The 57,671-nt window shown below is 72.7% G+C and carries 45 protein-coding genes and 1 pseudogene (2 of these 46 only partly in view); 37 read left to right on the forward strand and 9 right to left on the reverse strand.

Annotated features, from left to right (window positions below; genetic code table 11):
* Positions 1-63 carry the beginning of an endonuclease/exonuclease/phosphatase family protein gene (locus JJJ15_RS12305; RefSeq protein ID WP_200510939.1) on the reverse strand. 1,212 nt of this gene lie to the left of the window's left edge, so the window shows 63 of its 1,275 coding nt (coding positions 1-63); the start codon lies at positions 61-63; its stop codon lies beyond the left edge, outside the window.
* Between the two features lie 143 nt (positions 64-206).
* On the opposite strand from JJJ15_RS12305, the gene JJJ15_RS13575 reads away from it, so the two are divergent.
* The 7 genes from JJJ15_RS13575 (at position 207) to drmC (ending at position 16,591) form a co-directional block, all read left to right on the forward strand.
* Complete coding sequence (locus JJJ15_RS13575; protein WP_200512082.1) at positions 207-317, forward strand: DUF4411 family protein; 111 nt, start codon at positions 207-209, stop codon at positions 315-317.
* A gap of 351 nt (positions 318-668) precedes the next feature.
* The gene (locus JJJ15_RS12315; protein ID WP_246742073.1) at positions 669-1,739 is read left to right on the forward strand and encodes a MarR family transcriptional regulator; all 1,071 of its coding nucleotides are present in this window, start codon (positions 669-671) and stop codon (positions 1,737-1,739) included.
* 194 nt (positions 1,740-1,933) lie between these two features.
* Positions 1,934-5,242 carry a DISARM system SNF2-like helicase DrmD gene (drmD, locus tag JJJ15_RS12320; protein WP_200512084.1) on the forward strand — a complete coding sequence of 1,103 codons (3,309 nt, stop codon included), beginning with the start codon at positions 1,934-1,936 and terminating at the stop codon, positions 5,240-5,242.
* A complete protein-coding gene (locus JJJ15_RS12325) occupies positions 5,239-9,480 on the forward strand; it encodes a DNA methyltransferase (RefSeq protein ID WP_200510940.1) in 4,242 nt (1,413 codons plus the stop codon). Before drmD ends, JJJ15_RS12325 begins: the two co-directional genes overlap by 4 nt.
* Positions 9,477-13,385: a DISARM system helicase DrmA gene (gene drmA / locus JJJ15_RS12330; protein ID WP_200510941.1), complete on the forward strand. Its 3,909-nt coding sequence runs from the start codon at positions 9,477-9,479 to the stop codon at positions 13,383-13,385. The genes JJJ15_RS12325 and drmA overlap by 4 nt, the downstream gene beginning before the upstream one ends.
* A complete protein-coding gene (locus tag JJJ15_RS12335) occupies positions 13,382-15,664 on the forward strand; it encodes a DUF1998 domain-containing protein (RefSeq protein ID WP_246742075.1) in 2,283 nt (760 codons plus the stop codon). Before drmA ends, JJJ15_RS12335 begins: the two co-directional genes overlap by 4 nt.
* Positions 15,665-15,721: 57 nt before the next feature.
* A complete protein-coding gene (gene drmC, locus JJJ15_RS12340; RefSeq protein ID WP_246742076.1) occupies positions 15,722-16,591 on the forward strand; it encodes a DISARM system phospholipase D-like protein DrmC in 870 nt (289 codons plus the stop codon).
* Between the two features lie 34 nt (positions 16,592-16,625).
* On the opposite strand, the gene JJJ15_RS12345 is transcribed toward drmC, so the two are convergent.
* Positions 16,626-17,513 (reverse strand): DNA-processing protein DprA, encoded by an 888-nt coding sequence (locus JJJ15_RS12345; RefSeq protein WP_200510942.1) that lies wholly within the window; start codon positions 17,511-17,513, stop codon positions 16,626-16,628.
* A gap of 197 nt (positions 17,514-17,710) precedes the next feature.
* Between JJJ15_RS12345 and JJJ15_RS12350 the strand changes: the two genes are divergently transcribed.
* From JJJ15_RS12350 to JJJ15_RS12360, 3 genes are all read left to right on the forward strand, one after another.
* On the forward strand, positions 17,711-18,328 hold the full coding sequence (locus JJJ15_RS12350; protein WP_200510943.1) for a helix-turn-helix transcriptional regulator: 618 nt from the start codon (positions 17,711-17,713) through the stop codon (positions 18,326-18,328).
* Positions 18,325-18,873: a hypothetical protein gene (locus JJJ15_RS12355; protein WP_200510944.1), complete on the forward strand. Its 549-nt coding sequence runs from the start codon at positions 18,325-18,327 to the stop codon at positions 18,871-18,873. Before JJJ15_RS12350 ends, JJJ15_RS12355 begins: the two co-directional genes overlap by 4 nt.
* A gap of 113 nt (positions 18,874-18,986) precedes the next feature.
* Positions 18,987-20,861, forward strand: coding sequence for a cation:proton antiporter (locus JJJ15_RS12360; protein ID WP_200510945.1), 1,875 nt, complete (start codon positions 18,987-18,989; stop codon positions 20,859-20,861).
* A 160-nt stretch (positions 20,862-21,021) separates the two neighbouring features.
* Here the strand turns inward: JJJ15_RS12360 and amrS are convergent, their stop codons facing one another.
* The 3 genes from amrS to amrB all read right to left on the reverse strand — a co-directional run bounded on the left by amrS (position 21,022) and on the right by amrB (position 23,966).
* Positions 21,022-22,293, reverse strand: a complete 1,272-nt coding sequence (amrS, locus tag JJJ15_RS12365; protein WP_281433027.1) for an AmmeMemoRadiSam system radical SAM enzyme — start codon at positions 22,291-22,293, stop codon at positions 21,022-21,024.
* Positions 22,294-22,385: 92 nt separating this feature from the next.
* Positions 22,386-23,084 carry an AmmeMemoRadiSam system protein A gene (gene amrA / locus JJJ15_RS12370; protein ID WP_200510946.1) on the reverse strand — a complete coding sequence of 233 codons (699 nt, stop codon included), beginning with the start codon at positions 23,082-23,084 and terminating at the stop codon, positions 22,386-22,388.
* A gap of 6 nt (positions 23,085-23,090) precedes the next feature.
* On the reverse strand, positions 23,091-23,966 hold the full coding sequence (gene amrB / locus JJJ15_RS12375; protein ID WP_200510947.1) for an AmmeMemoRadiSam system protein B: 876 nt from the start codon (positions 23,964-23,966) through the stop codon (positions 23,091-23,093).
* A gap of 107 nt (positions 23,967-24,073) precedes the next feature.
* On the opposite strand from amrB, the gene JJJ15_RS12380 reads away from it, so the two are divergent.
* The 3 genes from JJJ15_RS12380 to JJJ15_RS12390 are packed head-to-tail and all read left to right on the forward strand — an operon-like array spanning position 24,074 to position 26,693.
* A complete protein-coding gene (locus tag JJJ15_RS12380) occupies positions 24,074-25,273 on the forward strand; it encodes a histidinol-phosphate transaminase (protein ID WP_200510948.1) in 1,200 nt (399 codons plus the stop codon).
* Positions 25,270-25,872 (forward strand): imidazoleglycerol-phosphate dehydratase HisB, encoded by a 603-nt coding sequence (hisB, locus tag JJJ15_RS12385; protein ID WP_200510949.1) that lies wholly within the window; start codon positions 25,270-25,272, stop codon positions 25,870-25,872. Before JJJ15_RS12380 ends, hisB begins: the two co-directional genes overlap by 4 nt.
* Entirely contained in the window at positions 25,869-26,693 is an 825-nt protein-coding gene (locus JJJ15_RS12390; RefSeq protein WP_200510950.1) for a hypothetical protein, read from the forward strand. The genes hisB and JJJ15_RS12390 overlap by 4 nt, the downstream gene beginning before the upstream one ends.
* Before the next feature lie 106 nt (positions 26,694-26,799).
* Here the strand turns inward: JJJ15_RS12390 and JJJ15_RS12395 are convergent, their stop codons facing one another.
* Positions 26,800-28,491: a serine/threonine-protein kinase gene (locus JJJ15_RS12395; protein ID WP_246742077.1), complete on the reverse strand. Its 1,692-nt coding sequence runs from the start codon at positions 28,489-28,491 to the stop codon at positions 26,800-26,802.
* 97 nt (positions 28,492-28,588) lie between these two features.
* Here JJJ15_RS12395 and hisH point away from each other — a divergent pair, with 97 nt between their 5' ends.
* The 15 genes and pseudogenes from hisH (at position 28,589) to JJJ15_RS12470 (ending at position 43,073) form a co-directional block, all read left to right on the forward strand.
* On the forward strand, positions 28,589-29,227 hold the full coding sequence (hisH, locus tag JJJ15_RS12400; RefSeq protein ID WP_106108910.1) for an imidazole glycerol phosphate synthase subunit HisH: 639 nt from the start codon (positions 28,589-28,591) through the stop codon (positions 29,225-29,227).
* Positions 29,228-29,288: 61 nt separating this feature from the next.
* Positions 29,289-30,065 (forward strand): bifunctional 1-(5-phosphoribosyl)-5-((5-phosphoribosylamino)methylideneamino)imidazole-4-carboxamide isomerase/phosphoribosylanthranilate isomerase PriA, encoded by a 777-nt coding sequence (gene priA / locus JJJ15_RS12405; protein ID WP_200510951.1) that lies wholly within the window; start codon positions 29,289-29,291, stop codon positions 30,063-30,065.
* A gap of 260 nt (positions 30,066-30,325) precedes the next feature.
* Positions 30,326-31,378 carry an SseB family protein gene (locus JJJ15_RS12410; RefSeq protein WP_348641477.1) on the forward strand — a complete coding sequence of 351 codons (1,053 nt, stop codon included), beginning with the start codon at positions 30,326-30,328 and terminating at the stop codon, positions 31,376-31,378.
* A 263-nt stretch (positions 31,379-31,641) separates the two neighbouring features.
* A complete protein-coding gene (locus JJJ15_RS12415; RefSeq protein ID WP_200510952.1) occupies positions 31,642-33,399 on the forward strand; it encodes a hypothetical protein in 1,758 nt (585 codons plus the stop codon).
* 5 nt (positions 33,400-33,404) lie between these two features.
* On the forward strand, positions 33,405-34,139 hold the full coding sequence (locus JJJ15_RS12420) for an ATP-binding cassette domain-containing protein (protein ID WP_200510953.1): 735 nt from the start codon (positions 33,405-33,407) through the stop codon (positions 34,137-34,139).
* The gene (locus tag JJJ15_RS12425; RefSeq protein WP_200510954.1) at positions 34,136-35,707 is read left to right on the forward strand and encodes a DUF6297 family protein; all 1,572 of its coding nucleotides are present in this window, start codon (positions 34,136-34,138) and stop codon (positions 35,705-35,707) included. Before JJJ15_RS12420 ends, JJJ15_RS12425 begins: the two co-directional genes overlap by 4 nt.
* Positions 35,708-36,017: 310 nt before the next feature.
* Positions 36,018-36,527, forward strand: a pseudogene (gene infC, locus JJJ15_RS12430) (translation initiation factor IF-3); the annotation flags it as partial.
* Between the two features lie 234 nt (positions 36,528-36,761).
* Positions 36,762-36,956, forward strand: a complete 195-nt coding sequence (gene rpmI, locus JJJ15_RS12435) for a 50S ribosomal protein L35 (RefSeq protein WP_200510955.1) — start codon at positions 36,762-36,764, stop codon at positions 36,954-36,956.
* A 35-nt stretch (positions 36,957-36,991) separates the two neighbouring features.
* Positions 36,992-37,372, forward strand: coding sequence for a 50S ribosomal protein L20 (gene rplT / locus JJJ15_RS12440; protein ID WP_200510956.1), 381 nt, complete (start codon positions 36,992-36,994; stop codon positions 37,370-37,372).
* 423 nt (positions 37,373-37,795) lie between these two features.
* The gene (locus JJJ15_RS12445; RefSeq protein WP_200510957.1) at positions 37,796-38,596 is read left to right on the forward strand and encodes an amino acid ABC transporter ATP-binding protein; all 801 of its coding nucleotides are present in this window, start codon (positions 37,796-37,798) and stop codon (positions 38,594-38,596) included.
* A 144-nt stretch (positions 38,597-38,740) separates the two neighbouring features.
* Positions 38,741-39,763 (forward strand): glutamate ABC transporter substrate-binding protein, encoded by a 1,023-nt coding sequence (locus tag JJJ15_RS12450; protein ID WP_200510958.1) that lies wholly within the window; start codon positions 38,741-38,743, stop codon positions 39,761-39,763.
* Positions 39,764-39,873: 110 nt separating this feature from the next.
* Positions 39,874-40,530 carry an amino acid ABC transporter permease gene (locus JJJ15_RS12455; protein WP_200510959.1) on the forward strand — a complete coding sequence of 219 codons (657 nt, stop codon included), beginning with the start codon at positions 39,874-39,876 and terminating at the stop codon, positions 40,528-40,530.
* A complete protein-coding gene (locus JJJ15_RS12460; RefSeq protein ID WP_200510960.1) occupies positions 40,527-41,402 on the forward strand; it encodes an amino acid ABC transporter permease in 876 nt (291 codons plus the stop codon). The genes JJJ15_RS12455 and JJJ15_RS12460 overlap by 4 nt, the downstream gene beginning before the upstream one ends.
* Before the next feature lie 63 nt (positions 41,403-41,465).
* Positions 41,466-42,272: an RNA methyltransferase gene (locus tag JJJ15_RS12465; RefSeq protein ID WP_106108922.1), complete on the forward strand. Its 807-nt coding sequence runs from the start codon at positions 41,466-41,468 to the stop codon at positions 42,270-42,272.
* A 330-nt stretch (positions 42,273-42,602) separates the two neighbouring features.
* Positions 42,603-43,073: a hypothetical protein gene (locus JJJ15_RS12470; protein ID WP_200510961.1), complete on the forward strand. Its 471-nt coding sequence runs from the start codon at positions 42,603-42,605 to the stop codon at positions 43,071-43,073.
* A 187-nt stretch (positions 43,074-43,260) separates the two neighbouring features.
* On the opposite strand, the gene JJJ15_RS12475 is transcribed toward JJJ15_RS12470, so the two are convergent.
* The 3 genes from JJJ15_RS12475 to JJJ15_RS12485 are packed head-to-tail and all read right to left on the reverse strand — an operon-like array spanning position 43,261 to position 46,710.
* On the reverse strand, positions 43,261-44,901 hold the full coding sequence (locus JJJ15_RS12475; RefSeq protein ID WP_200510962.1) for a Tat pathway signal protein: 1,641 nt from the start codon (positions 44,899-44,901) through the stop codon (positions 43,261-43,263).
* Positions 44,898-45,809 carry an ABC transporter ATP-binding protein gene (locus tag JJJ15_RS12480; protein ID WP_200510963.1) on the reverse strand — a complete coding sequence of 304 codons (912 nt, stop codon included), beginning with the start codon at positions 45,807-45,809 and terminating at the stop codon, positions 44,898-44,900. The genes JJJ15_RS12475 and JJJ15_RS12480 overlap by 4 nt, the downstream gene beginning before the upstream one ends.
* A gap of 25 nt (positions 45,810-45,834) precedes the next feature.
* On the reverse strand, positions 45,835-46,710 hold the full coding sequence (locus JJJ15_RS12485) for a MerR family transcriptional regulator (RefSeq protein ID WP_200510964.1): 876 nt from the start codon (positions 46,708-46,710) through the stop codon (positions 45,835-45,837).
* Positions 46,711-46,850: 140 nt separating this feature from the next.
* Between JJJ15_RS12485 and pheS the strand changes: the two genes are divergently transcribed.
* From pheS to JJJ15_RS12535, 9 genes are all read left to right on the forward strand, one after another.
* Positions 46,851-47,936 carry a phenylalanine--tRNA ligase subunit alpha gene (pheS, locus tag JJJ15_RS12490; protein ID WP_200510965.1) on the forward strand — a complete coding sequence of 362 codons (1,086 nt, stop codon included), beginning with the start codon at positions 46,851-46,853 and terminating at the stop codon, positions 47,934-47,936.
* A 1-nt stretch (position 47,937) separates the two neighbouring features.
* Positions 47,938-50,622, forward strand: a complete 2,685-nt coding sequence (gene pheT, locus JJJ15_RS12495; protein WP_200510966.1) for a phenylalanine--tRNA ligase subunit beta — start codon at positions 47,938-47,940, stop codon at positions 50,620-50,622.
* Positions 50,623-50,876: 254 nt separating this feature from the next.
* The gene (locus JJJ15_RS12500) at positions 50,877-51,371 is read left to right on the forward strand and encodes a flavodoxin domain-containing protein (protein WP_106108930.1); all 495 of its coding nucleotides are present in this window, start codon (positions 50,877-50,879) and stop codon (positions 51,369-51,371) included.
* A gap of 255 nt (positions 51,372-51,626) precedes the next feature.
* Positions 51,627-52,859 carry an N-acetyl-gamma-glutamyl-phosphate reductase gene (locus JJJ15_RS12505; protein ID WP_246742079.1) on the forward strand — a complete coding sequence of 411 codons (1,233 nt, stop codon included), beginning with the start codon at positions 51,627-51,629 and terminating at the stop codon, positions 52,857-52,859.
* Positions 52,856-54,034, forward strand: coding sequence for a bifunctional glutamate N-acetyltransferase/amino-acid acetyltransferase ArgJ (argJ, locus tag JJJ15_RS12515; RefSeq protein WP_200510967.1), 1,179 nt, complete (start codon positions 52,856-52,858; stop codon positions 54,032-54,034). The genes JJJ15_RS12505 and argJ overlap by 4 nt, the downstream gene beginning before the upstream one ends.
* Positions 54,031-54,963 carry an acetylglutamate kinase gene (gene argB, locus JJJ15_RS12520; protein ID WP_200510968.1) on the forward strand — a complete coding sequence of 311 codons (933 nt, stop codon included), beginning with the start codon at positions 54,031-54,033 and terminating at the stop codon, positions 54,961-54,963. The genes argJ and argB overlap by 4 nt, the downstream gene beginning before the upstream one ends.
* Complete coding sequence (locus JJJ15_RS12525) at positions 54,960-56,219, forward strand: acetylornithine transaminase (protein ID WP_246742080.1); 1,260 nt, start codon at positions 54,960-54,962, stop codon at positions 56,217-56,219. The genes argB and JJJ15_RS12525 overlap by 4 nt, the downstream gene beginning before the upstream one ends.
* 108 nt (positions 56,220-56,327) lie before the next feature.
* On the forward strand, positions 56,328-56,885 hold the full coding sequence (locus tag JJJ15_RS12530; protein WP_200510969.1) for an ArgR family transcriptional regulator: 558 nt from the start codon (positions 56,328-56,330) through the stop codon (positions 56,883-56,885).
* A gap of 87 nt (positions 56,886-56,972) precedes the next feature.
* Positions 56,973-57,671 carry the 5' portion of an argininosuccinate synthase gene (locus JJJ15_RS12535; protein WP_200510970.1) on the forward strand. 522 nt of this gene lie beyond the right edge of the window, so 699 of the gene's 1,221 nt are visible here — the first part of the coding sequence; it begins with the start codon at positions 56,973-56,975; its stop codon lies beyond the right edge, outside the window.

The raw sequence follows: 57,671 nt of genomic DNA on the forward strand, positions 1-57,671 counted from the left end.
GAGGCCGCCCAGGAGGACCAACGTGAGCGCCAGTCCTGCGAACCTGCGATAGTGACCGTACATGTCCTTCTCTCACCGTGTCCACTAAAGTCTGCGGTGATTATTATATCACGACGGTATTACGCCCGGTCTGGTGCGCTGTCACCAGTGCGGTCGAGTCTGCCCGGGGCCAGGCCCGAGCTGGGCGCCGCGACCTCCGGGTATGACTGGGGCGTAAACGAGTCAAGATCCCCGACGCCTGCAAGGCGATGGGGGTGGCCGTCACCACCACCTTCGAGATGATGCGCCGGTGCGGGGCGCAGCTCGTCCTTCCCTGAGGTACAGGACGCGGGCTGCCCGCGGTCGCTTCCCGAGCCGGAGTACAGCCCGGCCGCGAAGGCCCCCAGCACCACGTCGAGGGCTGTCGCTCCCCGAGCCGGGGCGCAGCAGCTGGCGAACCAACACGTGAGTCAAATCATACAGGTACCAGTCGGGAGTGGGTTGACCGGGTGCAGAAGGTACCTGTAGTATCGGTGTCACCAAGAATCAACAGGTACCGTTAGGAAAGTCTTGAGCTGCTGCCCTGCGCGTGCCGGGCGTCGGAGCGCAGTGCGAGACCCGTCGTCCCGCCGCCCTGGACCACTCGAGGCCGGAGCCTTTCGGTGCCCCTAGCAGATCAGGAGGTTCCCATGAACGCCGACAGTGCGGACATGACCCCAGACACCACCCCGGATGCGAGGTCGCATCCTGACGCGAAGACAGAGACGACTATGAACCCCAACACCCACCTCGAGACCGCCTCGGGAACCAACTCGGGGTGCGCCCCCGAGGGAAGTGCCCCTGAGGGGAGTACCCCCGAGGAGGACGCCCCCGACCAGTGGGACGCCGCTCAGGACCCCGACGACCCTGCGGACTACCCGGACGAGGACTCCGCCCGAGCCCCGCTGCACGAGCGCTTCCGCCGCCTTCAGCGCCTCACGCGCCGTCGCCACATGGCGGCCCACCACGGCGGGCCCTTCGCCGACACCACCCGCGGCCGCGGCCGGGTGCTGGCTGCCCTGCGCATGCAGAGCCCCATCCCCACCCGCGAGCTCGCCTTCCTCCTCGACATCCGCCAGCAGTCCCTCAACGAGCTGCTCAAGAAGCTCCAGGCCGACGGCCTCGTCGAGCGCAGGCCCAGCGAGGAGGACCGCCGCGTCATGGTCGTCCACCTCACCCAGGCCGGCCGCGGCACGCCGCTGGGCGGGGCGCGCACCGACTACCTCAATGTCCTCACCGACGAGGAGGCCGCCACGTTGGCCGGGCTCCTGGACAAGGTCATCGACTCCCTCGAGACCCAGCTCGGGACGGATGCCGACGCCGAGTGCGGGCCCCGGTTCGACGAGGTGCGCAGGCGCATGGGCGCGGAGCGCTTCGAGGCCATGATGCGCATGCGTGAGCACGGCTTCGGGCCGTTCGGCCCCGGTGGTCCTGGGTTCGGTCCCGGTGGTCCCGGTGGTCCCGGGTTCGGCCCCGAGGCTGACGACGCCTTCGCTGGCGAGGGGCCCGGAGGCCGTGGCGGCCGCAGGGGCCACGGTGGCCGTGGGGCGCACGGAGGGCCGCGTCGTGGCGGACGTCCTGGTGGCGGCGTCCCCGGCTTCCCGGGTGAGGACTTCCCCGAGCGCGGCGCTCGGGGGTTCCGGCCCGGCCACCGTGGCCACGGCCACCCAGGCCGCGGGGCCCGCGCGTTCCTCGGTCGCTTCGGCGGCCAGGACTACTGAACCGGGCCCGCACATGGGTAGTCGAGGCGGGCGGCGTATGCGAGCGCGCACCGCCCCGTACCCACGCACCGTCCCGGGCCCGCGCGGGGGTAGGCTTGCGCCACACCCCTACCCGGCGTCCCGAGGAGCCTTACGACCATGACCTCACTGAGCACTGACGCCGAAAAGCGTGGGGGGGGGTAGCGCTTCCACCACTGCCTGAGCCCGGCCAGGTGGTCGAGGTCCGAGGCTCTACCTGGGCGGTCACGGACACCGTGGAGCAGGGACTGCCCCGCAGCCCCGCCGACGAGGGGCGCCGCGCCACCACGAACCTCCAGCACATGGTAACCCTCCAGTCCCTGGACGAGGACCGCATGGACGAGGAGCTGTGCGTCGTCTGGGAGCTGGAGGTGGGGCACACCGTCCTGCCGGACCAGGGTCTGCCCGAGGAGATCACCCCCGAGGGCTTTGACGACCCGAGCACGATCGGCGCCCTGGTGGACGCCGTGCGCTGGGGCGCCGTCACCAGCGCCGACCCCAGGCGCTTCCAGTCACCCTTCCGCGCCGGCGTCACCCTGGAGCTCTACCAGCTCGAGCCCTTGCGCCGGGCCCTGGCCGCCCCGCGCACCAACCTGCTGCTCGCCGACGATGTCGGCCTGGGCAAGACCATTGAGGCCGGCCTGGTGGTCGAGGAGCTCCTCCTGCGCCACCGGGCCCGCTCGGTGGTCATTGTGTGCCCGCCCAGCCTGTCCGACAAGTGGCGTGAGGAGATGCGCGACAAGTTCGGCTTGGACTTCACCATCGTCAACTCCGCTACCCTGGCCGATGCCCGTCGCGCCCACGGACTGGCCGCCAACCCCTTCCGCCTCTACCCGCGCGTCATCGTCTCCATGGACTGGCTGCCGGGTGTGCGCGCCCAGCGTCTCCTGCGCGACGTCCTGGCCGAGGCCCGGCGCTCCACCTCGGCCCGCCGCTACGCCTTTGACGTGCTCGTCGTCGACGAGGCCCACCACGTGGCCCCGGCCGCCCCCACCGCCACGGCCCGGGGCCGCGGCTACGCGGTGGACTCCCAGCGCACCATCGCCCTGCGCCGCCTGGCCGAGTGCTGCGAGCACCGCCTCTTCCTGTCCGCCACCCCGCACAACGGCTACACCGAGTCCTTCACGGCCCTGCTGGAGATGATCGACCCCCGCCGCTTCACCCGCGGCGCCGAGATCGACCGCACGGCCTTGGGCGAGGTCGCCGTGCGCCGCCTCAAGACCCAGGTGGAGGGCGCCCACGCCTTCCGGCAGCGCGTCCTACGCACCCTGCCCTTCACCCCCACCATCGAGGAGGAGAAGCACTTCGCCCTCCTGGACGCCCTGCTGAGGGACTCCGCGCGCGAGCACGGCCAGAGGCACCTGGGCATCGCCGCCCTCCTGCTCAAGAAGCGCTTCCTGTCCAGCCCGTGGGCCTTCGCCCGCACCATGAGCCGCTACCTGGAGGCCTCCGCGGGCAGCGGGGAGTGGACGGAGGAGGACTCCTACTACGCCGAGGTCATGGGCTCGGGCCAGAGCGACGAGGAGGAGGGCCTGGTCGAGCAGCCCGAGTTCGAGGCCCTGCGCGCCGCCAAGTCCGACGACCCGCTCGCCGCGGCCACCACCGCCCAGATCAAGGACCTGGTCACCTGGGCGCAGAACTTCCAGTACCGGCCCAACTCCCGCCTGGAGGCCCTTATCGACTTCCTTACGGCCGTGTGCCGCCCTGACGGGCGCACCTGGACCAATGAGCGCGTCGTAGTCTTCACCGAGTACGCGGACACGGTCGAGTGGCTCGTGGCCGTGCTGCGCTCACGCGGCTACAACGAGGACCGCCTCGGCGTCATCCAGGGCTCCACCTCCCGCGAGCAGCGCGAGGCCCTGCGCTTCGCCTTCACTGAGGACCCCACCAAGGAGCCGATCCGCGTGCTCGTGGCCACCGACGCCGCCGGGGAGGGCATTGACCTGCAGGACTACTGCCACCGCCTGGTCAACTTCGACGTCCCCTTCAACCCCTCCCGCCTGGAGCAGCGCATCGGCCGCATTGACCGCTACGGCCAGGTGCACCCGCCCGAGATCCTCTCCTTCATCCCCGTGGCGGGCCCGAGCGCCTCCAGCGGTGACGGCGGCTGCGGTGACGGCGGCTCCGCCCTCCTGGACGGCGACCTGGAGTTCGTGGGCCGCCTGGTGGAGAAGGTGGCCACCACCCGCTCCGACCTGGGCGCCGTCAACCCCCTCATTGACGCCGAGGTCTCCCGCCGCTTCCTGGGCACCGCACCCAGACGGCCCGCCGCCCGCAGCGCCGATGAGGACGCCGTCAACGAGGTCATGGCCGGCTCACGCAGAATGAACCGCCAGATCACCGAGCTCGCCCGCACCTATGAGGCGCGCCGCGAGGAGCTGCACCTGAGCCCCGGGGCCTGCCGCCGGGTGGTGGACGAGGCCCTGCGCCTGACCCGCCAGCCCCTCCTCATTGAGACCGGCGACGAGCGCACCGACGCGCCCCTGTTCCGCATCCCCCAGCTCGCACCAGCCTGGCAGGGCGCGCTCGCGGGCCTGGACACGGTGCGCGCCCCCGGCCGGTGGCGCCTCATCACCTTCACCGAGCTGGACGGGGCGGAGAGGGAGCGCCTGGGGCGTGACGTGGTGCCGATCCACCTGGGGCATGCCCTCATGCAGAAGGCCGCCCGGGTGCTGCGCTCATCGGTGCTCTCCAGCGAGCATGCCCTCAGCCGCGTGACCGCCGTGGTGGTGCCGGACTGGGAGACCACCTGCGTGGCCTCGGTGGCGCGCCTGGTGCTGGTGGGGCGCGGGGGCCTGCGGCTGCACGAGGAGGTGTTCGTCACCGGCCTGCGCCTGCGCGGCCAGAACCTGGCCGAGGAGAAGGTGCACGACCTCCTGGACCGGGTGCTCGACGGCGATGACCTCCAGGCCGCGGGCGCCAGCGTGCGCGAGCACCTGGCGCGGGCCTGGATGCAGGAGGGGACGCGCATGCGCGAGCGCCTCACCGCCGAGATGCGCAGGCGCGCCGAGCGCCAGGCGGACCGCGTTAGGGACCAGCTCGAATCCCGCTGCCAGGACGACGCCGATCGTGCCCGCGGGATCTTCGCCGCCTTCCGCCGCAACCTCCAGGACTCCCTGCGCGCCGTCCGCCAGAGCGAGGAGGAGGGGCAGGAGGCGCTCTTCACCCTGGTCACCGACGAGCAGCGCCGCCAGCGCGACCGGGACGTCCGCGCCATGGAGGAGCGCCTGGACGCCCTGGACGAGGAGGAGGCCCGGGAGGTGGACGGCATCCAGGAGCGCTACCAGGACATTCGCCCCTACGTCTCCCAGGTGGCCCTCGTCTTCGCCGTCTCTGGCAGAGACGCCGAGCAGTGGGAGCAGGAGGCAGCCCCCTCCCGCCACGGTGCCGGGGGCGCTGCTGAGGGCGATGCCACGGGTACTGCCGATACGGGAGAAGCCGCTGGACACGTGGCAGCCGAGGATTCCAAGGAGGCAGGCGCATGAGCCGCACCACCAGCAAGGCCACGGGCGCCAAGGGCCCTCGGGGACGCAGCCGCGGCAGGGGGCCGGGTGCCGCCGGTGGCCGGGCCAGCGCCGCGCAGTCGCACCGGGAGTGGCTGACCCTGGTGGACCGCGAGGGGCCCTTCCTCGCCGTCCCTCCCTTGGCCCGCCTCTACTCCACCGGCATCCCGGCGATCCCCCCTGGCGCCAAGGAGGCGCTGCGGGACGCTAAGCCCGCCTTCGACCGGGCCTGGGACGCCTGGCGCGCCGCCGCGAGCAGGGACGGTGCCGGTCACCCGGACCGGGGGCGTCCGGGGCGCCCGCACCCGGGGGATCCGGAGGGTGTCAGCCAGTCGGCGGACCCGCTGGCCGCCTACCGCCAGGCCCGGGATAACTGGGTGGGCACCGTCCTGCGGGACGTGCTCGGCTGGGGCGCGTACTGGCGGCCCTCCCCGGATCCGGTCCTGAGGCCCTGTGCGGCTGCCAGTCCCGACGAGGCCGTGCGCGTGGAGCCCGACGGCGCCCTCATGACCGAGGGCCGCGTGGGTGCCCTCGTGTCCGTGGTGGACCCGGTGGACTCCCTGCGTGACCCCCTGACCGACGGTTGGAGCGCCAGCCCCGTGGACCGCATGGAGGAGATGCTGCGCGCCGGGCAGTCCTCCGGGACGCAGGGCGCGTGCAGCATTGGCGTGGTGACCGACGGCCGCTGGTGGGCCATTGTGAGCGCCCCGCCCGGAGCCATGGCCGCCTCCGGCATTGTGGACGCCCAGACCTGGATCGAGGAGCCCGCCGTCCGCAACGCCTTTGTGGAGCTCTTGAGTACCAGGCGCCTCCTGGGAGGCAAGGCCGAGGAACGCCTGCCTGCCCTCTTTGAGGCCTCGGTGCTCGCAGCTGAGGAGATTACGGTGGCCCTGGGTGTTCAGGTGCGCCGCGCCGTGGAGCTGCTGGTGACCGCCTTCTCCGAGGCGGGCCGCGCCGCCCGCGCCAAGGGCGAGCCCGACCCGCTGCCCCAGGACGCCGCCCTAGTCTACGACGCCGCCGTCACCGTCATGATGCGCGTGGTCTTCCTCCTGTTCGCCCAGGAGCGCAGCCTGCTGCCCGACTCCGAGCTGTTCAGGTCCGGCTACGGGCTGACGGGCGTCCTGGACGACCTGGAGGAGCGCGTCCAGGTGGAGGGGGAGGAGTCCCTGGACGCCATCTCCCTGACCTGGCACCGGCTCCTGGCCACCTCCGGCGCCCTGGCCCGCGGGGTCGCTTTTGAGGACCTGCGCCTGCCCGCCTACGGCGGCTCCCTGTTCGACCCGGACCGTTTCCCCTTCCTGTCGGCCGCCACCGAGCGCGGCACACTGCGGGTCACCGTGCCCGACCGCGTCATGCTGCACGTGCTGCGCGCCGTCCAGGTGGCCCGCGCCCGCGGCCAGGAGGCCCGCCGCATCTCCTTCCGCGACATTGACGTGGAGCAGATCGGCTACATCTACGAGGGCCTGCTCGGCTACACCGCCCGCCGTGCCGAGGAGGAGATCATTCTGGGCCTGCCCGGTAGGGAGGGGGACGAGCCGGAGATCCCTCTGGAGGTCCTGGACGACCTGGCCGAGGAGCACGCTGACGACCCCGCACTGGCCTCGGCGATCCTGGCCTGGGTCAAGGACCACCAGCCCTCGGCCACCCCGCCCACCAAGGGCGCCCTGGCCAAGGCCCTCGCCGCGGGGGACTCCATGGAGGACGCCGAGCGCTCCCTGCTGGCCGTCAGCCGCGACGAGGACGTGCGCGACCGCCTCAGGCCCTGGATCGGCGCCATCCGACGCGACCTGCGCGGCCGCCCCACGGTGGTGCTGGACGGCGGGCTGTACGTGGCCGAGACCCCCTCCCGCAAGAATGCCGGAGCCCACTACACGCCCCGCTCCCTGGCCGAGGAGGTGGTGCGCTACGCCCTGGAGCCCCTGGTCTTCCGCCCCGGCCCCTACCAGAGCGCCGACCGGGAGACATGGAGGCTGCTGCCCGCCGCGGACATCCTGGACCTCAAGGTGGCGGATATTGCCTGCGGCTCAGGGGCCTTCCTCGTGGCTGCGGCCCGCTTCCTGGCGGATCGCCTCATGGAGGCCTGGGAGCAGGACGGGACCGCCGAGCGCTTCCTGGCTTCAGGGCGCAGCCCCCAGGAGCTGGAGAGCCACGCCCTGAGGGAGGTGGTGGCCCGCTGCCTCTACGGGGCGGACATTAACCCCATGGCCGTGGAGATGTGCAAGCTCTCCCTGTGGCTGGTCTCCCTGGATGCGCGCCTGCCCTTCTCCTTCGTGGATGACAAGATCATTGTCGGCAACTCCCTGCTGGGGATTACCGACATCCGCCAGCTCGAGGAGCTCCACATTGACCCCACTTCGCGCAACCGCGGCCAGGGCGGGATGCTGGACATTGACGCATCGGGCAATTGGGGCCTGCCGGTTGACATTGAGAGCATGCTGCGCAGGATCGCGGCCAAGCGCCGCGACCTCAGCACTCCCGTGGATCCCGGAGACCCCATGCGGGACACCAAGGCCAAGGGCGCCACCTACGCGGGTATCCAGCGTGGCCTGGAACCACTGAAGAAACTGGCCGACGCCGTTATCGCCGCCGGGCTGGACGCGGGCGGCGTATCCGGCAGGAGGCGCGAGAAGGCCTACGAGGCCCTGCGTATTGCTGTCTCCCGCGCCTACCCCGCCGAGGGTGAGGCCGATACCTCTATGCTGGAGGCTGTTCTGGAACGGGGGCTCACGCCCACCGTGCCCACGGACTACGAGCACTGGCACTGCATCCACTGGCCCCTGGAGCTGCCGGACGTCATTCAGGACCACGGAGGATTCGACGCCATCATCGGCAACCCGCCTTTCCTAGGAGGGAAGAAGATTTCTGGCGCTAATGGTGTTAACCTGCGTGAATGGTATGTCTCAGTGGTCGGTGAAGGAAGGAAGGGCAATGCCGACCTGGTAGCCTACTTCTTCCTGCGGGCCCTCTCCCTCCTGAGGCCCACGGGGACCCTCGGGCTCATTGCCACCAATACCGTGGCCCAGGGTGACACCAGAGAGGTGGGCCTCGACCAGATGGTGGAGCAGGGGTTCACCATTACCCGCTCCATCCAGTCCCGCCCCTGGCCAGCGGCCTCAGCCAACCTAGAGTACGCCGCCGTTTGGGGGACCCGGGGCACCGTAGCCGACGGCGTTCCGCTTGCTTGCGACAATGAGCCGGTCACGCGCATCTCCACCCTCCTCGAACCACTCGGCTCCGTGGAGGGCGCGCCCGAGCGACTCCGGGAGAACGCCAAGATCGCTTTCCAGGGGTGCGTGGTGCTCGGTAAGGGCTTCATCGTGGAGCCCGAGGAGGCCGACGCATGGATCGCGGCGGATCCTCGCAATGCTGATGTCCTCTTCCCCTACCTCAACGGAGAGGATCTCAATTCCCGTCCCGACGCCTCAGCCTCCCGCTGGGTCATAGACTTTAATGAGCGGGATCAGTCTGAAGCTTCACGGTACGTTCGACCGTGGGCTCACGTGCTTCGTCACGTGTATTCTGAGCGTGCTCGGAAGGATGCTGTCAAGTACCCCCGCATGGTGAACGAATGGTGGAAGTACTGGAATAGTCGCCCAGCAATGCGGAAGGCGATTGCGGGCCTCGATGAGGTGCTGGCCGTGGCGCGCGTGAGCAAGACGGTGATGCCGTTGCGAGTTTCCAAGGATAATGTCTTCGATGATAAGTTGGTTGTTTTTTCTGAGGTAACGTCGAGTGTTCTTGCAGTGCTGTCGTCTTCTTTGCATCAAATGTGGGCAATAAAGTATGGGACGACTATGCGTGTTGACCCCACGTATACTCCTTCGACGATATTTGAAACCTTCCCTCGGCCGCGTCTGACGGAGGAATCCGAGCGGGCCTTGGAGGCGATTGGAAGAACGCTGGATGAGGAGCGTCGGGAGATTATGCTGCGCCGCGAGCTGGGCCTCACTGCCCTCTACAACAAGGTCAATGACCCCACCCTGGAGGACAGCGCTGATCCGGACGTGGCCCGCCTGCGCGTTATCCACCGCGAGCTCGACGAGGCCGTTATGGCCGCCTACGGCTGGGACGACGTCCCCCTGGACCACGGCTTCCACACCTACCGCAAGATGACCCGCTGGACTATGAGCCCCGCCGCCCGCGTGGAGGTCCTCGACCGGCTCCTCGCCCTCAACCACGAGCGCGCCGCCGCCCAGGACCGGAAAGGCGACCCCGCATGAGCACCCCCACCCCGCCGGCCCCGGCATCGCGACCCCACTCCCCGGCAGCCGGTGCCGGGGCCACTCCTGGCTCCCCAGTGCCATCTGCTGCGCCCGGCAGGCGCACCCAGCCGCCCTACGAGCTCGCCCACGACTTGGACGGCACCTCTGTCTCGGTGCGGGCCAACCTCGTGGACATACTGCGCCGTGAGCTCCTTGGCCCCGCGGACGGGGCGGACGAGATTCTCACCGTCGCCCCGGACGGCCGCTACAACCTGGGGCGCATCGCCCCCACCCGCCTCACCGGCAGTGCCGAGGCCCCCAGGCCCGGGAACGGCGGCGACCACGCGGACGAGGGAGCGCTGGATGCGGACGCTCTCGACGCCCGCGCCTCCACCGGGGTCCCCGTCACCGGCGTCGACGAGACCGGCCCGGACGGGGACGAGGACACCGCCGGGGACCGCGATGACACCCCCATCCGCCGCGGCCTCATGATCCCCGCCTCCATGGGCCTGCGCTTCCGGGTCCCCGCCGACCTCGATGCCCTCACCGTCCACGCCTCCTGGGGCGTCTACCACCCCCAGTCGGGAGGGCCCACTGAGGACGGCCGCGAAGGCGGCCGCCCGGCAACCGTCTACCGCCGCGAGGACGTGATCGAGCACGTCCGCATTAACCCCTCCTCACTCGCCCCCGGCACCACCCAGGACCACGTGCTGCGCGAGGACGTCATTCTGCGCGTGGACGCCCAGCTGGAGAACCATGCGGAAGGCGACCGGCTGCTCATTGAGGTGGCCTTGTGCAACGACCGCCAGACCCCGCGCCGCATCCCCACCCAGGCCTGGCTCTTCCAGACACGCCTGGACGTGGACGCTGGCGGGCGCGCCGTCTTCCTGCCCGTGCGCGACATCCTCACCGATGCATCCGCTGACCTGTCCGATGCCGAGGAGGCCCGCCTGGCCCTCCAGTACCGCGACCGCCTCGAGTTCGCCGTCGGGCGCACCTGCTCCGCCGACTGGACCGTCCAGCCCGGCCAGCGCCGCGCCACCCAGGTGCGCACCGAGTGGATCCCCACCTCCACCACGCCCCAGACCGACGCCGCCACCGTGGACGGCGCACTGCTGGACATGACCGCCCTGGCCACCGCCACGCCCGATGAACTCCGCGCCGGGCTCACCCCCATTATCAGGGCATACGGCGCCTGGCTGGACCAGCAGCGCTCCGCCATCGCCGCCCTGCCCGACCACCTGCGCTCCACCGCGCAGGAGGTGGTTGAGGAGGCGGGGCAGGTGCATGCCAGTCTCGCCGCCGGGCTCGACCACCTCCTGGAAAGCGCCGACGCCCAGCGCTGCTTCTCCTTTATGAACCGGGTCATGGCCGACCAGCGCGTCCACTCCCAGATCGCCGAGGAGCGTCAGAAGGACCCCGACCTGCCCCTGGCGGCGGCCGAGGAGCGCGTGCGCGCCAAGGACTTCCCCCACCACTGGCGCGTCTTCCAGCTCGCCTTCATCCTCCTGCAGATCCTGGCGCTCACCGACCCCACCGCGCCCCGCCGCTCCCACCCGGACAAAGCCAAGGTGGAGCTCCTCTTCTTCCCCACCGGCGGTGGCAAGACCGAGGCCTACCTGGGGCTGGCCGCCTACGCCTTCGCCATCCGCCGCCTCCAGGGCGTCCTGACAACCCCCGACGGCCCCCTGGACGGGGGTGCCGGGGTCACCGTCCTCATGCGCTACACGCTGCGGCTGCTCACCTCCCAGCAGTTCCAGCGCGCCACCGCCCTCGTGGCCGCCGCCGAGATGGCCCGCCGTAAGGACCCCGGCACCTGGGGGAGCGAGCCCTTCCGCATTGGGCTGTGGGTGGGCAGCGCCGTCTCACCCAAGCGCGTCGCCGAGGCCGCCACGCAGCTGAAGGCGCTCAAGGACCGCAACGCCCCGGAGATCGCCCCCTACCCGGCCCTCCAGACCACACGCTGCCCCTGGTGCGGGAACCCGCTGTCCTACAAGAACGTGCGCGTGGATACCGTTGAGGGGCGCGTGCGCGTCTACTGCCCGGACTCCCTGGCCTCCTGCCCCTTCTCCGAGGGCGGGGCCGTGGCCGACGGCATACCGGTGCTGACCACCGACGAGGAGATCTACCGGCTCGTCCCCGCCTTCGTCATTGCCACCGTGGACAAGCTCGCCCGTCTGGCCCGTGAGGGGCAGGCCGCCGCCCTCTTCGGGCACGTGGCCCGGCGCTGTCAGCGCCACGGCTACGTCCCCCAGCTGGATGTGCGGGGCACCTGCGACGACGACTCCTGCAATGTCAAGAGCTCCCACCCCGCCAAGAACGGCATGCCGCCTGCCCGCGTGGTTGCCACCGGCCGCCTGCGCCCGCCCGACCTCATTATCCAGGACGAGCTCCACCTCATTACCGGCGCCCTGGGCACCACCGTGGGCCTGTTCGAGGTGGCCGTGGACGTCATGACCACCTGGAGGCTCACTGGCGATGACGGGCAGGTGCGCACCGTGCGGCCGCTTATCGTCGCCTCCTCGGCCACCGTGCGCAATGCCCGAGCCCAGGTGCGGGGCCTGTACGGGCGGGGTCTCACCGTCTTCCCACCCCAGGTCCTGTCCGCCTCGGACACCTTCTTCTCTACCGAGATGCCCATCGATGAGGCCCACCCCGGACGCCTCTACCTGGGACTGTCCACCACCGGGGTCAAGCTCACCAACGCAGAGATCCAGACCGCCCAGGTGCTCATGGCCGCGGGCCAGCTCCTCTTGGACCGCGCGGGCGCGGCTGCCGACCCGTACATGACGCTCGTGGGCTACTTCTCGGCCACCCGTGAGCTGGCTGGCATGGCCCGCTACGTCCAGGACGACGTCCAGACCGCTCTGGCCAAGGGCCTGCCCGGCTCCAGGCTGCCGCGCAGGTACGGCAACGCCATGCCGGGCATCAAGCTCGGCGAGCTCACCAGCCGCATTGACTCCACCACCATTACCGCAACGCTGGGCAGCATGGCCCTGCCCTTCGACCCCGCGGTGCACTCCACCGCGGCGCGGGAGGAGAGCGCGAGGCGCTTCCGGGCAGGGCACAGGCCCGCATCACGCCCGGGGGAACAGCCCTATGACGCCGTCCTGGCCACCTCCATGCTCCAGGTGGGCGTGGACGTCAGCCGCCTCGGCCTCATGCTCATCGTGGGCCAGCCCAAGAACACCGCCGAGTACATCCAGGCCTCCTCCCGCGTGGGGCGCGACCCCTCCAGGCCCGGCCTCGTGGTGACCCTGGGCAACTGGGCCCGCCCCCGCGACCTGGCCCACTACGAGCAGTTCCGCCACTTCCACGAGACCTTCTACTCCCAGGTCGAGCCCCTGTCCGTCACCCCCTTCTCCACCACCTCCCTGGAGCGGGGACTGGACGGGCTCCTCGTGGCCGCCGCCCGGGTGCTCACCGCCACCGACTCGCCCGCATCCAGCCTCGGGCCCGAGCACAGCGCCGGGAACATCCTGCGCCAGCGGGAGGCCATGGACCGCCTGGCCCAGGCCATTGCGTCCCGCGTTGAGCACTCCGGGGCAGATGACCCGGGAGGCCGCACCGTTGACCTCCTGCGCGCCCGCCTGGCGGACCGCATTGGGCAATGGGAGCGGCGTGCCAAGGACGCTGACGAGGAGGCCAATGCGCCCCGCACCGAGACCGGCCAGCACCTGGTCTACGAGCGCTCCTCCCAGGGGGACGGCTTCCTCGACCTCATTCGCTCCGCGGAGTCTACCGGGCCGCGCAGCAGGCGGGGCGGGGCGCCCTTTGTGGTCGCTAATTCCATGCGCGAGGTCCAGCCCGAGATCAACCTCCTGGTCTCCCCGGACCCCACCCGCCTGGCCTGGCACGAGCCGGACGACGCCCCGGGCTGGCAGGCCCAGGAGAGCGCGACGCGGACGGAGGAAGAGGAATGAGCCCGAACGCAGAGGACCAGCAGTCCCAGGCGCCGGTGCAGGACGCCCCGGGGCGGGCGGGCACGCCGTCGTTGGCCCAGGACGGCTCGGGTCGCGGCGGCCCGCAGGCGGACCGTCTCAGCGTGGACGGTGACGCCCCCGGGCAGGACCCGCAGGCGCCTGCCGTGGACCGCCTCATGAGCGTGGGGGAGGGGGTGGATCCCCTGGGCGACGTCGAGCGCCTGCGCGAGGAGCAGCGGGCCCGGAACTTCGCCACCGTGGGCTCGGCCCGGCCCTCCACCCTGCTGTACACCTACGGCCCCGGCGCCATTATGGACCTGCCGCACTTCACCGTCATGCCCACCGGCCTGCACGACTGGGACCGCATCTGGGAGCGTCGCGGGGCGGGCGCCGCCCCCGTCATCCACGCGCCGCGTCTGCTGGAGACCATCCAGCTCATACTGGACCCCCGCGTGAGCGAGCTGCGGCCCTACCCCCACCAGGAGAAGGAGACGAGCTTCTCGCGCCAGGGCTCCGACCTGGGCGTGCCCGCACGGATCTTCCCCCAGTGGATGCGCTGCACCGGGTGCGACAAGCTCGCCCCGCTGGCCGACTTCGTGGGCGCGGCCGGGGAGGGGTACACGAACGTCAAACGGCACCGGCCCGACGAGGCCGTCGTGGAGCACGTGGGATGCCCGGGGCGCCAGAAGAGGGGAAAGCGCGCCGCCCCGGAGGCCAGGCGCAGTGGCAGAGTGCGCAAGTCCCCTTGCGTGCCCGCCCGCTACCTGCTGGCCTGCCCCATGGGGCACCTGGACGAGTTCCCCTACGACTGGTGGGTCCACCAGGGCGGGCACTGCACCGAGGCGGCCAGGCCGGCCCTGACCATGAGCGACCGCGGCTCTACCCGCGGCGCCAGCGCCGTCATCCTCTGCGAGAGCTGTGGCGCCAGCCGCCCCATGAGCCAGGCCCAGGGGGAGGTGGGGCGCAGCAAGCTGCCGCAGTGCCGGGGGCGCTTCCCGCACCTGGACGCCTTCACCACCAGGGGCTGTGACCAGGAGGTGCGCCTCATGCTCGTGGGGGCCTCCAACCTCTGGTTCCCCGCCACCCAGTCCATTATCGACATGCCGCGGCTGGACCCCCAGGAGATCCTTAAGGACCGGGCCAACGCCCTGGCGGCGGTGATGGGGGAGAGCCTGGGCGAGTTCGCCGCGAACATGACGCTCCTGCGCATGGTGCTCAAGACGCATGCCACGAGCAGCTTGGTCAGCGAGCTGCTCGATCTCGATAATGAGGAGCTGGGTGCCGTCGTCGGCAGGGCCCTGGCACCCGCCGAGGACGAGGAGGCCCGGCTCGCACGGCGGGCCGCCTGGAGCCCCACGGACCTGCTGGTCCCCGAGTGGCGTTACCTGCTCAAGGAGCCCTCGGAGGAACGCCACGAGGACGGTCGTACCGGCCTGACCCTCTCGCCGCGGAGCCTGGCCGACCACCCCGTCGACGGGGTCAGCCGGGTCCTGGCCGTGGACCGCCTGCGCAAGGTCAACGCCCTGCTCGGCTTCACCCGCATTGACGACTTCGACCGCGTGGACGACTCCCGGACCCGCCTCGTCCCCCTCACCCGCGGGACGACCGCGTGGGTCCCCGCCACCGAGGACCGGGGCGAGGGCGTCTTCATCCAGCTCGACGAGGACCGCGTGGCACAGTGGGAGGCGCGCGTGGAGTCCAGCGCCCTGTGGGCGGCGCACGTCGCGGCGCACCGGCGCAACTTCGAGCGCCGCTACTCCGAGACCGCCAAGACCATGGACCACATGGAGCGCATGCAGCCCGCCCGCTACTGGCTGGTGCACACCCTGGCCCACGCCCTCATCCGCCAGATGGCCATGTACTCCGGCTACGGCGCCGCCTCCATCTCCGAACGCCTCTACGCCTGGAAGAAGGAGGAGAGGCAGGGGGCGCCGCAGCGGCCACCGGCTGCGGGGCTGCTGCTGGTGACCACCGCCTCCGACTCCGACGGCACGCTCGGCGGGCTCGTCTCCCTGAGCGAGCCCGCCCTCCTCCAGCGGATCGTACGCCGGGCACTGGAGCGGCTGGGGCGCTGCTCCTCCGACCCCGTGTGCGCCCGCCGCGTGCCCCAGGACCCTGAGGACTTCCTCCACGGGGCCGCCTGCCACTGCTGCGTCATGGCCTCGGAGACCTCCTGCGAGCGAGCCAACCGCTTCCTTGACCGCCGCCTGGTGGTGCCGGTCCCCGGGGAGCTCAACGGGCAGGCCCACCGGGAGCTTGCCTTCTTCACCGGGGAGTGAACCGTGACCTGCCGTCCAGGTCCGCAACATGTCCTCACCAGGCAGTGAGGCTGCCGTGTGGCGGCTGAGACCAGGATGACGGGGGAGTCGCGGGGGCTGGAGGACCCGGCGGATCCTCTGCAGGCTGGCGACGCCATTGCCGCGCTCGGGGCGGAGCTCAGCGGGGCCGAGGCCAGGTCCGTGGCGACGAGCCTGGAGGACGGGGAGACCTTGACCCAGGCGCTGAGCGCGGTGGCACCCAGTCGCCAGGCTGAAGTGCGCAGGCTGCTCCAGGCCAGTGGCCTCGGGGCCGCCAGGCGCGGGGAGACCGTCATGGTGCTGCGCGCCATCCAGGGGGCCCGCTCCCACACCACCAGCCTGACCCCCGTGTGGACGCTGCCGCCCGGGCTCGGGGCGCTCGGCGGCGTTGGCCAGCTCACCGCCGCCACGCACCACCTGGTGACAGCCGCCTCCCAGAGCGTCACCGTCTCCACCTTCAACATCCAGCGCTCCTCTGCGCTGTGGGAAGCGCTGAAGAAGGTCTCCGGCCGAGCTGGGGTGAGCGTGCGCATCTACATGGACGCCGACGCCGCCGACCATGTCCCCCGTAGTCAGGGCACCCGTGACTGGGACAGTCACGGCCGCACCTCCCATCGCGGTCGGGGTCCTCACAGCCGGGGCCCCACCAGCGCCCAGGTGGCCGCGGAGATGCCGGGCGCCGTCGTCCTGCGCACCCGCCGCGGTCAGGACGGGCGGTGCGTGCGCAACCACGCCAAGTTCGTGGCGGTGGACGGCCAGATACTCATTGTCACCAGCGCCAACATGTCAGCCAGCGCCGAGGAGCGCAACATCGAGCTCGGCTTGCGCCTGGAGGACCCGGTCCTGACCCGCGCCGTCGAGGAGCGCATGCGCGCCCTGGAGCCCCTCCTCTACGAGCAGGTCCGCTGACAGCCGCAGTGTCGAAGTGAGCGGCGGTCCATCCTCACTGCACTCCGAGGAGCTGGCGCTCGTGGATGATGGTGTCCACTGCGTTCAGGACGTCCTGGCTGCGTCTGGCCACTGTGACGCCGGGGCGGTGGGCGTAGTGGGCTCCCCAGGTGGTCTCGCGCACGACCCGCTCGGTGAGGATGAGGCCGCGGCCGTGGTCGAGGGCCTTGCGGGCCTGGATGCGGGTCCCGGAGTGCTCGCCCGCGGCGACGACGACGGTGGCCAGGCCGTACCCGCTCATGACGGCGTTGCGCATGGGGAAGGTGATGCGTGACCCGTGCGTGCCCGGGGGAAACTGGGCGGCGACCAGTCCTCCCGCGGCCACGACGCGGCGGCGCAGGTCCCTGTTCCCCGCCGGGGAGGTGGAGTCGATCCCGGTGCCCATGATGGCCACGGTGCGCCCGCCCCGGGCCAGGGCCTCCTCGTGGGCGACGGTGTCCGTACCCGCCGCGAGCCCGGAGACGACGGTCAGGCCCTGGCCGACCAGCGCGGCCGCGACCGTGCGCGCGACGTCCGCCCCCGCGTCGTCCAGGCGGCGCGTGCCGACGACGCACACCCCCAAGTCGTGCTGCCGAAGCGTTCCCTCGGCGTAGAGCAGGGCGGGGGCCTCGCGGACCTCGGCGAGGGTGGTGGGGTAGGCGGGGTCGAGGATGCTGGTGATCGTCATGCCGGTGGCGAGCCACTTCGAGATGTCCTGCCGGGCGGCCTCCACCAGGGCGTCAGGGCCGAGGGGGAGCTCTACGGCGCCGCCCCGCAGCTCGTCCAGGACCGCCTGCGGGTCGCGGGTCTCCAGCAGACGCAGGACACGCTCGGGCTGGCTGACGTCCCGAGCGGGCGCACGGGTCACCGCCAGGACGAGCGCAAGACGATCAGGGTCAGCCACGTCCGCATCATAAGCGGCCCTACCGACACAGTCAGTACACTGGATCGCTGGAGCCCCTCCTCTACGAACGGGTCCGGCCCTGCGCAAAGGGTGTTGACGATTGACAACGGCTCGGCGGCAGTGCAGTCTGGTCCGTACGGCGGAGCGGCCTGCGCCGTACGGCCCTTACGTAGGGCTCTTCGAGAGGGACTTGGACGATGAACCTGTTTGAGATGACCTTCCACGTGGAGCACGTCGACGACAGCCTGGTTGGCATGCTCATCGACGACTACGAGGCGACGGTCGGCACTGATCACACCGGCCACGAGTTCGTCACCGTGCTGGCGGAGGGGAACAGCTTCGACCACGCCGCCCGCACCATGGTGACCAAGCTGCAGTGCCACGGCCTGCGGATCCGGTGCCTGGTGTCGGATCTTCTTACCCGCTCCGAGATCGCCGCCCGACTGGGTGTGACACGCCAGGCCGTCCAGAACTGGACCTCCGGCAGGCGCCAGGACGACTTCCCGCTCGCGGTCAACCCCGTCGGCGGAGGTGCCTGGTCCTGGCACGACGTGTGGGCCTGGGCACTCTCCCACGGGCAGCTCGTTGACGATGGTCTGCGCTACCCCACTCAGGTCGAAACAGACATTATTAATGCCTGGATCGGGTCGGGTGTGACGGTCTCCTGGACCCGTCGGCCGGAGACGAAGACCTCCTCCGCCCAGAGGCCGAGCGGACGCCCAGGGCGCGACGATAAGGACAGATCTGGTAGCATGACCCCCGTAGAAAGCGGCGGTCCTCCACCTGCGGGCAAGAAGAGAAAGGGGCAGGTGTGAGCAACTACAGGCGACGTACCGTTATCGGTACGGTTGCGTGCGCCGCGCTTGTCCTAGCCGGGTGCTCCCGGTCGCAGGACGAGAGCCACAAGGACGACCGCTTCGCCCCGTTCAGTGAGTACGTCCCCCAGAAGCTGGAGGTCAAGACGGACCTGGAGTCGGTGACCAACCGTATGCCCGGCCTCCGCCCCTCCGCTGCCCACTGGGTAGGACAGTACCAGCAGGACCAGAGGGAGCCTCTTCCCTACCCTGATCGTCCGTACTGGTTCCACGCGGTCATTAGTATCGATCATGACAGTACTCGTGTCCTCGAGGAGGCCTCTGCCGGCCCCGCTGACATCCTCCCTGCCGTCTACCCCGACCTCCACCAGTACGTCCCCGAGGGCTGTGCTTTCAGTACCGTTCCCGCAAAGACGGCTGATAAGCTCCTTGACGTCGAGCACGCACAGCTGGACTCGAAGTCGGAGTGGTTCGCCGTCGAGGAGATCGTAATATCGTCCGGCTGCGACCTCATTATTATGCGGGGAATGGTGTACCGCGCCTAGGCCTCCCGGTTGCCCTTCCCGGCCCGCCTCGGGCCCGCCCCCCGGCCGACACAATCGGCTCCCACGTCACAGGCCCGCACGTCACGGGGCCCGCGGGACCGTAGGCTTGGACCATGGAGCTACTCATTGTCGCCGTAGCGGGGCTGCTGGCGATCGCCGGGGCCACCCAGCTCAGCGACCGGGTCAAGGTGGCCCCGGCCCTGCTGCTCCTGGGCCTGGGGATCGTCGTGGGCTTCCTGCCCGTCGTGCCCGCCATCGAGGTCGAGCCGGAGATCATCCTCGAGGGGGTCCTGCCGCCCCTGCTCTACGCCACCGCCGTGAGCATCTCCACCATTAACTTCCGCCGCGAGCTGGCCCCTGTGGTGGTCCTGGCGGTCCTGCTGGTAGCCGTCTCCGCCGCCGTCATCGGTGCCGTGCTCACCCTCGTGGTCCCCAGCCTCTCCCTGGCCTGGGCCGTGGCCATGGGAGCCGTCCTGAGCCCCACCGACGCCGTGGCCATCTCCATAGCCCGGCGTCTGGGCGTCTCCCAGCGCATTATCACCGTCCTGGAGGGCGAGGGGCTGCTCAACGACGCTACCGCCCTGGTGGTCCTGTCCTCCGCCGTCGCCGCCGCCACGGCCGGTACCGTGACCGTGGCCGGGGTGGTGGGCGACTTCGCCACCGCCGTCCTGGTGGCCCTGGTCGTGGGCTGGGCGGTCGGGGAGCTCACCCTGCACCTGCGGGCCCGTATCACCGACGCCTCGGTGGACACGGTCATCTCCTTCACCATCCCCTTCCTGGCCGCCCTCCCCGCCGAGCACCTGGGCGGCAGCGGGCTCGTGGCCGCCGTCGTCGCAGGGCTGGTCACCGGCCACCGCTCCCCGCGTCTCCTGCCTCCCGACCACCGTATCGCCGGGCAGGAGACCTGGCACACCGTCGAGCTCGTCCTGGAGGGGTTCATCTTCCTGGTCATGGGCCTCCAGCTCTTCGGCATAGTCGAGGAGGTGTCCGCCGCGGGCCCCAGCATGACCACCGCCGTCTGGCTCGCCGTCCTCGCCGGAGGCCTGACAGTGGCGGTCCGGGCCGCCGTCGTGGCCCCCATGCTGGCCTGGCTGCGACGCCGGGCCGAGCGGCACGCCACCCGGTGGGAGGAGATGAGCGAGCCCGTCCAGGCCTTTGAGAGACGCTGTGAGGCCATTGCCCACGGCGAGGTCCCCGAGGACATGCAGATCCCCTGGGACCCGCACCGGCGCGGGGTCAGGCGCCGCCTCAAGCGGGCGCTCCGGCTGCACCACCTGCCGGTCAGCTCCGAGCGCACCCAGCGCCGCGCCTCGGCGGCCGTCAACCGGATCCGGCGCCGGGGCGCGGACGTGGAGTACTACCGCGACGAGCCGCTGGGCCTGCGGGAGGGCGCGGTCATTGTCTGGGCCGGGATGCGCGGCGCCGTCACCCTCGCGGCCGCCCAGACCCTGCCCGCCTCGGCCCCCAACCGCTCCTTCCTCCTCCTGGTCGCCGTCCTGGTGGCCGCGGGATCCCTGGTGATCCAGGGCCTGACCCTGCCGTGGATGGTCAAGGTCGTGCGCCCCTCCATGGAGGGTCCCGCCGACGAGGAGGAGCGCGGCGAGCTCGTCCGTCTCCTCGTCACCGCCGCCAGGGAGGTCGTCGCCGAGCGCGGCGAGGGCCCCACCGTCCTGCCGTCCCGCCAGCTGGTGCCAGCACCCGGGGAGGTCGTCGGGCACGACGCCGCGGACCGGGACGCCCGTATTGTGCACAAGGCGAACGGCGAGTACGTCGTCTCCACCGCCCTGGCCGCCGAGCGGTGGAAGGACCCGCAGGCCCGCCACCACGACCTGGTCTCCGCCCGGGCCACGGCCCTGGACGTGGTCCGGGCCCAGCGCGAGGCGCTCCTGGACGCCGGGGAGCTGGGCCTGTACTCGGCCGGGTCGGTGGAGTACGTCCTGAAGTACCTGGACTACGAGGAGATTATGCTGACCTCCCAGCCCGGGTGAGGCGCCCCGCGGCCGTACCCGACCGCAGCCGTGGCCCGGTGGGGGTGGCTTCCCCTGAGCGCGCACCGCCATGGACAGGTGACGCCCGGCCCCGCCGGGTGGCTTCCCCCGAGCACGCACCGCCACGGACAGGCGACGCCAGGCCCCGGGGGAGGGGCGGCTACCGCCCCACCTCCACCCGGCGCGACCACCACTGGCCCACCTCGGGCGGCGGACCAGCCGGGTCCCAGATACCGGGAACCGTACGACCACACTGCGGACAGGTTCCCTGCGGGGTGATCCGGTAGGTGGTGACGTGGTAGCCCGCCCGGTCCACCAGGAGGGCCCCGCAGCTGGCGCAGCGGGTGGTGGCGCCGTCGGCCAGGCGCACATTGCCCAGGTAGACGTGCGCCAGCCCGGCGTCGTGGGCGATGTCCCGGGCCCGCACCAGGGTGGAGGGCGGGGTGCGGGCCACGTCCAGCATGCGGTGGGCCGGGTGGAAGGCGGAGAAGTGCACCGGCACCTCGACCCCGAGCTCGGCGGCGACCCAGGCGCACTCGGCGGCTATCTCGGCGTCGGAGTCGTTGTACCCGGGGATGAGCAGGGTGGTGATCTCCAGCCAGGTCCCCAGGGCCCGCACCTCCACCAGGGTGTCCAGGACGTCGGCCAGGCGCGCCCCGGTGACGCGCCGGTAGAAGTCGTCGGTGAACCCCTTGAGGTCGATATTGGCCGCGTCCACGGCCCCGAAGAGCTCCCGCCTGGGGGCGGGCTCGATCCACCCGGCGCTGACCGCGATCCCCAGGAGCCCGACGTCGTGGCAGGCCCGGGTGACGTCAATGGCGTACTCGGCGAACACCACCGGGTCGTTGTAGGTGAAGGCCACGCCCACGGCGCCCTCCCGCCCGGCGGCCCGGGCCAGCGCGGCGGGGGAGGCGCTGGCGGCGAGCGTGTCCACGTCCCGGGAGGTGGAGATCTCCCAGTTCTGGCAGTACCTGCACGCTAGGTTGCAGCCCGCGGTGCCGAAGGACAGGACCGTGGAGCCGGGCAGCACGTGCGCCAGCGGCTTCTTCTCGACCGGGTCCAGGACGAACCCGGAGGAGCGCCCGTAGGTGGTCAGGACGATGGCGTCCCCGTGGCGGGCCCGCACGAAGCAGAAGCCCCGCTGCCCGTCGCGCAGGGTGCACCGCCTCGGGCACACCTCGCAGCGCAGACGCCCGTCAGGCACCGGGTGCCACCAGCGCGCCCGGTACGCCTGGTCGACGCCGTCCCCGTCCACGGCCGGGCCGGCCCCCGGGGCCGGGTCGGTGCGCTCCTGGCCCAGGTCGTAGCGCGGGCTGGCCTCCGGAGCCGGGACCGGGGTAGCGCGCCCCGGCACGGCGGGAGGGGTGGCCCCCGGGGCCGGGACCGAGCTGGCGCGCCCCGGCACGGCGCCCACGTGCCCCAGGTCGGGCACGCCTCGGTCGTGCTGGTCCGTCTGCGGACGGCCGTACCGGTCTCCGCGCTGTTCCCCGCGCTGGCTCGCGGGGGCGGGCGGCGTCACCCGGTTCACGGGGCACCGTCCACCGACGTGCCCGGCTGGCCCCCCGGCCCCGGCTGGCCCCCTGGTCCCGGTCGGCCTCCCGGCTCCGGCTGGCCCTCTGGTCCCGGCGTGCTAGCACCCGGGGCGGCCTCCTTCCAGGCGGTGACCGTGTAGGTCTCGACCACCACGTCCGGACCCCAGTAGCCGGGTGGGAGCCCGGCCTTACGGCGCAGGAGCTCCAGGAAACGGGCCGGGTCGGGCAGGTCGGACCACACCTGCGGCAGGAAGGTGGCGCGGTGGCCGCTGGCGCTCAGGACCACCCCGTCCACGCCGGGACGCAGCCTCGCCAGCAGCTCCGCCTGGCTGCCCGCCTCCAGGGGCGCGGGGGCCGAGAGCACCGAGACCTCCAGGCAGACCGCCCCCAGCTCGACGGCGGTGAGGGTGGGAAAGCGGGGGTCCCTGGTGGCGGCCGCCACAGCGTTGTCCTCCACGTCCGCACGCAGGGCCCGGTAGGCCCTCAGTGAGCCAATGCAGCCGCGCAGGGCGCCGTCCAGGGTGAGGGTGACGAAGCTGGCGCCCTCCTCCTGGAGCCAGGCGGCGTCGGCCCCGGCGGAGGACGGGGCGGGGCAGGGGACCCCCAGGCGGCGGGCAATGGCCTGCCGGGCCAGCGGGAGCAGGACCAGGCCGGCCTGGGCGGGCGGCGACGGGGCGGGTACAGGTGTCACGGTCGCCTACCTACCAGCGTCGGCGTCCCGGGGGTGCAGGGCGACGGCGCAGTAGCCCACCACCCTCTCAGGGCTTCCAATGGTGTCCGCGGAGGTCGCCGTGCCCAGGAGCTCGGCCTCCAGGTGGCGCTCACGGGCGGCCAGGAGCAGGGCGTTGACGCTGGTGGCCCCGCACGCCTGCGCGTGGGTGACGTCGGGGTCCAGTGCCAGGATCTGGGCGACCGTGCCCGCGTCCACCTGGCGTGCCCTGGCCAGGGGCAGGTAGTGGGACAGGTCGGAGCTGACCACCACGAGGCTGCCCGGGTCGCCCAGGAAGGGGCGGACCGCCTGCGCCGCCTGGGCGGGGGAGACCCGCCCCACCGCCAGGGGTACCACGGGGACGCCCGGCAGGACCGTGGACAGGAAGGGCAGCTGCACCTCCAGGCAGTGCTCCTCGGCGTGGACGTCAGGACGGGTCACCACCAGGCCCTCCTCCTCCAGGGCCGCCAGCTGCGGGGGCACCTCCACCTCCACCGCGCCCAGCGGGGTGTCCATGGCCCGGCACCCGGGCAGGGCCATGGCGCGCACGCCCACCCGGTGGGTGGGGCCCAGCATGACCACCCGCTCAAGGCGTCCGCGCAGGGACCCGGCCAGTACCCAGGCCCGGGCCGCCGTCGGCCCGGAGTAGACGTACCCGGCGTGGGGCACGATCAGGGCCGCCAGGCCGGACGGGCCGGTACCGCCGCGCCCGTCCCCAGCGCCGCGCCCGTCCCCAGCGCCGGCGAGGTCGGCGCGTGCCTGCTCCAGCATGGCCTCCACCTGCCCGCGCAGCCGGGCGGGCTCGGCCGGGTAGAAGTAGCCCGCCACCGCGGGCGGGCGCACTGGCAGTGCTGTCTGGCTCACGGGAACGCTCCTTGCTCGTGCGCCTGGACTGTGGCGGTCTTCCCAGGATAACGGGTCGTTGGCCCCAGCGGTGGGCGTTGACGGGATACACCCGTACACTCGGGTACGTGAGCGCGAGTCTTCCTGTACGTCCGGACCTGGTGGGGCAGAGTCCCTACGGTGCCCCTGAGCTGGACGTACCCGCACGCCTCAACGTCAACGAGAACCCCTACCCGCCCTCGGACGCGGTCGTCAGGTCCGTCACCGACGCCGTGGCCCAGGCCGCCACGGGGCTCAACCGCTACCCGGACCGTGACTTCCCGGTCCTGCGCGCGGCCCTGGCCGACTACCTGGCCGCCGAGTCCGCGGTGCGCCTGCCCTGGGAGAGCATCTGGGCCGCCAACGGCTCCAACGAGGTCATGCTCCACGTCCTCCAGGCCTTCGGCGGGCCGGGCCGCACCTGCCTGTCCTTCACCCCCACCTACTCCATGTACCCCGAGTACGCCCGGGATGCCCTGACCACCTACGTCACCGGGCCGCGCCGGGAGGACCTCACCCTGGACACGGGCGTCGTCACCGCCGCCATCGCCCGCCATCGCCCGGCCGTGGTCCTCCTGGCCAGCCCCAACAACCCCACCGGCACCGCCCTGGGGCTGGAGGACCTTACCACCGTGCTGGACGCCGCCCGTGGCAGCGGCCCGGTGGGCGCTGACGGCCCGACCGACGCCCTGGTCGTGGTGGACGAGGCCTACGCCGAGTTCCGCCGTCCCGGTACGCCCAGCGCCCTGGAGCTGCTGCGCGATGACGCCTACCCGCACCTGGCGGTGGCGCGCACCATGAGCAAGGCCTTTGGCATGGCCGGGCTGCGCCTGGGCTACCTGGCGGCCTGCCGGGCGGTGGTGGACGTCCTGCGCGTGGTCCGCCTGCCCTACCACCTCTCCGCGCTCACCCAGGCGGCGGCGTGCGCCGCCCTGGGGCACCGTGAGGAGCTCATGGCCCAGGTCGCCTCCCTGCGGGACGAGCGTGACGCCACCGTGACCTGGCTGCGCTCCCAGGGCCTGACCGCCTACGACTCCGACGCGAACTTCGTCCTGTTCGGCCACCTGCCCGACCGCCACGCCGTCTTCCGGGCCCTCCTGGGCCGCGGCGTCCTGGTGCGCGAGGTCGGTCCCGAGGGCTGCCTGCGGGTGTCCGTGGGGACCCCGGAGGAGATGGCCCTGTTCCGTGACGCCCTGGTCGGCGTGCTCGGCGACGTCGACCTGTCCCACGACGGCGCGCCCCGGGGAGCCGGCCGGGACGCCACCGCAACCACCCAGGAGCAGCTATGAGCCGTACCGCCCGTATTGAGCGGGTCACCAGCGAGTCCAGCGTCGTCGTCGAGCTCGACCTGGACGGCACCGGCGCCACGGACGTGGACACCACGGTGCCCTTCTACGACCACATGCTCACCGCCCTGGGCCGCCACTCCCTGATCGACCTGAGGGTGCGGGCCAGCGGGGACACCCACATCGACGTCCACCACACCGTGGAGGACACGGCCATCTGCATCGGCGAGGCCCTGCGCGTCGCCCTGGGTGACAAGCGCGGCATCCGGCGGTTCGGGCAGGCGTGCGTGCCCCTGGACGAGGCCCTGGCCGAGGCCGTGGTGGACATCTCGGGACGACCCTACCTGGTCCACACCGGGGAGTCCGAGGCCTTTATCCACCACCTCATCGGCGGGCACTTCACCGGGTCCATGGTCCGCCACGTCCTGGAGGCCATCGCCTACCACGCCGGGATCTGCCTGCACGTGCGCGTCATCTCCGGACGTGACCCCCATCATATTGCTGAAGCCGAGTTCAAGTCCCTGGCCCGCGCCCTGCGGGCCGCCGTGGAGGACGACCCCCGCGTGGACACCATCCCCTCAACCAAGGGAGCCCTGTCATGAGCCAGCCCACCAGTCCCTCCGGAGAGGAACGCGATCTTGACGCCGAGTTCGCCGCCCTCATGGGAGACCTTGACCTCCCGGCGGATCTGCGCCAGGACCTGGCCGGGACGTCGGCCCCGGGCAACCGGCTCGAGCTGGCCGCAGAGGGGCCGCAGCCTCGGGAGACGCCGCTGACCGGCCGGGTGGACCCCGACAGCGTGCCCCACAACACCTACAAGCCCCCCCAGGAGGACGAGCTCACCGAGGAGCAGCGCGCCCAGGTGGCGGCCCTGTCAGCCGCCCTGGACGCCGGCGTCCCCGAGGCCAAGGCCGTCAAGGTGGCCGTGGTCCTGACCCCGCTGACCAACGCGGAGGCGCTGGCCGCCCTGGTGTCCATGAGCGACCTGGACTGCGTGGTGGTCCCGGCCCGCTCGGGGGCGTTCGCGGTCAAGGAGTTCGTCTCCGCCCACGCCGAGTGGGACATTGAGGAGCTCCTGGGGGGCACGGACACCGAGCCCGCCGAGGCCGCGGAGCTGGCTGCGACCCTCTCCCGCCTGTCCCGGGCCGGGGCGGTGCTCCTGACCGCCGACCTGGCCTCTGACGTGGGCGTCGAGTCCGGCCTGTCGGGCACCATCACCGCGCGCGGCTACGTGGGCGGCCAGGCGGGCCAGGAGGCCAGCGCCGGGCTCATCCTCTCCGGGGTGGACCAGGTGGTCGAGGACGTCCTGCTGGGCGTGACCAGGGCCGAGGACGTCCCCGGCGCTATGAGGTCCTCCGAGGTCAGGGTCCCCCGGACCATGCGCTGGCTCAGCCGGGGCCTGCGCCGCCCGTCCCAGGACTGAGGGCCCCAGGACTGAGGGCGCTGTCCCGGGCTGACGCCCGGGCCCGGCGGCGCGTGCCGGGACCCGGCCCGCCCGCCCCCACGAGGCGTCCGGTCTGGGCTGCGCCCTAGTCGCCCGCCTCCACCAGGCAGGAGAAGCCGCGCTGGCCGGCCGCCCACTGGGCCTCGCTGGGGCCCAGCACGTAGGTCTGGGCGTCCTCGTTGATGTCGGGGATGAGGGCACGGGCGAAGTCGATCCTGCACATCCGTGCGACCTGGGGATCCTGGGCCATGTCGTCATCCAGGGAGCTGGGTGTGGAGGGGTCCAGGGTCCCGACGGCGAAGACGGTCCAGGAGTGGTTCTTAGAGCAGCTGACGGCCTTGGCGGTGGAGCGGTCAGAGCTCGAGCTGAGCTTCTTCAGGCAGGTGCCTACCGCGTAGGGCGGCTCCGGGTTGATCTGCGGCTGGGGCGTGGGCGAGGGTACGGGCTCGGCGGGGCCGGTCGTGCTCACGCTGGGTGGCAGGGTGCTGTCGGCCTCAGCAGGACTGGCGGTGTCCTGGACGTCCTCGGTGGCCTCGTCACCGGGCGGGGTGGTCTCGGCAGGCTCCGAGGGGCTCGGGAGGCTCTCTGCCGTGCCCGGTACCGTCTCGGTGACAGAGGGTGTGCCGGAGGCCACCTGCGCGGTCTGCGCCCCCCACGCCCACCAGCCTCCCGCCACACCCAGGCACGCGCCCGCGACCAGCCCCGTCACCGTGCCCAGCGCCAGCGCCCGACGCCGCAGGGAGACCTCCCGCTCGGAGGCGGCGTAGGCGGACCCGTCCGGGGCCCCACGCCCCCGGTCCCCGTCGTCCGGCGTACCCGGGGGCGTGGGGCCCATGGCCCGTGTGGACGTCGGTGACCCCGGGGTGGGCGCCCCCTCAGGGGACCGGCTCAGGCGCAGGGTCGTGATCGGCCCGGTCACGGTCATACGGCCCTCGCCCAGGGCCTCGCGCAGGGTCGTCAGCACCGCCGTCAGCTCCTGGCCGTCGGCGAAGCGGTCGGACGGGTCGGGGGCCATGGCCCGGGCCAGGACGGGGACCATGGCGGCGGGCAGGAAGGGGCTGTCCAGGACCACGGGCTCGTTAATGCGCCCGACGATCTGGGTCAGGCTCTGGATCTGGCCGCCCTCTCCCCGCCGGGGCCCGTGCCCGGTGACCAGGGCCATGAGGACCGCCCCCATGGACCACACGTCCCCGGCGGGGGTGGGGGCGGCCAGGGCGAAGGCCTCAGGGGGCGCGTAGTCGGGGGTGAGGCACTCCAGGGTGACGGTGGGCTCCTGGCCCTCGCGCTGGATGGCGGCGATGCCGAAGTCCGACAGCCGGGGTGAGCCGTAGGAGTCCAGCAGGATATTGCCCGGCTTGACGTCGCGGTGGAGTACCCCGGCGCCGTGGGCGGCGCCCAGGGCGGAGGCCGCCGCCTCAATGAGGGCCACGGCGTCGGAGGCGGGTATCGGACCCTGGTCGATCATGTCGGCCAGGTTGCCTCCGTCACAGCGCTCCATGACCAGGTAGGGGCGTCCGTCCTCCAGGACCCCGGTGTCAATGAGGGAGACCACGTGGGGGTGGCCGGAGATCCGGCTGGACGCCTGCACCTCGCGCAGGAACCGGCGGCGGTTGCGCGGGTCGTCCAGGGCGCGGGAGTCGACCTTGACGGCGACGGGCCGCTCCAGGGAGACCTGCGTGCCCGAGTAGACGGTGGCGAAGCCGCCCCGCCCCAGGACGCCGTCGAGGCGGACACCGGGGATCGGGGGCAGTGCGGCAGCGGGTACCAGGGGTCTCACAGGATTATCCTCGCCTACCCCCAGCTCCTGGTCGCGGCGCCTCGCCGTGACCCCGTCGGGGGCTGACGCGGCCCGCCGTCGTCGGTACCCTACGGTTATGAGGCAGCCCAGAGTCGTCGTCCTGAGCTATGGCAGCGGCAACGTACGCTCGGCCGTACGCGCCCTGGAACGGGTGGGTGCCAGCGTGGAGCTCACGGCTGAGCCCGCCGCCGTGGAGGGCGCCGACGGCCTCCTCGTGCCGGGAGTCGGCGCCTTCGGGGCGGTCATGGACCAGCTCGCCGCCGTCCACGCCCCCCGTCTCATTGAGCGGCGCCTGGCCGGCGGACGGCCGGTCCTGGGCATCTGCGTAGGCATGCAGGTCATGTTCGAGTCCAGCCAGGAGCACGGCACCGCACGCCGGGGCCTGGCGCAGTGGCCCGGGACCGTGCGTCGCCTCAACGCCCCGGTGGTGCCCCACATGGGCTGGTCGCCGGTGCGCCCGGCGCGGGGAACCGTCCTGTTCCAGGGCGTGGAGGGGGAGCGCTTCTACTTCGTCCACTCCTACGCCGCCACCACCGACCCCGCCGGGCTCATGGACGCTGGCCCCATGCGCCTGCCCCTGGCCACCTGGGCCACGCACGGGGAGGACTTCGTCGCCGCCGTCGAGAACGGGGCCCTGTGCGCCACCCAGTTCCACCCGGAGAAGTCCGGGGACGCGGGGGCGCAGCTCCTGCGCAACTGGCTGACTACCCTGTGATCCTGCCCACCGCCCTCGGAGCAGCCGACGGCGTCCCCTGACAAACCGTGAGAGAGGCCTCATGACCACCTGGATCGTCCAGCCCCCTGTTCCACGACACATCCCTCCTCTCGTCCTGCTACCCGCCGTGGACGTCGCCGGCGGCAAGGCCGTCCGCCTGCTCCAGGGCGAGGCCGGTTCGGAGACCGACTACGGCAGCCCCGTGGAGGCGGCCCGAGACTGGGTAAAGGCCGGGGCGGAGTGGATCCACCTGGTGGACCTCGACGCTGCCTTCGGGCGCGGCTCCAACGCCGCCCTCCTGGCCCGCATCGTCGGGGAGGTCGGGATCAAGGTCGAGCTCTCCGGGGGTATTCGTGACGACGCCTCCCTGTCCCGGGCCCTGGCCGCCGGGGCGGCCCGGGTCAACCTGGGCACCGCCGCCCTGGAGGACCCGGTGTGGACCGGGCGCGTCATCGCCGAGCACGGGGAGAGGATCGCCGTGGGCCTGGACGTGCGCGGCACCACCCTGGCGGCCCGGGGCTGGACCAGGCAGGGTGGTGAGCTGTGGGACGTCCTGGACCGGCTCAACTCCGCCGGCTGCGTCCGGTACGTGGTCACCGACGTCACCAAGGACGGCACCCTGAGCGGACCCAATACCGAGCTCCTGCAGCAGGTCGCCGCCCGGACCGACGCCGCCGTGGTGGCCTCCGGCGGTATCGCCCACCTGTCCGACATCGCGGCCCTGGCGGGCCTGGTCCCCCAGGGCATTGAGGGCGCCATCGTGGGCAAGGCCCTCTACAACGGCAACTTCACCCTGCCCGACGCCCTGGCCGTGGCCCGCAGGGAGCGGGTCGTCTAGGGGCCTGGCGGCGGACGACGTCGCAGGGGCCGACGACCGCCCGCGGGCTCGGCATCAGGGATGTAGTCGTCTACGGGCGGGCGGCCTGGGTTCCCGCGGGCTCGGCGCCAGGGGCGTGGCGCGTGTCCTGTCAGCCCCGACTGGTCGCGGGCGGGGTGCGTGCTCGGCAGAGGGTGGGGCGCCCACCGTCCGGGACCTCATTGAGCGCGAGGCGGGGCCCTGCTCGGCAGGGGACGTGTGGCAGGCGGTAGCGTGGCGCCGTGAGCGAGTCAGTACCACCCCCGGACGCCCCCAGCACCCCGGGGCAGGAGCCTGCTGGCGTCGGGCACGGCCTCCAGGGCGCGGACCCGCAGGCACCACAGCCTGCCGCGTCCCCGCCCACCCCCGGGGACGTGCCCCGGGCACTGCCCGGGCCGCGACCCGCGTCCCCGCCCACCCCGGGGGACGCGGCCATGGCCCGTGCCTGGAGCACGGGCGCCCGGGCCGCCCGTCAGGCCGGCGGGCGCCTGGAGGTGCCCCTGGCCGAGGCCGACGTCCTGGCCCGCGCCCAGGCGGCCCGGGCCAAGATGCAGCGGCTGCTGTCGTCCCCCACGCCCTTCTCCGGGGACGACGGCGCCGCCGACCCGGCCGTGGCACGGGCCCTGGACGCGCTGGACGCCGGGAACCAGCCCCGCCACCTGCTCCTGGAGCGCCTGTGGTCGGCCCTGGCCGCCAGCCGGGTCATCGTGCCCGTGGAGACCCACGCCCTGCCCGCCCGGACACGACCGGCAGGACCGACGCCCGGCGGGAAGGCGCCCACGCACCCGGTGCACACCGCCGACGCCTCCCGCGACGCCGCCACCCTGGCCGTCGAGCTGCCCGACGGGCACATTGCCCTGCCGGTCTTCACCAGCGTGGGCGCCATGCTCGCCTGGCGCGCCGACGTGCGCCCCGTGCCGGTGGAGCCGCGCCGCGCCGCGGTGGTGGCCTACGAGCACACCGACCAGCTGTGGGTCCTGGACCCCGGTACCCGGGACCTGCGCCTTCCCCGGCCCGCGGTGGTGGCCCTGGCAGGCGGGGAGGACTGGGTCCCCTCCTGGCGCAGCACCCTCATCCAGGACGAGCTCACCGCCCAGCTCAGCGGCCTGGAGGGGGTCACGGCGGTGGCCTTCGCCCCCGGGCAGGCGTCCGAGCTGCGGATCCTCCTGCGCGTGGACGCCTCCGCCGGGCGCGGCGCGGTGGCTGACACGCTGGCGGCCTGCCAGGAGGTCCTGGTCAACCCCGCCTGGGGTGAGCTCATTGACACCGTCGAGCTCGTCCCCCTGCCGGCCTGAGGCGTGCGGGCTCCTGCCCGTCATGCCCTGCCCCGCCCCTGCCCGTCATGCCCTGCCCCGTCCTACCCCCATGTCACCGGGGACGTACCTTAGCTGGCGGCGACGTACCCTAAAGGTACGTTGCCAATGACTAGGGTACGTCCTCGATGGCTAAGGTACGTCCCCGATGACTAAGGCGCTTAAGTACGTCCCCGGGAGACGGCGGGGCGGCGCCCTGCGCTAACCTGACACAGGTTCTTCGTTACCCCGCCCCAGGAGCCCAGATGCGTTCCCGTCTCCCCGGCCTGCTGGCCGCTGTGCTCGCTGCCGTCATGCCCCTGTCCGCCTGCTCCTCGCCCGGTGACGGCGATCAGGGGGCGTCGGCGTCGTCTGGCACCGGAGCGGACACGGTCAGTAGCGGCTCCTCCCTGGATCCTCGCTACAGCCAGGGTGCCTACGGGGCCTGGAGCGTGGAGCTCCCGGGGGACCCGCACGACACAGAGGCCTACGGTATGCGTGAGAGCAGGATGCCGGGGAGTCCTGACACCAACCGGCACCAGAGCACCCAGATCTGGGTCAGTGACGCCGGGGACGTGGCCGTCATGAGCGTCGAGCCCTACTACTACGCCACGACCCTGACCGGTGTGAACCTGGCGGACGGGTCGGTCGCCTGGAGCCTCAGCCTCAGGGACCACCGCTTCCGTACGGCCGACGACGGGGTCCACGGCAAGGAGCTGCAGGACCACGAGCTGGAGGCTCCCAGATCCCCCGAGGTCCACTGCCTGCCCCAGACGGTGGCTGACCACGTGGTCTGCGACCGGGTCGGCCTCATTGACATGACCGACGGCAGCGTGACCCCCATTGCCGCCGGGGCGGACTTCAAGGGCGTCTACCAGGGGACGGTGGTCGGCAACGTCTTTGACGGCTCCGGCTACGCCCCGGTGGGTGTCGCTGCCTGGGACGTCTCGGGCAGGGAGATCTGGCGGGTCAACGGCCTGGGGATCGGCCGCAGCGGGGTCGGGGAGGGCTGGCTGGTCGCCGAGGTCCTGGGCGGCCAGGGCGGTAAGTGGTCCGTCCTCAGGATCGCCGACGGCTCGCAGTCAGGTGAGATAACCGTGAAGGGCACCGCCTACGTAGGCGCCTCAGACCGCGGACCGCTCAGTCTGACTGCCGGGCAGTCCCTTAGTGACGTCAGCGTGACCCTGTACGACCAGGCGGGGCACGAGGTCTCCTCCTACAGCGGCACCACGGCCGTCGCCCTGGGTGTCCAGGCGTCGTTCGTGGACTACATGCTGGAGGAGGCGCCTGCGCGTCCCCTCTCCTACGACGCCTTGACCGCCATGCTGGGCTCCCAGAAGGAGGCGTCGTGGCTCAGCCACGCCGACACCCAGTGGTGGTGGCGGGAGCGGACACGGCAGGACCGGCACGGCGACTACGTCACAGGGGCTGTCCGGGCCCAGGCCCCCGACACCGTCTTCCCCGTCCAGAGCCTCCACGGGGCGGCCGGGAGCACGGTGGTCGGCCAGGGGGAGGGCGGCCTCGGCGCCTATGACGTCTCCACCGCCGAGCCCGTGTGGACCCTGGGCACGCCCAGGACCAGCCACTACTCGCCCACGACCACCAGGGGCGGCTCCTTCCTCTTCTACGTGGACAAGTCCGGGGCTGGCAGCCCGGTCACCGTGACCCTCCTGGCTCCCGGTCTGCCCACGGGCCCGGGCACCACCGCGGGTGCTGACGGCGCTGGTGGCCGCTACACCTGGCAGCCGGCGACCAGCGGACCCGCCTCCACCCTGGTCTCCGTCCCCGGCGCCGCGCCTACGAGCGCGGCCGCGAGCGCCGTCCCCTCCGGTCCCGCCAGCTCCGCCCCGCCGGACCGGCCGTCGACACCGCCCTCCGCCCCGCCGTCGACCCCGCCGGACCGGCCCTGGCCGACCCCGGAGCGGGTCACGACGGCCTCCCTCGTGCCCCTTGGCGGGCGTCGGGCGCCTTGGGCACCAGCCACCCGGCTGCTTCTCATCACTCCTCCGGTTGTGCTGGAATAACCGGCATGACCCCCAGCACCCACCCACCGCACCTCCCTGCCGGGGTGCGGGAAGCGTCCCGTCCCCTGGTCAGCGTCCAGGACCTGAGCGTGGGCTACGGGCAGGTGGCGGTGTGCGGTCCGGCCACCTTCAGCCTCACCGAGGGGGAGGTCCTGGCCCTGGTCGGGGTCAACGGGGCGGGCAAGTCGACCCTCCTGCGTACCGTGCTGGGGCTGCTGCCGCCCCTGTCGGGGCAGGTACGCCTCATGGGGCGCGTCCCCGACCCGCGCCGGGCCAGCCAGCGTGCCGCCGTGGCCGCCGACCTGGGCCAGGAGTCCTTCTTCCTGGCCCTGACCGTGGCCGAGCACCTGGGACTGGTGTGCTACGGGCACGGCGTGCCCGACCCCGCCGGGACGGTCGCCGACCTGCTGGAGGACCTGGAGCTCGGCGCCCTGGCCGGGGCCCTGCCCGAGGAGCTCTCCAGCGGGCAGAGGCGGCGCCTGGCCCTGGCCTCGGTCCTGGCCCGGCCCCGCACCCTGCTGGTGCTGGACGAGCCCGAGCATCGCCTGGACCGTCCCACGCGCCAGACCCTCGTGGACTACCTGGTGGAGGAGCGCGACTGCGGCGGGGCGGTGCTCATGGTCTCCCACGACCCCGAGGTGGTGCGTGGTGCCGCCACCCGGACGGTCCTGGTGGGCCAGGACACCCGTGAGGTGGACGTGGCCGAGGGCGTGCGCGCCATGGAGGAGGGCGCCCGGTGAGCGTCCCGGAGCCCGGCAGCAGGCGTACGTGGTCCCGGGTGCCCGACGGCGCGGCCGTGCGCGCCTGGACACGCCGGCGTACCCGGCGCCACCGCAGGGGGCTGTGGGCCCTGGTCGGTGACGTCTACACCGCCTTGTTCGCCGTGGCCATGAGTGGGGCCCTGACGGCACCCCACCTGGGGCGCCTCGTACCCGGCCAGCAGGTGCGCCTGGCTGACGGCACGCTCACGGGGGCGGGCGCCGACCCGGCCTGGGTCGTGCTGGCGGTCCTCCTGGCCGCCCTGGCCCCGGCGCTCTGGCCCCTGCGGCGTCTGGGCCCTCTCTTCCTGAGGCCGGACCAGGCCGCCTGGTGGCTGCCTCTGCCGGCGGACCGCAGCGGGCTGCTGGCCCCGGTGCTGCGGGCCGAGGTGGCCGTGGCGCTCGCGTCGGGGGCCGCCTGCGGGGCGCTGCTGGGGGTGCTGGCCGGGGCAGGGGCCTGGGGGGCGACGGCGTGGTCGCTCCTGGTGGGGGTCGGGACCGCGGGCGTCGTGCTGCTCCTGGTCTGCGACCAGCTCTCCAGGCGGGAGCCAGTGGTCCTCACGGCGGTCCTGGTCCTGGCCGGTACGGCCGCCCTGGCGGCCGCCTTCCTGACGCCCTTCCCCCGCAGCGGGTCGGCCGGCTCAGGCCTGGCCGTGGCCGGGACGGTGGGGGCGGTCCTGGTCCTGGGCGCGTGGAGGAGGGCACGTGCCGGCCTGGACGTGCTGCGCGACCGTGACCTGCTGGAGGTCGTGGCGCGTTCCTTCGGTGCGCACGTCTCCCTCCTGGCCCTGGACACCCGGGCCCTGGGACGCCTCCTGAGCCCCCCGCCGAGGCTCCCGGCGCCGGGACGCCGCGGCGGCCCGCCCCTGCTGCGCCGGGGACGTCGCCTGCCGTTGCGCCTGCGCCCCCTGGCGGTCGTGGCCCAGGTGGACGCCCTCGTGCTCTGGCGCCAGCCGCGCCGCGCCCTCCAGCTGCTCGTGGGCCTCCTCCTGGTCCTCCTGGCCGGGGTGGTCCAGGTCGGCCGCCTCCTCCCGGCGGCCGTGGTCCTGCTGGGGGCCCTGACCGCCGTCCTGGCGGTGGCCGAGCCGGCCCGGCAGGCCTGGTTCGACGTCGGGGCCCAGGCCGGCCTGCCCGCCTCGCCTTGGGCGCTGCGGGCGGGGCACCTGCTCGTCCCCGCGGGCGTCATGACGCTGTGGGCCGGCGCCTGCGTCCTGCCCCTGACCGCCGGCCGGGACCTGGCCGGGTGGGGGAGTGGCCCGGCCTTGGCCCTCCTGGCCGGGGTGGGCTGGGGCGGGGCCGCGGTGGCCTGCGGGCTACGGCCCGTTCCCGACTTCTCCGTCGGGCTGGTCGCCTCCCCGGTCGGCTCCCTGCCGCCGGCGGTGGGGCAGATGCTCCTGGGGGCCCTGGCGACCTGCGTGGTGGTCAGCCTGCCGGTGGTGCTCCTGGTCCTGGGCGGGACGGTGACCCCCGGGCTGCTGGGGATCCAGGCGGTGCTCAGCGGCGCCGTCGTCCTGTGGAGCCTGTGGGTGCCTCGTGACGGGGGCGAGTAGCCTCCCGGCAGAAGACGCCGTAGTGGTGAGGGTCACGAAAAAGTGTGTCGGCGTCGGATTGAGGTAGGAGCGTGACCTTCTGGTACCCTGTCCCCTGATCGACCGGGATCCGTCCCGGCACGCAAGCGGAGAGATCCCACCTGGGTTCCCTGTAGACGGGAGCCGGGTTCGTGCGAGGGCTTTAAGGCCCTCCGTGGTCCGTCGGCTCCGTGCCGACTGCCGTGCTCGTCAGAGGCCTCCGCTGCATGTCATGGAGCGGGGGCCTTCTCCGTCCCAGCGGTCATGAGCCACTTAGTAGTGAGGAACAGCCATCAGCGAGCCCCGTATCAATGAACGGATCCGCGTCCCCGAGGTGCGTCTTGTCGGCCCCGGCGGCGAGCAGGTCGGCATCGTCCGCGTGGAGGATGCCCTGCGTCTGGCGGAGGAGGCTGACCTCGACCTGGTTGAGGTCGCCCCTGACGCCCGCCCCCCCGTGGCGCGTCTCATGGACTACGGCAAGTTCAAGTACGAGTCGGCCATGAAGGCACGTGACGCCCGGCGCAACCAGGCCAACACCCAGCTCAAGGAGATCCAGTTCCGGCCCAAGATCGACGAGCACGACTACGGCACCAAGATCGGCCACGTCAGGCGTTTCCTGACCGGCGGGGACAAGGTCAAGTGCATCGTGCGCTTCCGCGGCCGGGAGCAGTCCCGCCCCGAGCTGGGTATCCGCCTGCTTCAGCGGGTCGCCTCGGAGGTCGCCGAGCTGGCCACGATCGAGTCCCACCCTCGGCAGGACGGCCGCAATATGGTCATGGTCCTGGCCCCCACGCGCAAGAAGGCCGAGGTCAAGTCCGACCAGCGGCGTCGCCGTGAGGAGGCGCGGGCCAGCCGCCGGGCCGAGAAGCACGCCGCCAAGGCCTCCCGTGCCGCCGAGCAGGCGGGCGCCCAGGCCGCCTCCCGGCAGCGCTGAGGCGCCGTCCCGCACCACGGGACCACCACACCCACCCCCTGGCCAAAGTCAGCGGGGTCCGCAGCCCCGGGGCCACCCGGTGGCCGAGAAGAGGAAAAACACATGCCGAAGATGAAGACGCACTCCGGTGCCAAGAAGCGCTTCCGCGTCACCGGTAGCGGCAGGCTCATGCGTGAGCAGGCCAATAAGCGCCACCTGCTGGAGGTCAAGTCCTCGCGGCGTAAGCGCAGGCTCTCCCGGGACCAGCCGGTCGCCCCCGCTGACGTCCGCCAGGTCAAGAAGCTGCTCGGCCGCTGAGCCGGCCCCTAACCCAGTCCTAAGGAGTTCTCGTCATGGCACGTGTCAAGCGGTCTGTCAACGCCCGCAAGAAGCGCCGTTCCGTCCTGGAGCAGGCCTCGGGCTACCGCGGGCAGCGTTCGCGTCTCTACCGCAAGGCCAAGGAGCAGGTCACCCACTCCGGCGTCTACGCCTTCCGTGACCGCCGCGCCCGCAAGGGCGACTTCCGCCGCCTGTGGATCCAGCGCATTAACGCCGCCGCCCGGGCCGAGGGCCTGACCTACAACCGTTTCATCCAGGGCCTGGGCCTGGCCGGGGTGGAGGTGGACCGCCGCATGCTGGCCGAGCTGGCCGTCAACGAGCCCGCCGCCTTCTCCGCCCTGGTGGACACCGCGCGCAGGGCCCTGCCGCGGGACGTCAACGCCCCCCGGGCCTGATCCGCCCGCACGCCAGTTCCTGGTGCACGACGGCGCCGCCCACCCCGGGCGGCGCCGTCGTCCTTACGCGCCTGCCCGCCCCGGACCGCCCCGTGCCGCCGCACGCCAGGGCCGCCGCGGGCACGTGGCTACCCACCGCGGGCCCGCCTGCCCATCGGTCTTGCGCCGCCCGCCCTAGGCACGTGCCTGCCCGCCCCGGGAGCGTGGCGTGTGTGCGGGCGCATACCCGTCTCCTGTTGCGTGCCCTCGACCGATCCGTTAGCGTCTTACCCGTCACCACCTACCGGTGGTGCCCCGAGGATGCCGCCTAGCGGCACAGTTCCCTGCCTAAGGAGGTCTGGCGTGCGCATGTGGATGTGTTGCTGTAGCTGTCGCTGAGACAGCCCTACCAAGCAACCCCTTCTCCGTAAGAGAGTCCACAATATGAGCACCCAGCCCCCAGCTTCCGAGCAGTCCGCTACCCCCGACCCGGATGTCCCGGTCGTCCCGGACGTCCTCGTCAGCCTCGTCGACGTCACCAAGTACTACGGTGACTTCAAGGCCCTCGACGCCGTCTCCCTGGACGTCCACCGCGGTGAGGCCGTCGCCATTATCGGTGCCTCCGGGTCGGGCAAGTCCACCCTGTGTCGCACCATTAACCGCCTGGAGACCATCCAGGAGGGGACGATCACCATCGACGGTGAGCGTCTCCCCGAGGAGGGCAGGGACCTGACCCGCCTGCGCGCCGAGGTCGGCATGGTCTTCCAGTCCTTCAACCTCTTCCCCCACCGGAGCGTCCTGGACAATATCACCCTGGCCCCCACCCGTGTGCGCAAGGTGCCCAGGGCCGCTGCCGAGGCGCGCGCCCACGAGCTCCTGGAGCGGGTCGGCCTGGCCGACCAGGCGGGTAAGCGCCCCGCCCAGCTCTCCGGCGGCCAGGCACAGCGCGTGGCCATTGCCCGCGCCCTGGCCATGGATCCCAAGATCATGCTCTTCGACGAGCCCACCTCCGCCCTGGACCCCGAGCTCGTCGGGGAGGTCCTCGACGTCATCCAGGACCTGGCCACCACCGGCATGACCATGCTCATTGTCACCCACGAGATGGGGTTCGCCCGCAAGGTCGCCGACAGGGTCGTCTTCATGGACGGCGGCCAGATTATCGAGCAGGGCGCCCCCGAGGCCTTCTTCACCTCCCCGCGCACCGCGCGCGCCCGCGACTTCCTGTCCAAGGTCCTGCCCCGCTGAGCCCCACCGGGACCAGCAGGGGCCACCTTCCACCATCGACCGGCAGCGCGCCACCACCGGGCCGTCACCACGGCCCGGGGTGCCCGGGGCTGGCGGATCTCCCCACCCGAGTCCCGTACCGGGGCCGTACGAAACGAGGAACACATGACCACCACACCCCTGACCCTGACCCGTCGTGGTGCCCTGGGCGCTGCCGGTGCTGCCGGGCTCATGGCCCTCCTGGCTGCCTGTGCGGACACCGGTGCGGACGGCAAGGCCGTGTCCACCGCCTCGGGCTCCGGAGCGGACTACCTTACCGCCGTGACCTCCGGGCCCGTGGCCACCGCGGACGTCGTGGCCGCCTCCACCTGGGCCTCCGCGGTCAAGCAGGCCGGCACCCTCAGGATCGGCGGGACCCGCACCTCCCTGGTCTTCAGCCAGGAGGACCCCGCCACCAAGAAGGTCACCGGCTTCGACGCCGCCCTGTCCCAGGCCCTGGCCCGCTACGTCCTGGGCGGTGACGACCCCCAGGCCCTGGTCGAGATCACCCAGGCCACCTCCGACACCCGTGAGACCCTCATCCAGAACGGGACCGTGGACGCGGTCTTCGCCACCTACACCATCACCCCCGAGCGGGCCCAGAAGATCTCCTTCGCCGGCCCCTACTACGCCTCCGGCCAGGCCATCCTGGTCAAGTCGGACAACTCCACCATCACCGGCGTGGAGTCCCTGACCGCCGACGTCAAGGTCGCGGTCCAGTCCGGCTCCTCCTCCGGGCCGGCCCTGGCCAAGGCCGGGTCGACCACCAAGCCCATTGAGTTCGAGGACGACTCCAAGTGCGTGGCCGCCCTCCAGGCCAACCAGGTGGACGCCTACGTGGTGGACCAGGCCCTGCTCCTGTCCCACGTGGCCACCAACAGCGACCTCAAGATCGTGGGCGAGCCCTTCACCACCGACCCCTACGGCATCGGCCTGCCCAAGGACTCCGACGCCCAGAGCTTCGTCAACACCTTCCTGAGGACCATTGAGGACGACGGCACCTGGAAGCGCATCTGGGAGGCGACCATCGGCAAGATCACCGGCGGCACCGCCCCCACCCCGCCCGAGATCGGCTCCGTGCCGGGCTCGCAGGCCGCGACGCCGCAGGCCACCGACAGCCCCGAGGCCACCGCGAGTGCCACGAGCTGAGAGGACCGGGCGCCCCCGCTGACGTGGTGGGGGCGCCCGCGTCGCGGTAGCCCGCCACCGGGCCACGCCACCAGCCCCACCACACAAACACCACCGTCAGGAGGAGCGCAGTGACCACCATTGTGCACAACTGGTCGATGATCGCATCGGGCCTGCTCACCACCCTCGTCATCTCCGTGACCGCCTACGCCGGCGCGCTCGTCCTGGGCTCCCTGCTGGCGGTGTGCCGCGTGGGCCCCCTGCCGCCCCTGCGTCTCCTGGCCGCCACCTGGGTCACCGTGGCCACCAACGTGCCGGTCCTGTGCTCCATGATCCTCCTGGGGCTGGGGATCCCCCGCCTGGGCGTCCACATCACCCTGCTCTGGGCGGCGGTGGTGGCCGTGGTGTTCTCCGGCTCGGGCTACGTGTGCGAGGCGGTGCGCAGCGGTATCAACACCGTCTCCAAGGGCCAGGTCGAGGCGGCCCGGGCCCTGGGGATGCCGTTCGGGCTCATTGTCCGCGCCGTGGTGCTGCCCCAGGCCCTGGCGCAGGCGATCCAGCCGCTGGTCAATATCCTCATCGCCTGCCTCATCGGCTCCTCCCTGGCCGCTGCCATAGGGGTGCCGGAGCTGACCAACGTCACCCGGGCGCTGAACAACAAGAGCGGTGAGGCCGTCCTCATGTTCCTCCTGTCGGGACTGGTCTACCTGGCTATCGCCTACCTGGCCACCCGCGCGGGCGGCCTCCTGGAGCGCCGCCTGACCCGCTCGCAGGGGGCGGCCCGATGAGCACCGAGCTGCTGACCACCCGCCCGGTGCCCCGCCCCGCCCGCAGGGGGCGTAAGGCCACCGACGCCGACCTCCTCTTTGACGTCCCCGGCCCGGTGGGCAGGCGGCGTCTGGACGTGCTGTCCACGGTCGCGATCCTCGTCATTGCCGCCCTGGTGGCCCTCCTGCTGCTCAAGGCCAGGCAGGTCGGGGTCCTGGACTACCCCCGGTGGCGCTACTTCCTGGGCGCCTCCACGGTCACCGTCCTGGGCAAGGCCCTGAGGGACACGCTCCTGGCGGCCCTCATCGCCGCGGTGCTGTCCTTCCCCCTGGGCGTGCTGCTGGGGGTGGCGCGCCTGTCCGCCAGCCGGGTGGTGCGCGCGGTGGTGGGCACCTGGATCGACGCCATGCGTGCCGTGCCCATGCTCCTGCTGGTCTACTTCTTCCTGCTGGCCTTCCGGCCGCTGACGGGGGTGACGCTCTCGGCGCTGTGGATGCTGGTCATTCCCATTGTCATGTGCTCCTCGGCCACGACGGCGGAGGTCTTCCGCTCCGGGGTGCTCTCCCTGCCCGCCGGGCAGAGGGAGGCCGCCCAGGCCCTGGGCCTGTCTGCGGGGCAGACCATGCGCCTGGTCCTGGCCCCCCAGGCGCTGCGGCTCATGCTCCCCACGCTCATTACCCAGCTGGTCACGATCCTCAAGGACACCTCCCTGGGCTACGTGGTGGCCTACAATGACCTGACGTACGCCGGAAGGGTGATCGAGACCTTCGCGCAGTCCAGGTACAACCTGAACGTCTTCATCCAGACCTACATTGTCATCGCGCTCCTCTACCTGCTGGTGAACTGGGCCCTGGGGGCCCTGGCCCGCTGGCTGGAGGTCCGGACCCGTTGAGGGGCGGCTCCCGCAGGCCCCGCCGTCGCGGGTCCTGCGGGGCGGTGGCCGTAGTCTGGGGCCATGAGCAACGCCTCCTCCATCCTGTCCAACGTCGGCTCCGAGCGGGTGCGGCGTGTGGCCGGCCTGATCCGGCGCCAGGCACGCAACCGGTTCGGGCGCTTCCTGGTCGAGGGGCCCCAGGGCGTGCGCGAGGCCGTGCGCCACGCCCCCGGCGCCGTCCACGACGTCTACGCCACCCCCGAGGCCGCCCGGCGGCACGCGGGGATCTGGCAGGAGGCCGAGGCCGCCGGCCTGTACCGCCACCTGGTGACCGACGAGGTCATGAGGGCCATGAGCCCCGACGCCCAGGGCGTCCTGGCGGTCGTGGCTACCCCGGGGGACCAGGCGCTGGCGCCTGTCCTGCGGGGCGCCCGGCTCGTCGTCGTGCTCACGGCGGTCCAGGACCCCGGTAACGCGGGCACCATGATCCGCACGGCCGACGCCGCCGGGGCCGACGCCGTCGTCCTCCTGCGGGGCAGCGTCGAGGTGACGGCGCCCAAGGTGGTGCGCGCCACCGCGGGCTCCCTGTTCCACCTGCCCGTGGTCACCGGCGTGGAGCTGGAGGAGGGGCTCACCGCCCTGCGGCAGGCAGGGCTGGGCCTGCTCGCGGCGGACGCCAGGGGGGACACGGACCTCTTCACGGCCGACGACGTGCTCACCGCGCCCACCGCCTGGCTGCTGGGCAACGAGGCCCACGGCCTGGGCCCCCGGGTCCTCCAGGAGGCCGACGCCGTGGTCCGCGTCCCCGTGTTCGGCCACGCGGAGTCCCTCAACGTGGCCAGCGCCGCGGCGGTCTGCCTCTACGCCTCCGCCCGCGCCCAGCGCTGAGGGGCAAGCCCTTGGCGCCGCCGCCACGGCCCTGTGCCAGTGCCGCTAACCGCGGGCACGGACCCGGGAGCCGTGGGGTTCGCCTGCTGGCCGTTGGCGGCGGGCACCGCCTTGCACGGCCTCCCACCGGTCCTGCCGGTGGCGGGGTGCTGCTGCTCCTGGCCTTTGCCCGGGTACCGGGGCCCTCGTCTGTCCCCGGGTCGTCGTGGGGCCCGGGCGCGCGAGTACGGCCAAGGACGCCCCGGCGGCACTGCATTAGGATGCCCTTAGTCGAGGCGTGCTGGTCTTGGGCCCGCACGGCCCCGTAGAGACCTATGAGAGGAACCGCAGGTGCCACTGTCTACCACCCTCCTCGTCTGCGACGTGCTCGCCACGGGCATGGTCGCCGGCTTCCTCACCATGTACTGCCTCACGATCGGCGGCTACTTCACCTTCATGGTGCGCACCGGGCGGGCAGAGGAGCTCCAGCGCACCTACCCCGAGTTCCGGCGTCGCATCCACCTGAAGTCGGTCTACGGCTTAACAATGCTCCTGCAGCTCCTCGTCGCCCTCGTGACGCTGGTCGCGGGCCGGGGAACCGGGGTCCTCCACCTTCTGCCAGCCGCCTGCTGCCTGCCGTTCCTCCTCCTCGTGCACGGGCTCACGGGCTTCACCCGCCCCGAGGAGCGCCTGGTGAGCGGCCAGCACCTCACCGACACGGAGCTCGCCCGCTATGCGCGCCTCAACCTCCCCCTGCACGCGGTGTACGCCTGCCTCTACGCGGCCTCCACGCTCCTCCTGCTCATCCCGGCACTCACCTGACCGCCCCTGACCGCCCGCCGCCAGGGCCCGGGTCCCGGCGGCAGACGGTCAGCGGCCGTACCGCCCGCCAGCGGGTCGACGTAGTCGCCCCGGTAGCGGGGGCACCTCGGGCATTGGGCACAGGGTCGCCCGGTAGGTGTCTGGACGCCCCGGCGGCAGCTGGCAGGTACCGGGCGGCCCGTGCGGCTCAGGCCCCCAGGTCCCGGCGCCGCCAGGCTGCCAGGCCCACCAGGATCCCAGCGGCCCCCACCACCGCCTGCACCACCAGGGGCCACCAGTCCACCGGGCCGACGACGTCCAGGTGGTGGCCGAGCACGCTCAGGTCCCGCGCCCAGCGGGGCAGCCTGACCAGGCCCCCGAAGAACTGGGCGAAGACGCTCCAGGCCACCACCGCCCAGGCCAGGCTGACGTACCGGGGCGCCAGCCCCACCAGCGCCAGGGCCAGGCCGACCGCCGCGAGCAGCCCCGGCAGCTGGCTGAGGGTGAAGACCAGGGCCCGACCCACCGCGTGGTCCACGGTGACCTGGGTGGCCACCGCCGCCGCGAGCACCCCGCCGGAGAGCACCAGCAGCCCGGCGCCCTCGAGGGCGGCGGCACCCGTCCGGGTCAGGAACAGGCACGTGCGCCCCACCCCGGCAGCCGCCTCGACCTCGACCAGCCCCGCCCGCTCGTAGGCGGCCAGCCCGCTCGCCCGGCCCACCGCCGCCACGACCACCAGGAGCACGGTGAGGACCGTCAGCAGGGACAGGAACTGCGCCACCGGGCTGCCCTCGGCCATGAGGGCGACGTAGGCCTGTGTGGGCGAGCCCGGTTCCAGCAGGGTGGTCACCGTGCCCGACATCGCCCCGAACAGGACGGACACGGCCACGGCCGCCACCGCCCAGGAGCCAGCGGAGCGCACCGCCAGACGTCCCAGGAGGTCAGCGTGCCCCCGCACCCGCCACCGGCGTCGGCTCGACGCGCGGTCCGGCAGGTACCCGCCCAGGTACTCCCGACGCCGGTACAGCAGCGCCCCGCCGGCCAGGAGGGCCAGGCACAGGCAGGTGCACGCCAGCAGCGGCCACGCGCGGTCCTCGGTGTAGGGCCGCACCAGGTCGCGCCAACCCAGGGGGCTGACCCACCTCAGCCACCCTGAGAGCCGTGAGGAGCCGGCCTCGTCGGCCGCCACCCGCAGCCCGAAGGCCACCCCGAGACAGGCCAGGGACAGGCCCCGCGCCCCGGGCCCGCTGCGGGCCAGCTGGCACACCACCACGGCCAGGGCGAGAGCGGCCCAGCCGACCACCGCGACCGTGCCCGCCACGGCCCACGCCCCGACGACGGTCAGCTCGGCCACGTCCAGCGTCATGACGTGGAGAATCCCGCCCACGCCCGCCGCGAGCAGGCCCACCGCCCCGGCCACGAGCAGGACCGGGGCGGCCAGGGGCACCCAGCGCCCGGCCCCGGCGCCACGTACCACCTCCACCAGGCCCTCGTCCTCGTCGGCGCGCAGCAGCCGGCACGTCAGCAGCACCGCCATGAGGCTGACGCACGTGAGCAGGTAGCTGCCCACCTCCCACTGGGCGAGCTGGCCGATGGTGCCCGGGTAGGGGAGGACCCCGTAGAGCAGCCTGGTACCGGCTGAGGCGCGCATGCCCTCAATGAGCCCGGCGCGCAGCTCCAGGGTCGGGTAGGCGCTCTGGTAGCTCGGGACCATGGCGGCCAGCCCCCACAGCGGCAGGACCCAGGCGAGTACCCGGACCCGGCACCTGTAGGTGAGCAGGCGCAGTGCCGGCCCCAGCCCCGCGAGCGCGTCGGAGCCGGCAGGGGCACGGCCTCCCGCCGCGCTCACAGGACGTCCTCGTAGTGGCGCAGGAACAGGTCCTCCAGGCTGGCGGCCTGGCAGGTCACGTCGGTGGCCCGGTGCCTGGCCACCACCTCCAGCACCTCGGGCACGCGCCCGGCCGGGACCTGGACGACCAGGTGGTCTCCGTCACGCTCCGGGGCGGTCCCGAGGGCGGTGAGCGCCGCCGCCACGGCGTCGAGGCGCCCGGGGGTGTCACGGACCTCGACACGGGTCCGTGACAGGCGCCGCAGGGTACCCAGGTCCCCGTCCTCCACCACGCGCCCGTCCTTGACAATGGTCACCGCCGAGCACAGGCTCTGCACCTCGGCCAGGACGTGGCTGGAGAGCAGGACGGTGCGCCCCGCGCTCGCGGCCCGGGCGACCTCCTGGGTGAACACGCGCTCCATGAGCGGGTCCAGGCCGGATGTGGGCTCGTCGAGGACGAGCAGCCGGGTGGGGGCGGCCAGGGCGGCGATGAGCGCCACCTTCTGCCGGTTCCCCTTGGAGTAGGTGCGCACCTTCTTGCTCGGGTCCAGCTCGAACCGCTCCGTGAGCTCCTCCTCCCGGGCCCGGTCGCGTGAGCCGCGCAGGCCGGCCAGGGCGTCCAGGACCTGCCCGCCGGTCAGGTTCGGCCACAGGACGACGTCCCCGGGCACGTAGGACACCTCCCGGTTGATAGCCGAGGCCTGGTGGCCCGGGTCGCGGCCCAGGACGCGCACGCTTCCGGCGTCGGGCCGGTACAGGCCCAGCAGCACGCGGATGGTGGTGGACTTGCCGGCCCCGTTGGGGCCCAGGAAGCCGTGGACGGATCCGGCTGACACCTCCAGGTCCAGGCCGTCCAGCGCGGTCACGCGCCCAAAGCGCTTGACCAGGCCCCGGACGCGCACAGGTGCCTGGTTCTCGTGGTCGGTCATAGGGTCCTCTCTCCAGTGGTTCTGGTCACAGAACAGGGTCCTTTCCTGCTGAGCGGCGGATGGTGGCGGCGAAGTCGGGGTCGGCGAGCAGGAGCTCCAGGAGACGGCTGGCGAAGGCGTGCTGGGCGGGGCAGGGGTAGCCGGCGTCGGACAGGACCTGGACCAGGTGCCACATGGCGTGTCCCATCACCCCGTCCGGCAGGTCGCCCAGGACGGCCAGGGTGAGGTGCTTGTGGCGGCTGATCAGGTCCATGCTGCGGGCGGCCAGGTCGCGGGCGGTGGCGACGCCCTGGCCGCCGGGCATCTGGGCCAGGCGGGCGAAGGTGGTGATCTGCTGGGCGCACGTGTCGAGCTCGGCGTCGTCAAGGGCCTCGATAAAGGGGACGACGCTGTCGGGGACCATGCCGAGCGACCCCAGGACCAGGACCATCTGGCGCTCCGCGTGCACGCTGCGCACGTCCCCGCCCAGGGCCCGGACCCGCGCCTCGAGCGCGTCGTAGAAACGGGTCAGGGCGCTCGGGACGGGGGCCAGGGCCTGGCCGGCCTCCACGCGGGCGATGAGGGCGTCGATCCGCTGCGCCTGCTCGGCCAGCAGGCGGCGCTGGGCCGAGATGGTGTCCCTCACGGCCCGCAGGTCGCTCAGCACCACCTGACGGTGCGACCCGGTGCCGGGCCGCTCCGGGCAGGTGGCGGGGTCGGGGGCCAGGACCTCGGCGACCTGGCGCAGCGACAGGCCGCTGTCGGCCAGCCACCGGATACGCAGCAGGCGCGCCAGGTGCCCGACGCCGTACTCGCGCCTGCCGCGCACGGTGGGCGGTACCTCCAGCAGGCCCAGGCGGTGGTAGTGCCTGACCGCCCGGGGCGTGGTCCCGGCCAGGTCGGCGATCTTGGTGACGCGCATGGCCCCATCCCACCAGGTGACGCAACGTCACCGTCAAGCGGTGGCGGGAGGGCGAGGGCGTCTGGAGTCGAACGTACCGGTGGGGCCGACTACTCTGGGACCCGGCACGAGACACCCAGACCCGGTGGGAAGGCACACTCATGACTCATGCACCCGGCGCGCTCTCGCCCCTGGACGAGGCGGGCGTCAACGCCGCCGTCCAGGAGGCCCTGGCCGCCTTCGCGGCAGCCGACTCCCTGGCGGCCCTCAAGGAGGCCCGTCTGGCCCACACCGGCGACGCCTCGCCCCTGGTCCTGGCCAACCGGGGTATCGGCGCCCTGGACAGGGCGGACAAGCCGGTGGCCGGCAGGCTCCTGGGCGCCGCCCGCGCACGCCTCCAGGCCGCCCTGGCCTCCCGGCAGGAGGCGCTGGAGGCCGCTGCCGAGGAGGAGATGCTCGCCACCGAGGCCGTGGACGTCACCGTCCCCACCGCGCGCGCGGCCGCCGGCGCCCGCCACCCCCTGGACGTCCTCATTGACGAGGTCTGTGACCTGTTCACCGCCATGGGTTGGTCCATCGCCGAGGGCCCGGAGGTGGAGCACGAGTGGTTCGACTTCGACGCCCTCAACTTCGACGCCGACCACCCCGCCCGCCAGATGCAGGACACCTTCTACGTCCGGGGCGACTCCGTCGGCGCGGCCGACGACCAGGACCCCAACCTGGTGCTGCGCACCCACACCTCCCCGGTGCAGGCCCGCGTCATGCTGGACCACCGGCCCCCTATCTACGTGGCCTGCCCCGGCAAGGTCTTCCGCTCCGACGAGCTCGACGCCACCCACACCCCCGTCTTCCACCAGGTCGAGGGCCTGGCCGTGGACAGGGGCCTGACCATGGCCCACCTCAAGGGCACCCTCGACCACTTCGCCAGGGCCATGTTCGGGCCCGAGGCCCGCACCCGCCTGCGCCCCTCCTTCTTCCCCTTCACCGAGCCCAGCGCCGAGATGGACCTGTGGTTCCCGGCCAAGAAGGGCGGGGCCGGGTGGATCGAGTGGGGCGGCTGCGGCATGGTCAACCCCGACGTGCTCACCGCCTGCGGCATCGACCCCGAGGTCTACACCGGCTTCGCCTTCGGCATGGGCCTGGAGCGCACCCTCATGCTGCGCCACGGCATCGCCGACATGCACGACATCGTCGAGGGCGACATCCGCTTCTCCCAGCAGTTCGGCACCACCGGAAAGGGTCACTGACATGCCATACGTCCCCCTCGAGTGGCTGCGCGAGCACGTTGACGTCCCCGCGGGCCTGAGCGCCGCCCAGCTCGCCGCCGACCTGGTGCGGGTGGGCCTGGAGGAGGAGCGCGTTCTCCCCCCCGCCGTCACCGGCCCCCTGGTGGTGGGCAGGGTACTGACCCGCGAGGCCAGGAAGCAGTCCAACGGCAAGACCATTAACTACTGCCGGGTGGACGTGGGGCCTGCGCACAACGACGCCCCCGGCACCGGCAAGGAGCCCTCCGAGCTGCCCAGCCGCGGGATCGTGTGCGGCGCCCACAACTTCGACGTCGGCGACCTCGTGGTGGTGTCCCTGCCCGGCGCCGTCCTGCCCGGCGACTTCCGTATCGCCGCCCGCAGGACCTACGGGCACGTCTCCGACGGCATGATCTGCTCGGCCCGGGAGCTGGGTATCGGCGAGGACCACTCCGGCATTATCGTCCTGGGGCGGTGGCTGGCCGAGCACGGCCGCACCGGTGAGGAGCCCCCCGCGCCGGGCACCGACGCCGTCCCCCTGCTGGGACTGGGGGAGGAGGTCCTGGAGATCAACGTCACCCCGGACCGCGGCTACTGCTTCTCCATGCGGGGCATGGCCCGCGAGTACTCCCACGCCACCGGGGCCCGCTTCACCGACCCCGCCGACGCCACGAACCCGGACCTGTTCCCGGGCGGCCTGGCCCCGTCCACCGGGTCCACGGACGGGGTCTCCCACCCCGCCGACGGGGCCTTCCCGGTGCGTATCGACCCTGACCCCAGGCCCGTGCGCGGCCGGGCGGGCGCCGACCGCTACGTGGCCCGCGTGGTGCGCGGTATCGACCCCGCCGCCCCCTCCCCGGCCTGGATGCGTGAGCGCCTGACCGCCGCCGGGATGCGTCCCATTAGCCTGATCGTGGACGTCACCAACTACGTCATGCTGGACCTGGGCCAGCCCCTGCACGCCTTCGACGCCGGCAAGCTCACCGCCCCCGTCGTGGTGCGCCGCGCCGGGGCGGGGGAGTCCCTGACCTTCCTGGACGGGGTCACCCGCACCCTGGATCCTGAGGACCTGGTCGTCGCCGACTCCCCGGACGGGCCCGGCTCCCGCCCCCTGGTGCTGGCCGGGGTGTTCGGGGGCGCCGACGCCGAGATCGACGCCGCCACCACCGACGTCGTCATTGAGGCCGCCCACTTCGACCCGGTGAGCGTGGCCCGCTCCGCGCGCCGCCACCGCCTGCCCACCGAGTCCTCCAAGCGCTTTGAGCGCGGGGTGGACACCGCCCTGGCCCCCGTGGCCGCCCAGCGGGCTGTGGACCTGCTCGTGGAGTACGGCGGGGGGGTCGCCGACCCGGTGGCCTCCGACGTGGACCGCACCTCGGCCCCCGCGCCCCTGGTGGTGCGCCCCGACTTCGCCGCCCGCCTGGCCGGCGTGGACTACGACCCGGCGCGCGTCACCGAGCTGCTGACCATGATCGGCTGCGTCGTGGCGCCCGCGCGGGCCGAGGACGGCACCGGGATGCTGTCGGTGACCCCGCCCACCTGGCGCCCCGACCTGGTGGGCCCCGCCCACCTGGCCGAGGAGGTCGCCCGCCTTGACGGCTACGACTCCATCCCCGTCATCGTGCCCGCGGCACCCGCTGGCACCGGCCTGACCCCGCGTCAGCGGGCCCGGCGCGACGTGGTACGGGCCCTGGCTGACGCCGGGATCACCCAGGTGCTGTCCTACCCGTTCATCGGGGACGTGCACGACCGCCTGGGGATCCCGGACGACGACCCGCGCCGTGCCACCGTCCGCCTGGCCAACCCCCTGGCCGAGGACGCCCCCGCCCTGCGCACGTCCGTCCTGGACTCCCTGGTGGAGGTCGCCGGGCGCAATATCTCCCGGGGCCTGGGCGACGTGGCCGTCTACGAGGTGGGCTCCGTCACCCACCCGGCTGGTACCGTGCCCGCCGCCATCCCCGGGGTGGACCGGCGCCCCACCGCCGAGGAGGTCGCCGCCCTGGAGGCGGGGATCCCCTCCCAGCCCGTGCACGTCGGCGTGGTCCTGACCGGGGCGCGCGTCAGGGGCGGGGTGCCGGGGCCTGACCGCCCCTGGGACTGGGCCGACGCCGTCGAGGTGGCCCGCACCGTCGCCGCGACTCTGGGCGTGGAGGTGTCCGTCCGCGCCCCTGAGCGGCCCTACGCCCCCTGGCACCCCGGGCGCACCGCGGAGATCCGCCTGGCACCGGTGCGCCGGGGCAGGGACCTGGTCCCCGGGGAGCTGGTCGGCCACGCCGGGGAGCTCCACCCGCGCGTCGCGCGTACCCTGGGCCTGCCACCGCGCGCCTGCGCCGTCGAGCTGGACCTGGACGTCCTCCTGGACGCCTCCGCGGCAGCGGGACCCCTCCAGGTCAGGCCCGTCTCGACCTTCCCCGCCGCCAAGGAGGACATCGCCCTGGTGGTGGACGAGTCCGTCCCGGCCGCCCAGGTGGAGTCCGTGGTCCGGCAGGCCGCCGGGGACCTGGCCGAGGAGGTGCGCCTCTTCGACGTCTTCCGGGGCCCGCAGGTCGGTCAGGGACGTAAGTCCCTGGCTCTGTCCCTGGTGCTGCGCGCCGCGGACCGCACCCTGACCGCCGGCGAGACCGCCGCCGTACGCAAGCGCGTGGTCAAGCGTGCGGGCAGGCTCCTGGGCGCCGAGCTGCGCAGCTGAACGGCTGGCCGCCGAGCCGGGTGCCCGGGTGCCGACCTCCTGACCCGCACCCTGACCGAGCCGGCCGGGCCGGGGCGCCCGGGAAGGCAGCTGCGTGTGCGTACCCCCGGCCCGCGGCCAGCCGGGGTGCCCGGGCCCGGCCGGCGGACGTGCCGCCATGGCGTGATACACGTCATGACGGCAGGTGCGTTACCGGGACGTGAACAGACGGCGGGTCCCGGACACGGCCCCGGCCTTCAGCGATACTGGTCGTCATGAAGATTCTGCTCACGTCCTCCTCCCGCCACGGCTCGACCGACGAGGTCGCGGCCGTCATCGCCGAGCGGCTGCGTGCCGCCAGGATCGAGGTGGAGGTCATGCGTCCCGAGGACGTCGTCAGCGTGGACGGGTACGACGCCTTCATCCTGGGCAGCGCCGTCTACATGACCCAGTGGACCCCCCAGGCCGTCGACTTCGCCAAGCGCTTCCGCGACACCCTGGCGGCCAGGCCCGTGTGGGCCTTCTCCGTGGGCCTCTCCGGCCTGCCCAAGGGCAAGGTGGCCGACCCCACGCGCATTGGCCCCGTCCTGCTGGCGCTGGAGCCTGAGGACCACGTCACCTTCCCCGGGCGCTTCGCCCCCGCCGACCTGAGCCTGCGTGAGCGCGCCGTGGCCCGCCTGGGCGGGGCCTCCGAGGGCGACTACCGCGACTGGGACACCGTGCGCGCCTGGGCGGACGCCATTGCCACCACCCTCACCGCCAACGCCTGAGCCACCCGCTCCCGCACGGGGACGGGGCGGGAGCGGGCCCCTCACGGAGCGCCGGTCCCGGACGGCACAGCGGTCGCCAAGGCTGACCCAGCGGGCCCCGCACGCGGAGCGCCGGTGCTCCTGCGGGAACGCCGTGAGCGCCCCGTTCTCAGTACGAACAAGTACCGTTCTCGCGGTACCTGGCTGTGAGCAAGGTGACGGCAGGGAGGCGCCTCGGCAATTGCATGTCTATACAGAAAACTGTATGTTTCACGTATGAGCTGGACAGCAGCGGTCGCCGGAGCGACCGGTTACGCCGGGGGAGAGGTCCTGCGTCTCCTGGCCTCGCACCCCTACCTGGAGATCGGTGCGCTCACCGCCTCCTCCAGCGCCGGCACCCGTCTCGGTGAGCACCACCCCCACCTGGCCGCCCTGGCCCGACGCCGGGTGGAGCCCACCGACGTCGCCCACCTGCTGGACCACGACGTCGTCGTACTGGCCCTGCCGCACGGGGCCTCCGGGGCCGTCACCGCCGCCCTGGAGGAGGCGGGGGCCGCCGCCGGTCACACCCCCCTGCTCCTGGACTGCGGGGCCGACCACCGCCTGAGTAGCGCCAGGGCCTGGGAGGACTACTACGGTCCCGGCTTCTGCCCGCCCTGGACCTACGGCATGCCCGAGCTCCTGCACGCCGGGGAGACCACCGCCACCGCCCAGCGCCGCGCCCTGGCCAGCACCCGGCACGTCGCCGTGCCCGGGTGCAACGTCACCGCCGTGACCCTGGCCGTCCAGCCGGGCGTCGCCGCGGGCCTGCTGGACCCCGGCGCCCTGACCGCGGTCCTGGCCGTGGGCTACTCCGGGGCCGGCAGGGCGCTCAAACCCCACCTGACGGCCTCGGCCGCCCTGGGAGGCGCCCAGCCCTACGCCGTCGGCGGCACCCACCGTCACATCCCCGAGGTCGTCCAGAACCTGGAGGTCGCCGGCGCCCCCGCCGGGTCGGTGCGCCTGTCCCTGACCCCCGTCCTGGTCCCCATGAGCCGCGGCATCCTGGCCACCGTCACCGCCCCGGTGTCCGAGGCCGTCGCCGGCGCCCCCGACCCCCAGGCCCTTCTGCGCGCCCCCTGGGAGGCCGCCTACGGCCCCGCCGGCACGGCCGACGGTACGCAGGGCGCAGAGGGCGCCCCGGCCAGCGGCCCCGGCGTCCCGGCCAGCGGCGAGCCCGCCCCGGCCAGCGGCCCCGGCGCCCCTGCCGACGGCGAGCCAGCCCCGACCCGCGGCGAGGCCCTGGTCAACCTCCTGGAGCCGGGCACCTGGCCCACCACCGGGGAGGTCCTGGGCTCGGGCCTGGCGACCGTCCAGGTCACCTACGACGCCCGCGCCGGGGTCGCCACTATGCTGTGCGCCATTGACAACCTGGGCAAGGGGACCGCCTCCGCCGCCCTCCAGTGCCTCAACCTCGCCCTCGGCCTGCCCGAGGACACCGGCGTCATCACCGAAGGAGTCGCCCCATGAGCGTGACCACCGCCATAGGATTCCGGGCCGCTGGAGTCGTCGCCGGGCTCAAGCGCTCGGGCAAGCCGGACCTGGCCCTGGTCGTCAACGACGGCCCCCTGGACGTGGCCGCAGGCGTCTTCACCACCAACCGGGTGGTGGCCGCCCCGGTGGTCTGGTCCCGCCAGGCGGTCGCCGACGGCGCCGCCCGCGCCGTCGTCCTGAACTCCGGCTCCGCCAACGCCTGCACCGGCGCCGCCGGCTACGCCGACACCGTGGCCACCGCCGAGAAGGTCGCCGGCCTGCTGGGGTGCCGCGCCCAGGACGTGCTGGTGTGCTCCACCGGCGTCATCGGCGAGCCCATCGCCATGCCCGCGCTCCTGGCGGGCACGGAGGTCGCCGCCAGCGAGCTCGCCGCCACCACCCAGGCCGCCCACTGGGCCGCCCTGGCCATTATGACCACGGACACGGTCCCCAAGGAGGACGCCCTGACCGTCTCCGGCTCCCAGGGGAGCTGGTCCGTGGGGGGCATGATCAAGGGCGTGGGCATGCTCGCCCCCGGCATGGCCACCGTCCTGGGGGTGCTCACCACCGACGCCGTCGTGACGCCGGAGGTGGCGGCCGGGGTGCTGGCGTCGGCGGCAGGGCGCACCGTCAACCGCATTAACTCCGACGGCTGCATGTCCACCAACGACTCCGTCCTCCTGCTGGCCTCCGGCGCCTCGGGCGTGTCCCCCGACCCCGGGGAGCTCCAGGAGGCCGTCACCGAGGTCCTGGGCCGCCTGGGCCGCCGCCTGGTGGCCGACGCCGAGGGCGCCACCCACGACATCGCCGTCACCGTGACCGGCGCCGTCAGCGAGGCCGCCGCACTGGCCGCCGCCCGCACGGTGTCCTCCTCCAACCTCCTCAAGTGCGCCGTCGCCGGGCAGGATCCCAACTGGGGCCGGGTCCTGGCCCAGCTCGGCACCGTCCCGGAGGAGGTCTGCCCCTTTGACCCCGGGCAGGTGGACGTGGCCATGAACGGGGTGACGATCTTCGCCCACGGGGCCCTGGGGAGCGACCGCTCCGAGGTGGACATGAGCCCCCGGGAGACCCGCATCGACATCAGCCTCAACGCGGGCGACGCGACGGCCACCGTCTGGACCAACGACCTCACCCACGGCTACGTCACCATTAACGCGGACTACACCACATGAGCACCACCCACCTGACCGACTCCCTGACCCCTACCCAGAAGGCCTCCGTGCTCCTGGAGGCCATGCCCTGGCTGCGCGCCTACCGGGGCGCCACCGTCGTCATCAAGTACGGCGGCAACGCCATGGTGGACGAGGACCTCAAGCGGGCCTTCGCCGACGACGTCCTCTTCCTGCACCAGGTGGGCCTGCGTCCCGTGGTGGTTCACGGCGGCGGCCCCCAGATCAGCGCCATGCTCTCCCGGCTGGGCATTGACTCCGAGTTCCGTGGCGGGCTGCGGGTGACCACCCCCGAGGTCATGGACGTGGTGCGCATGGTCCTCACCGGCGGCGTCCAGCGCGAGCTAGTCTCCCTGCTCAACCGGGTGGGCTCGGCCGCGGTGGGTATCAGCGGCGAGGACGGCGGCCTGCTGCGGGCCCGTCAGCGCCTGGCCACGGTGGACGGGGAGGCGGTGGACGTGGGCCTGGTCGGCGACGTCGTCGAGGTCAGCCCCCGCCCGGTCCTGGACCTGCTGGCCCAGGGGCGTATCCCGGTCATCTCCTCCGTGGCCCCCCTGGTCGCCGACTCCACCACCGTGCTCAACGTCAACGCGGACACCGCGGCCGCCGCCCTGGCGGTGGCCCTGCGGGCCCAGAAGCTCATGGTGCTCACCGACGTCGAGGGCCTGTACTCCGACTGGCCCGACCGCTCCAGCCTGGTCTCCCGCATTAGCGTCAGCGCCCTGGAGCGGCTCCTGCCCGACCTGGGCTCCGGGATGGTCCCCAAGATGGAGGCCTGCGCGCGGGCGGTGCGCGGGGGAGTGGGCCAGGCACACGTCGTGGACGGGCGCCAGCCCCACTCCATGCTCCTGGAGATCGTCACCGACGACGGGGTGGGGACCGTGGTCTACCCCGATATCGCCGGACCGGTCGGGGACGGTGACCTGGTGTGAGCACGAGCGCGACGCCGGCCACCACCCCGCCCGCCACCCGCTCCTGGCGCGAGCGCTACCGCCAGGCGGTCATGCCCACCTTCGGCACCCCCGCCCGGGTCCTCGTGCGCGGTCGGGGCGCCCACGTCTGGGACGCCGACGGGGTGGAGTACACCGACCTGCTGGCAGGTATCGCCGTGAACTGCCTGGGGCACGCCCACCCCGCCCTGGTGGCGGCCGTCAGCGAGCAGATGTCCACCTTGGGGCACGTGTCCAACCTGTTCACCACCCCGGGGCAGATCCGCCTGGCCGAGGAGCTGGCCAGGATCGTCTACCCGGGCTCCGGGCCCGACCAGACCACCGTCTTCCTGGCCAACTCGGGCACGGAGGCCAACGAGGCCGCCTTCAAGATCGCCCGCCGCCACGGCGGGGCCGCCCGCCCCCGGGTCCTGGCCCTCCAGGGCGCCTTCCACGGCCGCACCATGGGGTCCCTGGCCCTGACCCACAAGGCCGCCTACCGCGAGCCCTTCGAGCCCCTGCCCGCAGGGGTGGAGTTCCTCCCCGCGGGTGACGTCGGGGCGCTGGAGGCGGCCCTGGGCCCGGACGTGGCCGCGCTGGTCGTCGAGCCCATCCAGGGCGAGGCGGGGGTGCGTGAGCTCCCCGAGGGCTACCTCCGGGCCGCGCGGGAGGCCACCGCCAGGTCCGGGGCGCTGCTGGTGGTCGACGAGGTCCAGACCGGTATGGGGCGCACCGGCGCCTGGATGGCCCACCACCTGCTGGCCCCGGGCGTGACCCCGGACGTGGTGACCCTGGCCAAGGGCCTGGGCGGCGGGTTCCCCGTCGGCGCCGTGGTGGCCCACGGCCAGGCGGCCCGCCTGCTGGGCCCCGGCCAGCACGGCACCACCTTCGGCGGGAACCCGGTGGCCTGCGCCACCGCCCTGGCCGTCATCGACACCCTGGAGCACGATGGCCTGCTGGCCCGCGCGGCACGCCTGGGCCGGGCCTGGGCGAGCCAGCTGGCCGCCCTGGAGGGCGTGGCCGAGGTGCGGGGCCGGGGCCTGCTGCTGGGCGTCGGGCTGGAGGAGCGGGTGGGCCCGGCCGGCGAGGTGGCGGAGGAGCTCGCCGGGCGCGGGTTCATTGTCAACGCGCCGCGCCCTGACACGCTGCGCCTGGCCCCGCCCCTGATCCTGCCGGAGGCGGACGCGCAGGCCTTTACCGCGGTCCTGGGGCGGGTCCTGGGGGAGCGGGTGGGGGCCGCCAGCGGCGGGCCGGGATGACCGGCGTACCGGGGGCGGGCTCCCACCGTAGAATATGTGACGAGACGAACACGCTGGGACCGCGCCCCTAGTTTGCATGAATATACGTACAATTGTATGTTATGATTTATGACGTCACTTCCTGACCGCATGGACACCCTGGTCGCCGTCCCGGCCACTAAAGCAGCCCGCCACGCCATTATCGTCCAGGTCCTGAGCAAGGAACGTATCCGCTCCCAGGCCCAGCTCCGCCAGGTCCTGGCCGAGCGAGGGGTGCTGACCACCCAGGCCACGCTCTCACGCGACCTCGTGGAGCTGCGGGCCACCAAGGTCCGCTCGGCCGGGGGGAACCAGGTCTACGCCATCCCCCAGGCCGGCGCCCCGGGGCAGGTCGGCCCGGGCGCGCCCCTGCCGGAGAGGACCCTGGAGGAGCACGTCACCGCCCGCCTGGCCCGGTGGTGCGCCGACCTCCTGGTCACCGCCGAGTGGGCGGGCAGCCAGCTCGTCCTGCGCACCCCCGCCGGGGCCGCCCAGCTCCTGGCCAGCGCGGTCGATGACGCCATGATACCCGAGGTCCTGGGCTGCATCGGCGGGGACGACACCGTCCTGGTGGTCACCCACTCCAACGCCGCCGCTGAGCGCGTGGGCGCCCACCTGCTGGCCCTGGCCGAGTCGGGTAACCGCTGACACCCCACGCCCCCGCACCCTGTGGCCCTGTGGGCGGCGGGGCGACGTCGTCGTGCACAAAAACACACTAATAAGGAGAAACTTACTATGAGCACCCACAAGGACCGCGTCGTCCTGGCGTACTCCGGCGGCCTGGACACCTCCGTCGCCATCGGCTGGATCGAGGAGGCCACCGGCCGTGAGGTCGTGGCCGTGGCCGTCGACGTCGGCCAGGGAGGGGAGGACCTTGAGGTGATCCGTCAGCGGGCCCTGGACTGCGGGGCCGTGGAGGCCTACGTGGCTGACGCCCGTGAGGAGTTCGCGTCCGAGTACTGCATGCCCGCCCTGAAGGCCAACGCCCTCTACGAGGGCACCTACCCGCTGGTCTCCGCCCTGTCCCGCCCGGTCATCGCCAAGCACCTGGTCAAGGCCGCCCGCCAGTTCGGGGCCCACACGGTGGCCCACGGCTGCACCGGCAAGGGGAACGACCAGGTGCGCTTCGAGGTCTCTATTACCTCCATGGCCCCGGACATGGACTGCATCTCACCGGTACGCGACCTGGCCCTGACCCGTGACGTGGCCATTGACTACGCCGAGAAGCACCACCTGCCCATTGAGACCACCAAGCACAACCCCTTCTCCATCGACCAGAACGTGTGGGGCCGTGCCATTGAGACCGGGTTCCTGGAGGACCTGTGGAACGCCCCCACCAAGGACGTCTACGTCTACACCGACGACCCCACCTACCCGCCCCTGCCCGACGAGGTGACCATTACCTTCCGGCAGGGGATCCCGGTGGCGATCGAC

The sequence above is a fragment of the Actinomyces sp. HMT897 genome (assembly GCF_016626125.1).
In the GTDB taxonomy this organism is placed as follows: Bacteria; Actinomycetota; Actinomycetes; order Actinomycetales; family Actinomycetaceae; genus Actinomyces.

Bases quoted from the DNA above. Each gene is read 5' to 3' on its own strand.
- JJJ15_RS12315 (WP_246742073.1), top strand. From the start codon at position 669: ATGAACGCCGACAGTGCGGACATGACCCCAGACACCACCCCGGATGCG.
- JJJ15_RS12325 (WP_200510940.1), top strand. From the start codon at position 5,239: ATGAGCCGCACCACCAGCAAGGCCACGGGCGCCAAGGGCCCTCGGGGA.
- drmA (WP_200510941.1), top strand. From the start codon at position 9,477: ATGAGCACCCCCACCCCGCCGGCCCCGGCATCGCGACCCCACTCCCCG.
- JJJ15_RS12335 (WP_246742075.1), top strand. From the start codon at position 13,382: ATGAGCCCGAACGCAGAGGACCAGCAGTCCCAGGCGCCGGTGCAGGAC.
- JJJ15_RS12350 (WP_200510943.1), top strand. From the start codon at position 17,711: ATGAACCTGTTTGAGATGACCTTCCACGTGGAGCACGTCGACGACAGC.
- JJJ15_RS12360 (WP_200510945.1), top strand. From the start codon at position 18,987: ATGGAGCTACTCATTGTCGCCGTAGCGGGGCTGCTGGCGATCGCCGGG.
- hisB (WP_200510949.1), top strand. From the start codon at position 25,270: ATGAGCCGTACCGCCCGTATTGAGCGGGTCACCAGCGAGTCCAGCGTC.
- JJJ15_RS12390 (WP_200510950.1), top strand. From the start codon at position 25,869: ATGAGCCAGCCCACCAGTCCCTCCGGAGAGGAACGCGATCTTGACGCC.
- hisH (WP_106108910.1), top strand. From the start codon at position 28,589: ATGAGGCAGCCCAGAGTCGTCGTCCTGAGCTATGGCAGCGGCAACGTA.
- priA (WP_200510951.1), top strand. From the start codon at position 29,289: ATGACCACCTGGATCGTCCAGCCCCCTGTTCCACGACACATCCCTCCT.
- JJJ15_RS12415 (WP_200510952.1), top strand. From the start codon at position 31,642: ATGCGTTCCCGTCTCCCCGGCCTGCTGGCCGCTGTGCTCGCTGCCGTC.
- JJJ15_RS12420 (WP_200510953.1), top strand. From the start codon at position 33,405: ATGACCCCCAGCACCCACCCACCGCACCTCCCTGCCGGGGTGCGGGAA.
- rpmI (WP_200510955.1), top strand. From the start codon at position 36,762: ATGCCGAAGATGAAGACGCACTCCGGTGCCAAGAAGCGCTTCCGCGTC.
- rplT (WP_200510956.1), top strand. From the start codon at position 36,992: ATGGCACGTGTCAAGCGGTCTGTCAACGCCCGCAAGAAGCGCCGTTCC.
- JJJ15_RS12445 (WP_200510957.1), top strand. From the start codon at position 37,796: ATGAGCACCCAGCCCCCAGCTTCCGAGCAGTCCGCTACCCCCGACCCG.
- JJJ15_RS12450 (WP_200510958.1), top strand. From the start codon at position 38,741: ATGACCACCACACCCCTGACCCTGACCCGTCGTGGTGCCCTGGGCGCT.
- JJJ15_RS12460 (WP_200510960.1), top strand. From the start codon at position 40,527: ATGAGCACCGAGCTGCTGACCACCCGCCCGGTGCCCCGCCCCGCCCGC.
- JJJ15_RS12465 (WP_106108922.1), top strand. From the start codon at position 41,466: ATGAGCAACGCCTCCTCCATCCTGTCCAACGTCGGCTCCGAGCGGGTG.
- JJJ15_RS12480 (WP_200510963.1), bottom strand. From the start codon at position 45,809: ATGACCGACCACGAGAACCAGGCACCTGTGCGCGTCCGGGGCCTGGTC.
- JJJ15_RS12485 (WP_200510964.1), bottom strand. From the start codon at position 46,710: ATGCGCGTCACCAAGATCGCCGACCTGGCCGGGACCACGCCCCGGGCG.
- pheS (WP_200510965.1), top strand. From the start codon at position 46,851: ATGACTCATGCACCCGGCGCGCTCTCGCCCCTGGACGAGGCGGGCGTC.
- pheT (WP_200510966.1), top strand. From the start codon at position 47,938: ATGCCATACGTCCCCCTCGAGTGGCTGCGCGAGCACGTTGACGTCCCC.
- JJJ15_RS12500 (WP_106108930.1), top strand. From the start codon at position 50,877: ATGAAGATTCTGCTCACGTCCTCCTCCCGCCACGGCTCGACCGACGAG.
- JJJ15_RS12505 (WP_246742079.1), top strand. From the start codon at position 51,627: ATGAGCTGGACAGCAGCGGTCGCCGGAGCGACCGGTTACGCCGGGGGA.
- argJ (WP_200510967.1), top strand. From the start codon at position 52,856: ATGAGCGTGACCACCGCCATAGGATTCCGGGCCGCTGGAGTCGTCGCC.
- argB (WP_200510968.1), top strand. From the start codon at position 54,031: ATGAGCACCACCCACCTGACCGACTCCCTGACCCCTACCCAGAAGGCC.
- JJJ15_RS12530 (WP_200510969.1), top strand. From the start codon at position 56,328: ATGACGTCACTTCCTGACCGCATGGACACCCTGGTCGCCGTCCCGGCC.